Consider the following 57,671-nt stretch of genomic DNA (forward strand, 5'->3'; position numbering starts at 1 on the left):
GGCGGGGAGGGACGCGGCAGTGGGGATGGGGGCGTGTTTCCGGGCTGGTGGGCTGTGTGGCCGGGGGGCGCTGTCTGCCTCCCTGGCCTCCCTGTCGGGGGTGTTTGTGCTGTTGAGGGTGGGGAGGCAGGGGCAGGGAGGCGGGTAGGGAGTTCTCCCTGTCTGCCTGGTGGCTCCCTGCTGGTCTCCCTGTCACGTCCCTGGGGGGTGCGGGGCGTTCGGCGGGCCGGTTGCGGTGGCGTGGGGAGGGAGCGGGCGGGGGAGCAAACCCCGGTTTTCGGGGGTTCGGCCAGCGGCGGGGGAGATGGTGTTGATCTTCCCCGGGTGGTGTTGTGCCTGGTGAGGGCGGGGAAGGTGGGTGGGGAAGCAGGAGGGGATTTTCCCCCCGGTTCGGGTGCTTCCCCACCTGCTTCCCCGTGTTCTTCCCCGCTGTGTGCGGGGTGGTGTCAGGCGGCTGGCTGGCGGCTGAGCCGTTGGGTGAAGGTGGTGAGGGCGTCGTGAGGGACGCGGCGGAGGCGTCCGATGCGGACGGTGTGGATGTCGCCGGTCTTGATGAGCGCGTACATGCGGGTGCGGCTGATGGACAGTTGCGCGGCGGCCGCTTCGACGGTGTGCAGGACGCGGGCGGCGGGGGTAGTGGTGTCCACTGTGGAGATTCCTTCCGGTCGGTGCGGGCGGGGGTGTCGAGCGGTCCGGCGGGTGGTGCGGCCCGGGGAACGCGGCGGGGTGCCGCTAGGTGCTAGGGCGCTGGTGGTGGCGGGTGCGGGCCGCTAGTGGGGGTGCTAGGTCTAGCGGGGCGGGCCGCTAGGTCTAGCGGCTCCTGCGCGCTCTCCCCGGCCCGGCACGCGGGGGGCGGGGTAGGGGTGGAGAGTGACAGGTCAGGGGCGGTGTCACGAGTCGTGACAGGTGCGTGACACCGGTCGTGACAGGGGACGTGACACTCGCGTGAGGGGTGCCGTGACAGTCGCGTGACAAGATCATCCGGGGTTCTCCTGGTTCTCTACGCGCAGCCGCGCGCGGGAAGCGGTCGGGCGGGGTGCCCAGGGCTTGTTCGGGGCGGTTTTCGCGGGCCGGCGGGAGGGGGTCCCGTGGGTCCCGTTGGCGGTGTTCGTGCTGGTCGGGGCGCGGGAGTCCGGTACGGGACCGGGGCGGGACTAGTCCCGTACCGGGGGCGGGGGTCCCGTGCGGGGTCCCGCGTGTCCGGCGGTGGGATGTTGCTGGCTTTGGTCGACGTCGGGTGGTGTGCCGACGAACTCGACGAACTGACGAACTGTGGCGGTGACCTGGGGTTTTGTGGTTGGCAGAGTTCGTCATGACGAACTGTGGTTCCGCCTTGCCGGGCCACCCCTACTAGCCCCCGCGCGTCTCGTCTGCCCCGGGGGGCTAGTAGGGCGTCTTGCTGTGGTGCGGGTTTCAAACCCGCAGGGCACAGCAAACCCGCACCCAAACCCGCAGGTTGTTCCCGCAGGTCAGGGGTGGTCTTGTCGTTTGGTTGCGGGTTTGCGGGTTTCTTGCTCGCGTTCAGAGGTCCGGTGGTTGTCGCGACGCGCGACGGCTTGGCCCGGCCGCCGCGAGTGGCCTGCCTGGTCGTCGTCGTGATCTCCTGGCATGGGGCCGGGGGCGTCAAACCCGCAAACCCGCGAGAGTCCAAGTTCAGGGCTGCGACCTGCGGGGATGTGGTGCGGGTTCGGGTACGGGCAAACCCGCACAAACCCGGGGGTAAACCCGCAGGGCCTGGACACAGTTCGTCATGACGAACTGTGCTGTAAGCGTTTGTGCTGGTGGTGGCCATAGTTCGTCAGTTCGTCGGGTTCGTCATGGTGGCGTGGAGGTAGATCTCGGTGGGCGATCCGCCCCCGTGTGGTCGGGGACGTGACAGGCGCACGATCTGCCCGGAGGTGACCAGGGTGGCGAGTAGGGCGGCAGGGTCGTGCCTGTCGCGTTTGGCGTTGCCCTTGAAGAACTTCACCGTGACCTCGCTCTTGGTGCGGCCCTGCGGCCCGGCGTCGCGGATCCAGACCGCCAACCTGGCCAACACGTCGTCGGGGCGGAGGATGGCGCGGGCGGAGGCGATGCTGTAGCGCACGAGTGCGGCGGCGGCGTGCAGGTGGTGGGTGGTGATGTGGGGTGTGCGGTCGAGTGCGGCGTAGGTGGCGGCGATGCGTAGGCAGTTGGGCACGGCCCGGGAGGTGAACTGGGCCAGGAGGGGGTCGCGGTCGGTTTCCGGGCCGTCGAACTCGTGGTAGAAGTCGCGCCAGGTTTCGAAGGCGCCGGGGCCTAGTTCGATGCGGTCCAGGCGCGCGCCTGCGGTGAGTCGGTCGGCCAGGGCGGCCCCGAACTGCAACAGCAGGGTGTGGTCCACGGCCGTGGGCAGGGGCAGGGATTTGGATCGGGCCACGGCCAGGGGCAGGAAGCGGTTGTAGGTGCCGCCTGCCATGTCGGTGGCCGACACTTTGGCGGAGAACTCCTGCGGGGTGATGTGGGCGACGATGCCGATGTGGGTGTCGCGCGCGGTGCGGGCGTCGACGTTCAGGGTGGACAGGTCCCCGCCTTCCCAGGCCGCGCGCAGCGTCGCCGAGAGCGTGTTGCCCTCGCGCTTCATCCTGGCCATGGTCAGTCCCCACTCGGATTCGTAGACCAGTAGCCGCACATCGCCTGCCGGGAGCAACCCACCGGTCTTGCCCCTGCCCTTGGTTTTGGTCTTGCCGGTGGGGTGGTCGTCGGGGTCGTCGGTGGCGAACACGGCCGCCAACCCCTCGCCGGAGGACAGCCCCGATTTGACGTTCTCGGCCACGAAGTCGGGGATGGCGTGGGAGAGCACGGTTTTCGCGACGTTGAACCCGGTTCCTTTCCGGCCGCTGTAGGTGTGGCCGATGACCAGCGGCCAGGTGAGCAGGGGGTGGCGTTCGAAGCCGCCGACGACCACGTGCGGTCCGGATCCCATCGCCGTGCCCGAGGCGGCCAGCAGGGTGGCCAGGACGTTGACGGGGTCGGCCTCGGTGAATGGGTCCAGGTGCTGGGCGACCTGGCCGAGGAAGGTGTCGAACACCGCCGGATCGACCGGCGGGAGCCACTGCCGCACCTGCGCCAACTTCACCGCCGCCGGGTCGGTGACGGAAACACAGAGCTCTGGGGTTGCGTCATCGGTGACGCATGCGCCCTGGTCGCTTCCGTCACGCGTGGCTGACGGATGCCACCGGTGGGTTCCGTCAGGCCCGGCGGCGGTGACAGGGGCGCTGTCACCACTGTCACCCGTGTCACCGGCGGGCGGGACGGGGTAGAGTCTGCGACCCGGCCCGGCCGGGGTGGTGGGGTCGGGTGGGTTCGGTCGGGGCGTGCTCACGTCGGTTCCTCCGGCGGCGGGGGTCAGGCGGTGGCCGCGAGCACGCGGCGGGCAGTCAGGCGGGCATCGTTCAGCAGCTGCGGGAGTGCGAGGGTCCCGGCCTGTTCGGCCGCCAGCACCAGGGCGGTGACCTCCGGGACGCGGAACAGCGGGTCCGCGATGACCCCGGCGACGACGCGGGCGAGCCCGCCGGGCCCCAACCGGTGCCACTGGGCCTGGGTGTAGGGCAGCAGGTAGAGCACGACCGCCACCGTGTCCACGGTCGGTGACCCGCCGTCCAGGGCGGTCCGAGGGCTGTTCGTACGCATGGCGAGGTCCTTTCGCGGGCGCCCGCAAACCCGGGTTCGCGGGCGGGGTGAACTGGGGGAACAGGGGTGTCACGCCCCACCTGTTCCAGCCGGGCGGGAGACGGCTGGAACAGACGGGGGGCGAGAGCCGGGTACACCCCTCCGGTTGCAGCCGGGTCCGGAAGGCTGGAACCGGAGGGGGGCTACTAGCCCCCAGGCGGGGCTAGTGGGGGTCAGTCGTCGAGGTCGACCGGGTGGGGTGCGGCGGTGGCCAGGCGGGTGGCCAGGGTGTGGTGTCGGCGCATGTCGTGGTCGTGGGTGAGTCGGTAGACCTCGGTCAGGTGCCCGTCGCGGATGGCGTGCGCGACCGGGTCCGGGACCGCGTCGGTGAGGGCCCGGACAAGGTCGACGCCCGCGTCCAGGACACCGGCCCAGGCATCGGCCGCGATCCGGGCGGGGTGGGCGTCGCCCAGCAGCCGGGATCCGGCGATACCGAGCGCGGTGGCCACCTCGGGCCCGGTGAGCACCAGCGGCGGGCATCCGGGCCCGGCCAGACGGACCAGGGGGACGTGACCCCACCGCGTTCGGGCGGCCCCGATCGTGCGGAAATGGTGGTGGCTGGAGACCCCGGCCCGGCGTGCGTCCGTGACGGTGGCCGTGGCGGTCATCGGGAACCCGCCAGGTGCAACCGGGCCGCACGCGCGGGCCGGGGGGCGGGGTCGCCGTAGAAGTCGCTCACCAGGGCGCGCAGGCGGTCCAGCACGTCGGGCGGGGGCGCGCCGTGCTCGCCGTTGGCGATCGCGCACCGCGCCTCCGCGAGACCGACCCCCGACAAGCTGATCAGGCCCTCGCACACGATCCGGTGCACGTAGCGGGGGTCGGCCGCGAACTCGTCCAGCTGCCGGTCCCAGTCATCGCCCCGGATGGTCTCCCACAACAACGCCACCAGATCCGCCAGCGACAACGGCAGCGCCATGGCCACCACCACGGTCGGGGAATCGCCCGCGCCTTCCCGGGGCGCGGCGATGAACTCCAGCGGCCCGGACACCGTGCCCCACCCGGTACGGATCTCTCCCCGGGCCATCGCACCCTCAACGTGCGGGTAACGGATCATCGGGCCACCCCCGTGGTGGTCGCGAGCTGGCGGGACAGGGCCACCCGGCGGGCCGGGGGCAGCGCGGGACCGAACGCCTCCAACACCAGACGGCGAGCCTCCCGAACCCACACGAACTCGGCAGAGGACTCACGGACCCAGGCCATCTTGAGCGCGCAGCTGTTGACCTCGATCAGACCCTCGTTGATCACGCGGTCGGTCACCAACTCCCGCGTGACCGCCGGGCCGGTGAAGTCCGCCACCGTCCACCCGTTGCACAACGCGTCCCACACAGCCGCGACCAGCTCCTCCTCAGCCAGCCTCACCGCCGCCGAGAACGCCACCGACCGGGCCAGGTTCCCGCCCAGCGGCGCCTCAGACCGCGCCCCCACCGACCCGAACCGCGCATTGATCACCGGCCCACTCACCGCGCCACCCCCGACGCGGCCACGTCCCCCTCGTCAACAGCGGAAACCGACTCACCCGCCACCACAAACGCCTGGTAGGCGTCCTCACTGCATTTCTCCACGAACGCCTTCACCGCATCGGCGGGGATGCGTACCGACCTTCCGATCTTCAACGCGTCCAACTCGCCGGAGTCCACAGCGCGGTAGATGGTCGACGAATGGACGTCGAGCATCTTGGCGACTGCCTTGACCCGGTAGTACTGGGGCGTACCCTGGTCCTGCATCTGTGCTCCCAAGCTCCGATGTGCGCCCCGGAAGGTGTTCCAGCACCGACCGGGGCTTTCTTGTGTCTGCGCCCCAGGCGGAGCCTGCGGCGTGTGCGACATCAAGGACTCTAGCTGTGTACTAGAACACTGTCAACCATGCGCTCTAGTACACGTAGAACCGGGTTTGAGATCGTGCGATGCGGGGTTAGCCTGTAGGTGCCCTAGTACGCCGTAAGTGCTCTACCAAGGAGATAAGTCATGCCATCGATCGAGCGGCCGGAGCCGCCGTACATGCAGATCGCAGCCGAGATCCGCGCGCGGATCGCTAGCGGCGATCTGAAGGCTGGCGACCCCGTGCCGTCCGCTCGACAGATAACCCGGGACTGGGACGTGGCAATGGCAACCGCAGCCAAGGCGCTGGCACTGCTTGGCTCCGAGGGGATCGTCCGGTCTGTGCCAGGGGTGGGCACCATCGTCGCGGGTGACTCCCTGCACCTCTCGGCCCAAGACCGCGTTCTGGCTGTTGAGCGCACGGGGAAGATCTACCCACCTGGGCACTACGCGAAGATCCGGGCCGCCGCGCTGCTGGCTGCTCCCGCCGAGGTGGCTGGGGCGTTGGGTGTGGACGAAGGGGACCAGGTAATCCAGCGGCGGCGGACCACGTACAACGCGGAGGGCGTTCCCCTCTCTACCTCCGTGTCGTGGTATTCCGGTGAGCTGGCGGAGCTGGCACCGCTTCTGCTAGAGACTTCTCGCATTCCCCAGGGCACCGCCCGCTACATCGAGGAACAAACCGGGCGGGGTGTCAGCGCGACACACGTGCAGCACGCTAGCGGAGGCGCTAGCTCCGAGGACGCCCAAGAGTTGGGAGTGGAGAGTGGCGCCCCGGTCCTGCTCAGCCGTAACCGGTTCCTCGACGCCGACGGTGTGGTCATCGAGTACGGCGAGTCCACTGCCCTCGCTGGCCACTGGGTGTTCTACGAGTACACGAACGCTGGCCGCGCCTGATGTCGGGCGTCTCAGTCTCCGTCTCAGTACCGGGTCGTTCGGGCTGATGCCTCCGTCGCTGGGCTCTCGTTCGACCTGGTAAACGACGCCAGGAGACCTGGTTAGACGGACGTCCGACGAACTGAAAAGCGGTAGGTCGGCGGTTCGACCCCGCCCCTGGCCACGGTGTGAGCGCCCGTCCTGATTTGTCAGGGCGGGCGTTTTGCTGTGTCCGGGGGGCTGGGGGGGCTTGGGGGTGGGCGGGCCGCCGGGGGGTGGACTGGGGTGTGTGGGTTGGGGTGTGGGGGCATGAGGGGGTGAGGGTGGGGTGGGGGGAATGTGAGTGGGGGTTGGGTTTTGGGTGCGTGGGTGTTTATGTGTGCATGTGTGCATGGGTGGGTGAGGCCGGGTGGGGGAAGTGCGCAGAGTCTTGAGCGTCTAGGTAGTGGGCTGGGTGGGGGTACGCCCGGTGGGAGGGGTGGCGGAAGTTGATGTGTGAGGGGGGACACAGATAGGTGTCGGGCATATCCACGGCGGTATGGCGGGCGTTGTAGAGGGGGCTGGGGCAGGCCGCGTGGAGTGATCCTTAACTGTGGATGACCGGTAACGGGAATCCGCAGGTGGGGTGACGGAAATAGGGGTTTGGTGGAAAAGGCCGGGCCTGGGTGGATCAACGCCGATAGGGCCGTACGGAGGCATTGGCGAGTGTCACCGTGTGGGAGCCTGGGGGGCTGTGATCTCCGCCGCTAAGCCTCAAGTGGGTGGTTGTGGCCCAGGGCGTTATACGCTCTGTCACCTGCACGGCCGGTGGTGATCGTCCGTCGCTTGTGTACGGGGCAAGGCCTCCGACCTGCGACGTTCCCATCGGTCAAGTTACGTATGTGCATCTTTGATTGCTACTCACCGTGTAGTCAGTTGCCTACACACCGGCTTGAACGCCGAGTGAGTTACATAGGAACTAACCCTCCGTGTAACGAGCCCGGGTAACCAAGCGAATGAGGTAGCGCAGCCAGGTCCGACCGCCGCAGCTCGGGAGTTGGCTCAAGCACCAGTTTTGTCCAAACGCGTGGGCACTCGGGGATGGCCCGCGCCCGTGCATGCCCAATCCACCCGACACGGGGGATAACACGATGCGTGACCAAGTTGGCTTCCCACGCCGACGAGCAACCGCCATGTGGCCGGCCACCACCGCGCCGCGACACGGAGCGAACCCGCGGCAGGGTTTGCCCGCGGGCGAGCCTTCCTTCCCGCCGGTGGCGGGGTGGGAGCCGCGCTACCGCACCGGCGTGCTGCTCGCCGACCTCCTCTCCGTGCTGTTCGGGGTCCTGGTCGTCGGCGGGTTCGTGGCCAACCGGGTCGACCCGTCCAGCCCACTGGTCACCCCGACCGGCATGGTCACCTTCGGGGTGCTGGTCGGCTCGCTGATGGTGAACCGGGTGTGGAACCTGGCCGTGCTCGGCCAGGGCGCGGAGGAGTTCCGCAGACTCGGCCGGGCCTTCGTCGCGGCCTCGGTGGTCCTGGCGCTCGGCGGGCTGCTGTTCGACATCTCCCGGATCCGGCCCTGGGTGTTCGTGGTGGTCCCGGCGACCGCGCTGCTGGTCTTCCCGATGCGCTACGTGCTGCGCCAGTTCCTGCACCGCGCCCGCCGCGAGGGCCGCTGCCTGCTGCCGGTGATGGCCGCGGGCAACGTCGAGACCGTGCGCGACCTGATTACCCGCACCCGCGGCGCCGCCCACCTCGGCTGGCGCGTGGACGCGGTCTGCACCACCGACGGCCTCGGCGAGGACGTCAGCGAGATCGACGGCATCCCGGTGGTCGGTCAGCTGCGCGACCTGGCCACGCACGCCCGCCGCGGCGGCTACCGCATCGTGGCCGTCACCCCGGACGCCTACTGGACGCCCAAGCGGCTGCAGCAGCTGGCCTGGAAGCTGGAGGGCTCCGGCGCCGAGATGGTCGTCGCCCCGGTGCTGATGGAGGTGGCCGGGCCCCGGCTGCACGTGGACGCCGTGCTGGGCATGCCGCTGCTGCGCGTCTCCGCCCCCTCGTTCACCGGCGTGCGCCGCGTGGTCAAGGACGTGTTCGACAAGGTCGGCGCCGCGCTGCTGCTGACCCTGCTGTCCCCGGTGATGATCGCGGTGTCGATCGCCATCGCGGTGGACAGCCGCGGGCCGGTGTTCTACAAGCAGCGTCGGGTCGGCAAGGACGGCCGCGAGTTCACCATCGTCAAGTTCCGCACCATGGTGGTCAACGCGCACAAGATGGTGAACACGCTCACGGACAAGAACGAGGGCCACGGCCTGTTGTTCAAGATGCGCAAGGACCCGCGGGTGACCCGCGTCGGCAGCATCCTGCGCCGCTACTCCATCGACGAGCTGCCCCAGCTGTTCAACGTGATCGCGGGCCCCATGTCGCTGGTCGGCCCCCGGCCGCCGCTGCCCGAGGAGAGCGCCCGCTACGCGCCGGACGTGCGCCGCAGGCTGCTGGTCAAGCCCGGCCTGACCGGTCTCTGGCAGGTCAGCGGCCGCAGCGACCTGCCGTGGGAAGAGGCGGTCCGGCTCGACCTGCGCTACGTCGAGGACTGGTCGCTGGCGCTGGACGCGGTCATCCTGTGGAAGACCTTCCGGGCGGTTTTCACTGGTCAGGGCGCGTACTGACGGATATCGCGCGACGCTGGGGGAGCTAGTCGAACGCCCGCACGGCAGCAGGGGCCGCGGCGGGTGGGAATTCACGGGCAATACGTAAGGGGATTCAGCGTGGGAACGATCGGGCTAGCCGTCATCGGCGCGGGGTACTGGGGGCCGAATCTGGTGCGCAACGCGCAGGCCACCCCCGGTCTGCGGCTGCGCTACCTGTGCGACCTGGACGCCGACCGGGCGCGCCGGGTGCTTGGCGAGTACTCCACCGTCGCCGTGTCGGACTCGCTGGACGAGGTGCTGGCCGACCCGTCGGTGGACGCGGTCGCCATCGCCACCCCCGCGGCCACCCACCTGCCGGTCGCCATGGCCGCGCTGGAGGCGGGCAAGCACGTGCTGGTGGAGAAGCCGCTCGCGGCCACCTACGCGGAGGGCCGCCAGCTGGTGGCGGCCGCCGACCGGCGCGGCCTGACCCTGATGCTCGACCACACCTACTGCTACACCCCGGTCGTGGCGCACCTGCGCGAGCTGGTCCGTAGCGGCGGCATCGGCTCGGTGCAGTACCTGGACTCGGTGCGGATCAACCTGGGCCTGGTGCAGCCGGACGTGGACGTGCTGTGGGACCTGGCCCCGCACGACCTGTCGATCTTCCTGTCGATCCTGCCGGAGGGCGTCCAGCCGATCGCGGTCGCCGCGCACGGCTCGGACCCGATCGGCGCGGGCCGCGCCTGCGTGGCGCACCTGACCATCGAGCTGACCGGCGGCGCCATGGCGCACGTGCACGTCAACTGGCTGTCCCCGACCAAGGTCCGCACGATGATCATCGGCGGCTCGGCGCGCACCGTGGTGTGGGACGACCTGAACCCGGCCCAGCGGCTGGCCATCTACGACCGCGGCGTGGACCGCAAGGAGGCCACCGAGGTCGGCGCGGGCGAGCGCGCGCAGACCCTGGTCTCCTACCGCACCGGCGACATGGTCGCCCCGGCACTGCCGGAGAAGGAGGCGCTGCGCTCGGTGATGACCGAGTTCCACGCCGCCATCACCGAGAGCCGCCCGCCGCTGACCGACGGCCGCTCCGGCCTGCAGGTGCTGTCCATCCTGGAGGCGGCGTCCGCGAGCCTGGCCAAGGGCGGCACCTTCCTGCCCATCCTGGGCGCCGACCTTTCCGACAACAGCAACGCGAGCACCAGTGATGAAGGGGTCAACGCATGAGCGCGCAGCCGATCGAGGGCCAGCGCTTCCTGGTCACCGGCGGTGCCGGGACCATCGGGTCGTCCGTGGTTGACCAGCTGGTCGCCGCCGGGGCCGCCGAGGTGACCGTCCTGGACAACCTGGTGCGCGGCCGCCGGGAGAACCTGGCCGACGCGGTCGCCGCGGCCGGTGACAAGGTCCGCCTGGTCGAGGGCGACATCAACGACCGCGGCCTGGTGCACGAGCTGACCAAGGGCCAGGACGTGGTGTTCCACCTGGCCGCCATCCGCATCACGCAGTGCGCCGAGGAGCCCCGGCTGGCGCTGGAGAGCCTGGTCGACGGCACCTTCACCGTCATCGAGGCGGCCGCGGAGCACGGCGTCAAGAAGGTCGTCGCGTCCTCGTCTGCCTCGGTCTACGGGCTGGCCGAGACGTTCCCGACCACCGAGCGGCACCACCCGTACAACAACGACACCTTCTACGGCGCCGCCAAGGCGTTCAACGAAGGCATGCTGCGCAGCTTCAAGGCCATGTACGACCTGGACTATGTCGCGCTGCGTTACTTCAACGTATACGGTCCGCGTATGGACGTGCACGGCCTCTACACCGAGGTCCTCATCCGCTGGATGGAGCGCATCGTCGAGGGCAAGCCGCCGCTGATCTTCGGTGACGGCGCGCAGACGATGGACTTCGTGCACGTGCACGACATCGCGCGGGCCAACATCCTGGCCGCGCAGGCGGATGTCACCGACACCGTCTACAACATCGCCAGCGCGACCGAGACCAGCCTGCTCGGCCTGGCCAAGGCGCTGCTCGGTGCGATGGACTCGGACCTCGGCGTCGAGCACGGCCCGGAGCGCAAGGTCAACGGCGTGACCCGGCGACTGGCGGACATCTCCGCTGTCGAGCGCGACCTGGGCTGGCGCCCGGAGATCGGCCTCGACGACGGCCTGCGCGGCCTGGTGGACTGGTGGCGCGGCGAGAAGGCCCGCAGCACGACGGGCTCGGGGGAAGGTACCGCCTGACATGGCAATCCCGGTTATGAAGCCGCTGCTCGGCGAGGAGGAGGCGCTCGCCGTCGCGGAGGCCGTGCGCTCCGGCTGGGTGGCGCAGGGCCCGCGGGTGGCGAAGTTCGAAGAGGCGTTCGCGGCCCGGGTCGGCGCGGCGCACGGCGTGGCCGTGTCCAGCTGCACCACCGCGCTGCACCTGTGCCTGCACCTGCTCGGCGTGCGGGCGGGCGACGAGGTCGTGGTGCCGTCGCTGTCGTTCATCGCAACCGCCAACGCGGTCCGCTACTGCGGCGCGACCCCGGTGTTCGCCGATGTCGACCCGCTGACCGGCAACCTCACCGCGGCGACCGTCGCGGCCGCGCTGACCCCCGCCACCAAGGCGGTCATGGTCGTGCACCAGGGCGGCGTGCCCGCGGACATCCCGGCGATCCGGGCCATCGCGGGCGACGTGCCGGTGGTCGAGGACGCGGCCTGCGCGGCCGGGTCCACATTGAACGGTGCCCCGGTCGGCACCGGCGCGCTGCTGGCCGCCTGGTCGTTCCACCCGCGCAAGCTGCTTACCACCGGTGAGGGCGGCATGGTCACCACCGACGACCCCGAGTGGGCCAAGCGCCTGCGCAGGCTGCGTGAGCACGGCATGAGCATGTCGGCCGCGGACCGGCACGCGGCGGGCGGCGCGGTCGTCGAGTCCTATGTGGAGACCGCGTTCAACTACCGGATGACCGACATCCAGGCGGCCATGGGCCTGGTGCAGCTGACCCGGCTGGACGGCATCATCGAGCAGCGGCGCGCGCTGGCCGCCCGCTACCACGAGCTGCTCACCCCGCTGGGCCTGCGCGCGGTCATCGACCCGGCGCACGGCACGACGAACTACCAGTCGTTCTGGGTGGCGTTGCCCGAAGGCGCGCCCGCGCTGACCGAGGTGCTCGGCAAGCTGGCCGAGGCGGGCGTGTCCGCGCGGCGCGGCATCATGGCAGCGCACCTGGAGCCCGCGTACGAGGGTCACCCGCACCCGGCGCTGCCCGGCACCGAGGAGCTGGCGACCCGCTCGCTGATCCTGCCGCTGCACCACGAGCTCACCGACGCCGACCAGAAGCACGTGGTCGGCGCGCTCGCCGACGCGCTGGGGCTGGTGGCCAAATGACCTCCCGGCCGATCGCGGTCGTCGTCGTCACCTACAACAGCGCCGAGGTGATCGCGGACTGCCTGCGGTCGCTGCCCGCCGCGCTGGCCGGGGCGGGCGAGTCGCGGGTCATCGTGGTGGACAACGCCTCCGCGGACGGCACCGCCGACGTGGTGGCGGCGACCGACCCCGAGGTCAAGATCGTGCACCGGCCCGGCAACGACGGGTTCGCCGCGGGCGTCAACACCGGCTTCGCGCACGCCGAGGGCTGCGACGTGCTGGTGCTCAACGCCGACATCCGGCTGGCGCCGGGCGCGGTCGCGGCGTTGCGGGCCGCGGTCCGGCCGGGGGTGGGGATCGTCGCGCCCAAGCTCACCGAGGTGGACGGGCACGTCCAGTTCTCGCTGCGGCGCACCCCCACGGTGCTGCGCACGCTGGGCGAGGCCGCGCTGGGCGGGGTGCGCGCTGGCCGGTTCGACCCGCTCGGCGAGACGGTGACCAAGCCCGCCGCCTACGAGCGCGCGGGCGTGGTGGACTGGGCGACCGGCGCGGCCTGGCTGGTCAGCCGGGAGTGCTACGACGCGGTCGGTCCGATCGAGGAGCGCTACCTGCTCTACTCCGAGGAGACCGAGTTCATGCTGCGGGCCGCCGCGGCCGGGTTCGCCACGTACTACGAGCCCGCCGCGCAGGCCGTACACCTGGGCGGCGAGTCGGAGACGTCGCCGCGGCTGTGGTCGCTGGTGGTGACCAACAAGGTGCGGCTGCACCGGGAGCGGCACGGCCGGGCGGTCGCCGCGGGCATGTGGGTGGCCTCGGTGCTCAACGCCCTACCCAGGGCCGCCCGGGGCAAGGCCACGCACAAGGCGGCCCTGCGCGCGCTGCTCAGCCAGCGCCGCTGGCCCGCGCCGCTCTCCGGTGGACAGTCCACTACCGACTCCGCGGCTGTGGGTGCGGTGAACCGCAAGCGAGCCAAGGACGTGCCGCCGTACGTGTGCTTCTCCGCGCAGGACTGGTGGTACCACAACCAGGCGCACTCGGACTTCCAGCTGATGCGCCGGGTCGCCCAGCACCGCAAGGTGTTGCTGGTGAACAGCATCGGCCTGCGCATGCCCACGCCGGGCAAGAGCACCCAGTTCCTGCGCCGCATCCTGCGCAAGGCGGGCAGTGTGGCCAAGCTGGTCCGCCGCCCGCTGCCGGACGTGCCCGGCTACCATGTGATGACCCCGCTGCCGCTGCCCTTCTACGGCAGCGCCCGGATGCGCGCGCTGAACGCCGCGCTGGTCCGGGCCCAGGTGCGCGCGGTGTGCGCGGTGCTGCGGATGCCCAACCCGGTCGTGGTCGCCACCATCCCCACCGCGTGGGACGTGGTCGAGCCGATGCGCCGCCGTAGCCTGGTGTTCAACCGGTCCGACCGGCACTCGGCGTTCCCCGAGGCCGACCAGGGCACCATCGCGGCACTGGAGGAGAAGCTGCTGCGCGGCTCCGACCACGTGCTGTACGTGAGCCGCCAGCTCCAGGAGGAGGAGTCCGCGGCCACCGGCGACCGGGCCTACTTCCTCGACCACGGCGTCGACCTGCAGCACTTCCGCCGCCGTCAGGAACTGCCCGCCGACCTGGCGAAGATCCCCGGTCCGCGGATCGGGTTCTTCGGCAGCCTGGACGACTACCTGGTCGACTTCGACCTGCTGGAGCGGCTGGCGCGCGAGTTCCCCGCGGCCTCGCTGGTGCTCATCGGCGACGCCACGCTGTCCATGGAGCGGTTCGCGAAGTACTCGAACGTGCACTGGCTGGACTTCCGCCCGTACGCCGAGATCCCGGCCTACGGCACCGGCTTCGACGTGGCGATCATGCCGTGGCTAGACAACGACTGGATCAAGCACGCGAACCCGATCAAGATGAAGGAGTACCTCGCGCTCGGTCTGGCCGTGGTGAGCACGGACTTCCCCGAGGTGCACCAGTACCCCGAGCTGATCCGGATCGCCAAGGGGCACGACGCGTTCGTGGCCGCCGTGCGGCAGACCATCGCCGACGGCGGGTTGTCCACTGTAGAGGGACGGCGGGCCGCGGTACTGCCCGCCTCGTGGGATTCTCGGGCCAGGCAGCTGATGGACCTCGCCGAAGGGCAGCGGTAGCCATGTGTGGAATCGCCGGAGTGCGTCGGCTGGACGGGGCGCCGGTCGACCCGGCCGTACTGGTCGAGATGGCCAGACGGCTGCACCACCGTGGCCCGGACGACGCGGGCACCTGGATCGAGGGCGCCACCGGCTTCGCGCACACCCGACTGTCCATCATCGACCTGGAAGCCTCCGTCCAGCCGATGCTGACCCCGGACCGGCGCAAGGTCATCGCGTTCAACGGCGAGATCCTGAACTACCGGCAGCTGCGCGCCGACCTGGACTACCCGTTCCGCACCAACGGCGACACGGAGACCCTGCTCGCGCTCTACCGCAAGCACGGCATCGACAGCGTCACCAGGCTGCGCGGCCAGTTCGCCTACGCGATGCACGACGCCGACACCGGTGAGCTGCACCTGGTGCGCGACCGGCTGGGCATCCTGCCGCTGTACTACTACATCGACAACGAGGTGTTCGCGTTCGCCTCGGAGATCAAGGCGCTGCTGCCCGCCATCGGGCGGCGCGAGGTGGACCGGGCGAGCCTGCACGACTACCTCGCGCACCGCTCGGTGCCTGCGCCGTACACGCTGGTCGAGGGCGTGCGGAAGGTGCCGCAGGGCCACCGGCTGACGCTGGGCCGGGACGGCCAGGTCCGGCTGCGCGCCTACTGGCAGATCCCGGCCGACGCCGAGCACCGGGTGGTGGCCCCCGAGCAGGCCGTGCGCCTGGTCGCCGACGGGCTCGACGCCTCCATCGCGGACGCGCTGGTCGCCGACGTGCCGGTGGGCGCCTACCTGTCCGGCGGCATCGACTCCAGCCTGATCTCCGCGCTGGCCGCCAAGGCCAAGGGCGGCGAGGGCCTGCACACCTTCTCTGCCGGGTTCGGCGACCCGCGGGTGGACGAGCTGGACTGGGCGCGCAAGGTCGCAGGCATCGTGGGCTCCGAGCACCACGAGGTGATCGTCACCGCCGAGGACTTCAAAGACTCGTGGGCCAAGCTGAGCTGGCACCGGGACGCGCCGCTGTCCGAGCCTGCCGACGTGGCCGTGTTCCGGCTCGCCGAGCTGGCCAGGCAGCAGGTGAAGGTCGTGCTGTCCGGGGAGGGCAGCGACGAGCTGTTCGGCGGCTACCCCAAGTACAAGTTCGCGCAGGCCACTCGCTGGGCCGGGCTGGTGCCCGCGCCGCTGCGCGGGCGGATCCTGCCGCGGCTGGAGCGGGCGTTGCCCGCCTCGCAGTCCCGGCTCGGCGTGGCCGTGCGGGCGATGGGCGAGGGCAGCGCGGCGGAGCGGATGCGCGGCTGGTTCGCGCCGTTCACCGAGCAGGAGCGGGACGGGCTGCTCGGCGGCCCGGCGGTGCGCAGCGCCATCGCGCCCTACCAGCGCGGCCGCGGCGACGCGCTGAGCCGGATGCTCTACGCCGACTCGCACGCCTGGCTGGCCGACAACCTGCTGGAGCGCGGCGACCGGATGTCCATGGCCGCCTCGCTGGAGCTGCGCCCGCCGTTCCTGGACCACCGGCTGGTGGAGTTGGCGTTCTCGCTGCCCAGCTCGGTCAAGGTGCGCGGCGGCGTGACCAAGTGGGTGGTCAAGGAGGTCGCGCGGCGGCACCTGCCGGACGACGTGGTGGACCGGGCCAAGTCCGGCTTCAAGGTGCCGCTGGACGCGTGGTTCCGGAACGGGCTGCGGGACATGGCCAACGACCTGCTCACCGGTCCGTCCTCGTTCGTCGCGCAGACCTTGGAGCCGACCGCGGTGCGCAGGCTGCTGTCCGAGCACGAGTCGGGCACCCGCAACGAGCAGCCCCGGCTGTGGACGCTGCTGTCGCTGGAGGTCTGGTACCGCGAGTTCGACAAGGCCACCCCGGCCCCGCGGGTGGACGCGTGACGCGGCAGCTCCTGCTGGTCGGCGCGGGTGGCTTGGCGCGGGAGACGCTCGCGGTCGCGCGCGCCCTGCCGGAACGGTTCGAACCGCTGGGCATGCTGGACGACGACCCGGCCCGGCACGGCTCCGAAGTGGACGGTGTGCCGGTGCTCGGGCCGTCCGAGCTGGTGCACGAGCACACCGACGCGCTGGTGGTCGTCTGCGTCGCCTCCCCGGCCCGACCGGACGGCCGGGCCAAGGTCGTGCGCAGGCTCGGCCTGGACGCCGACCGCTACGCCACCCTGGTGCACCCGCTGGCCGCGCTCGCCCCCGGCGTCGAGGTCGGCGAGGGCACGGTGCTGATGGCGGGCGCCGTGGTCACCGCGCCGCAACGGGTCGGCGCGCACGTGGTGGCCATGCCGCACGTGCTGTTCACCCACGACGACGCCGTCGGCGACTTCGTCACCTGCGCCGGGCGGGCCACCCTCGCAGGCGGGGTCACCGTCGCCGAGGCCGCCTACCTTGGGGCGGGCTCGCTCGTTCGCCAGGGCGTGCACATCGGTGCCCGCGCCGTGGTCGGCATGGGCGCCGTGGTGCTCGCCGACGTGCCAGCCGAGCAGACCTGGGCGGGCGTCCCCGCCAGACCGTTGCGCAAGTCCGCGCCCTGAGCCGATCGACGTCGATCGCGCCCGCGCACACCCCACACAGTTCGAGCTCGCCCGAGGAGAAGGCATGACCGGCAACATCCCCCTGGTCGACCTGGCCGCCCAGCACGCCGCCGTGGCCGAGGAGGTGGCCGAGGGCTGGGCTGCCGTGCTGGCCAGGACCGCGTTCGTGGGCGGCCCGCAGGTCGCCGCGTTCGAGGCCGAGTACGCCGCGTTCGCGGGCGTCGAGCACTGCGTCGGCGTCGGCAACGGCACCGACGCGCTGGAGCTGGCGCTGCGCGCGCTGGACATCGGCCCCGGCGACGAGTGCGTGGTCCCGGCCAACACCTTCATCGCCACCGCCGAGGCGGTCGCCCGCACCGGCGCCACCCCGGTCCTGGTCGACTGCGACGCCGACACCATGCTGATCGACCCCGAGGCCGCCGCGGCCGCGGTCACCACCCGCACCCGCGCGGTGCTGCCGGTCGACCTCTACGGCCAGGTCGCGCCGATCGAGAAGCTGCGCGCGCTGCTGCCTGCCAACGTCGCCATCCTGGAGGACGCCGCCCAGTCGCAGGGCGCCACCCGGCACGGGCAGACCGCGGGCTCCTTCGGCGACATCGCCGCCACCAGCTTCTACCCCGGCAAGAACCTGGGCGCCTACGGCGACGCGGGCGCGGTCACCACCTCCCGGGCCGACCTGGCCGAGCGGGTCCGGCTGCTCGGCGCGCACGGCTCGCCGCGCAAGTACGAGCACCCGGTGCTGGGCTTCAACTCGCGGCTGGACACGCTGCAGGCGGTCGTGCTGTCGGCGAAGCTGCGCAGGCTCGCGGACTGGAACGCCGCCCGCCGCGCCGCCGCCGACCGCTACACCGCGTTGCTGGCCGGGCTGGACGCCGTGGTCACCCCGGTGGTGGCCGAGGGCAACGTGCCGGTGTGGCACCTGTACGTGGTCCGGGTCGCCGACCGGGACACCGTGCTGGGCAAGCTGCACGCCGAGGGCATCGGCGCGGGCATCCACTACCCGACCCCGCTGCACCTCACCGGGGCGTTCGCCGACCTCGGTCAGGGCGTCGGCGCGTTCCCGAACAGTGAATTGGTCACCGGCGAGATCCTGTCGCTGCCGCTGTTCCCGGAGATCACCGAGGCGCAGCAGCAGCGGGTCGTGTCGGTGCTGTCGGACGCGGTGCGCGCGTGACCACCGTCGCGGGTGTGTTCGTCCACGAGAAGGGCCTCTGCGAGAGCGACGAGGTCGGCGAGGGCACTCGGGTGTGGGCGTTCGCGCACGTGCTGCCGGGCGCCCGGGTCGGCCGCGACTGCAACATCTGCGACGGCGCGTTCGTGGAGACCGGCGCGGTCCTGGGCGACCGGGTCACGGTGAAGAACGGCACCCTGGTGTTCGCCGGGGTCACCTGTGAGGACGAGGTCTTCCTGGGCCCGAATGTGCTGTTCACCAACGACTTCCGGCCGCGTGCGGCGATCCGCAAGGGCCCGGGGGAGCTGGTCGACACGGTCGTGCGGCAGGGCGCCTCGCTTGGCGCGGGCACGGTCGTGGTGTGCGGGGTGGAGATCGGCCGCTACGCGTTCGCGGCGGCTGGCTCGGTGGTGACCAGGAGCGTCCCCGCGCACGCCTTCGTCGCGGGCAACCCGGCCCGGCCGAAGGGCTGGGTCTGCGAATGCGGCGAGCGGCTGCACGACGGGCTGCACTGCGCGGCCTGCGGCTTGGACTTCGCGTTGGTCTCGGATGGTGAAGGGTTGACCCGAGCCTAGTTTTTCATGTTTTCCCTGACGGCCGCCGATGCGAATCGGCGGCCGTTTGGGTTATTCACCGACTCTGATCATCCGGTAGTGCCCTTTCCCCCGACCGGCCGCTGTTGCTTGGTGACCGCGCTCACCCGGGCAGCGCTCCCAATGACCATGGGCACCTAATTACGCGGTATAGGTAGCGATAAGTGAACCCCGTTCAGAGGTAACCACGCACGTCAGGCGGTGGCTCGCCGACTACGGAGGGCAATGGGTTTACCCAATGCCTGGAGTCCGGCATGGACAGTCACCGATCCGTTACCCGTCCGACATCGGCCGACTGGGGTAACAGGGCCGACACGTGTAACGATGGGGAGGTAAATAGGAACCGCGGGCCCTGTCGCGCGTCCCCTATTCGGTGCCAACTCGATGTTTTATCCCTACATACGGTTACCTACCGTGGAGGCTCGGATGGACCGTGCGACGCAGGACGCACGCGGTCGGGGGTGGGTGGGGCGCTCGGTGCGCGCTGCCCTCGCAGGAATAGTGATAGTCGTCGGGCTCCCCGTACTCGTCGCCACGCCGGCCAGCGCCGGTCCCTGCGACGCACCGGTGAACCCCATCGTCTGCGAGAACTCGAAGGAGGGCACGCCGCGCGACGACTGGTTCGTCGAGAGTCCCTACGGGGATATCGAGGGCTACGGAACCGCGCCGAGTGTGCAGCCCGGCGAGAAGCTCGACTTCAAGGTCAAGACGCCCAGCACGAACTACGAGATCGACATCGTGCGTCTCGGCTACTACCTCGGCGGCACCGGTGGCCGTCTGCAGCAGACCGTCATGCCGTCGGTCCACCTGCCGCAGACCCAGCCGCAGTGCGCCTATGACAACAACACCGGTCTGGTCGACTGCGGCAACTGGGGCGTCTCGGCGAGCTGGAACGTGCCGACCACCGCGGTGCCCGGTTTCTACGTCGCGAACTTCATCCGCAACGACGGCACGCCGGGTGCCTCCCAGTTCCCGTTCGTGGTCCGCAACGACTCGTCGACCTCCGACATCGTCGTGCAGACCTCCGACCAGACCTGGCAGGCCTACAACAAGTACGGCGACCGCGAGAACGTCAACGAGTTCAACCTCTACGAGGGCGGGTTCAGCGGCTCCTCCGACGGCCGCGCGTACAAGGTCAGCTACAACCGGCCGTACCGCAACGGCGGCACCGCGAACTACCTCAACGCCGAGTACCCGATGATCCGGTTCCTGGAGCGCAACGGGTACGACGTGACCTATCTGTCCGGGGTCGACATCACCCGGAACCCGAACCTGCTCAAGAACCACAAGGTCTACATCTCCTCGGGCCACGACGAGTACGTCAACGCCACGCAGCGGGCGGGCATCGAGTCCGCCAAGGCGGCCGGGGTGAACCTGTTCTTCTCCACCGGCAACACCATGTTCTGGAAGACCCGGTTCGAGAACTCGATCGACGGCAGCAACACCCCGCTGCGCACCCTGGTCTGCTACAAGGAGACCAAGGCGCCGGGCGGCCAGAAGATCGACCCGAACCCGGCCTGGACCGGCACCTGGCGTGATCCGCGCTCGTCCCCGCCATCGGACGGCGGCAGGCCGGAGAACGCGCTGGTCGGCACCCTGTTCAACGTCAACGGCTACCGCGCCGACGCCATCCAGGTCCCGGCCTCCTACGGCCGCAACCGGTTCTGGCGCAACACCTCCATCGCCACCGCCACCACCACGACCACGCTGCCCGCGGGCACCCTGGGCTACGAGTGGGACGGCGACCCGGACAACGGCTTCCGCCCGGCGGGCTCGGTCCCGCTGTCGGACACCACGGTGAACGTCGCCGACGGCCAGCTGCTGCTCGACTACGGCTACCTCTACGGCGCGGGCCCGGCCAACCACAAGCTCGTGCTCTACCGCGACCCGGCCAGCAAGGCGCTGGTGTTCAGCGCGGCCACCGTGCAGTGGTCGTGGGGCCTGGACGCCGACCACACCTTCCCGGCGGGCGCCCCGACGTCCGCGCCGACCAGCCTGGCCATGCAGCAGGCGACGGTGAACCTGCTCGCCGACATGGGCGCCCAGCCCAAGACGCTGATGTCCGGCATGATCGCGGCGACCAAGTCGACCGACACCGTCGGCCCGACCGTCACCATCACCTCCCCGGCGGCGGGCAGCACCGTCCCGGCGGGCACCCCGCGCACCATCACCGGCACCGCGGTCGACGCGGGCGGCGGCAAGGTGGGCTCGGTCGAGGTGTCCGTCGACGGCGGCGCCACCTTCCACCGCGCCACCGGCCTGGACAGCTGGTCCTACGCCTGGACGCCGAGCACGCTCGGCTCGGTCACCATCCAGGTCCGCGCGTCCGACGACGGTGCCACCCTCGGCGCCACCGTCAGCCGCCCGGTGACCGTGGGCGCCCAGCAGTGCCCGTGCACCATCTTCGGCACCCAGACGCCGACCGTGGTGGACGGCAGCGACGCCGCCCCGATCGAGGTCGGCACCAAGTTCACCACCTCGGTGAACGCGACCGTCACCGGTGTCCGTTTCTACAAGGCGACCACCAACACCGGCTCGCACACCGGCTCGATCTGGAGCTCGGCGGGCCAGCAGCTGGCCACCGGCACCTTCAGCGGCGAGTCCGGCTCCGGCTGGCAGACGCTGAACTTCAGCACCCCGGTGCAGATCCGCGCGGGCCAGACCTACGTCGCCTCGTACTACGCGCCCAACGGCCACTACTCGGTGGACGCCGGTTACTTCAACGGCAAGGGAGCGGGCATCGTCCCGCTGACCGCGCCCGCGACCGGCAACACCCCGGGCGGCAACGGCGTGTTCCGCTACGGCACGGGCTTCCCCAACAGCTCGTACAACGGCGGCAACTACTGGGTGGACCCGGTCATCACCACCGACACGGCCGACAACACCCCGCCGACCGTGACGGCGACCTCGCCCACCTCCGGCGGCACCGGCGCCTACCTGGACGGCAGCATCACCGCGACGTTCAACGAGTCGGTCGACCCGGCGAGCGTGAACATCACCGTCCAGGCCAACGGCACCCCGGTCGCGGGCTCGGTCAGCGTGGACGACAAGAAGGTCACGTTCACGCCCGCCGACCTGCTGCCCGCGAACACCGTGCACAACGTGACGTTGAACGCCACGGACGGCTTCGGCAACTCGCTGACCAGCGCCAAGACGTGGAGCTTCACCACCGGCACCACACTGCAGCCGTGCCCGTGCAACCTGTTCGGTTCACGGACCCCGGCCACCGCGGACTCCGGTGACGCCAGCAGCGTCGAGCTGGGCGTGAAGTTCACCGTGGGCGCCAGCGCCAAGGCGACCGGCGTGCGGTTCTACAAGAACTTCAACAACACCGGCACGCACACCGGCTCCATCTGGTCCAGCAACGGCCAGCGGATCGCCACCGGCACCTTCGCCAACGAGACGGCCTCCGGCTGGCAGACGCTGACCTTCACCACCCCGGTGCAGCTGCAGGCGGGCCAGACCTACACCGCCTCGTACCTCGCGCCGAGCGGGCACTACTCGGTCGACAACGGGTACTTCGCCAGCACGGGTGCCGGTCGCGGTGTGCTCACCGCGCCCAGCTCGCCCGCGGCCAACGGCAACGGCGTGTACGTCTACGGCGGCGGCTTCCCGAACAGCACCTACAACTCGAACAACTACTGGGTCGACCCGGTCATCGACACCGCGGGCGCGGACAGCACCCCGCCGTCGGTGAGCTCCACCAGCCCGGCGGGCAACGCGACCAGCGTGCCGACCGGCTCCGGGATCACGGTGAACTTCTCCGAGGCCATCAACCCGGCCACGTTGCAGTTCACGCTCACCCAGCAGGGTGCTGGCACGGTCGCGGGCACGCCGCACGTCGCGGCGGACAACCGCAGCGTCACCTTCGCCTCGACCTCGGCGCTCGCGGGCACCAGCCAGTTCACCGCGAGCGTGCGGGCCGCGGACGCCTGGGGCAACCAGATGGCCGCCCCGTACACCTGGTCGTTCACCACCGCGGCCGCGGGCCAGTGCCCGTGCACGCTGTTCCGGCCGACCGACGCCCCGGAGACCACCACGGTCGACGCGGCGGTGGAGCTGGGCATGCGGATCACCCCGAGCCAGAACGGGTGGATCACCGGTGTCCGCTTCTACAAGGGCGCGGACGACAACGGCACGCACACCGGCACGCTGTGGAGCAACACCGGGGCCCAGCTGGCCACCGGGAACTTCACCAACGAGACCGGCAGCGGGTGGCAGACGCTGACCTTCTCGACGCCGGTCCAGGTGACCGCCGGTACCACCTACGTGGTCTCCTACTGGGGCTCCACGGGCCACTACGGCTACACCCAGCAGTACTTCGGCGACAACCGGACGAACGGGCCGCTCACCGCGCCCGCGACCACGGAGGCCGCACCCAACGGGGTGTACCGCTACGGCACGGGTGGTGCGTTCCCGACCGGTTCCGGTAACGGAACGAACTACTGGGTCGACGCAGTGTTCGCGACGAGTCTGACGTGACACGTCCGATCTAAGCGAGCAAGGGGGCAATCCAGTGGCCAGCGTGGATGTGGTGATCCCGTGCTACCGGTACGGGTCGGTACTGCCGATCGCCGTGCGCAGCGTGCTCGACCAGCCGGATGTGGATGTCCGGGTGCTGGTGATCGACGACTGCTCCGGTGACGGAAGCGCCGACGTGGCCCGCAGGCTGTCCGAACAGGACAGCCGGGTCACCGTGCGTGAGCACAAGCAGAACAAGGGACACATCGCCACCTACAACGAGGGCCTGCTGGAGTGGGCGAGCGCGGACTACTGCGCTCTCCTGTCCGCCGACGACGCCCTGACCCCGGGTGCGCTCCGGAGGGCCACGCGCCTGATGGACGCGCACCCGGAGGTCGGGTTCGTCTACGGCCGCCCGCTGCACTGGGACGGCAGCGACCCGCTGCCGCCCGCGCGGACCGAGGACAAGGGCTGGACTGTCTACAAGGGACAGTCCTGGCTGCGTCGCCGGTTCGCGCTCGGGGACGGCTGCATCACCTCCCCCGAGGTGGTGGTCCGCACCTCGGTGCAGCAGCGGCTCGGCGGGTACGACCCCGAGCTGCGGCACACCGGCGACATCGAGATGTGGATGCGGTTCGCCCTGCACCATGACGTCGGCTACCTGCGCGGCGTCGACCAGGCCTACTACCGCGTGCACGGCCAGAACATGTCCGCGGCCTACTACGCCTCCGTGGTGGCCGACCTGCGCCAGCGACTGGCCGCCTACACGGCCGTCACCACGCGGGCGGACAACCCGATGGCGGACAAGACCGAGCTGGACCGCCAGGTCCGACGGGTGCTCTCGCGCGACGCACTGCGCCGCGCGGGCCGCGCCTACGACAAGGGCCGCGCCGACGTCGACCCGGTGGACGAGCTGGTCGACTTCGCCCGCGAGTCCTACGGCGACATCGAGAACCTGCCCGAGTGGCACACGCTCCAGCTGCGCAAGCGGCTGGGCGCGCGCCGGTCGCGGGCCCTCTCGCCGCTGGTGCTCACCGCGCCCGCGCGCCGGGTACGCCACCACATGCGCGTGCTGAAGTGGCAGCGCGAGGGCATCTGATCTCGCCTTCCCGGAAGTCTTCTCGATAGTCGAAGCCGCCGGTCGGCGGCTTCGTCGTCGGTCGGTTCTGGATGCCCGGTTCCCGTTACCGCAGGCGGAACTTCGGGTCGGCGGCCTGCGCGGCCAGCTGCTCGGGGGTGAACGGCTCCGTACCGAGCGGCGTCAACCCGGTGTAGGCGAAGTGCTTCGCCTGGGCGATGAAGACCGCGGTGCCGTCCGGGTAGCGGTAGGCGGCCACCTGGTCGATCTGATCGCCGTCCGCCACGGTCAGCACGGCGATCTGCTTGTCGCCCACCGGGGTCATGATGCAGCCGCCCGAACCCACGTTCCAGAACGTCTGCGCCAGCTGGCAGCCTGCCAGGGTGCTGCTGTCGGCGACGTGGTCCACCTCGACGTACAGCCGGGCCCAGCGGCCGTCCTTGCCCACCGGGATCTCGGCGGTGTAGCGCCAGCCGCCGTTCGGCAGGTCCTGTGAGGCCTGGTGGTAGCGCAGCGGTCCGCCCCGGTTGGCCGGGTTGTCCGTCGGCTCCAGGTCGTCCGGGGAGATCAGGCCGTGCGGCACCGAGGACAGCAGCTGGTTCAGCAGGTGCTCGCCGAGCTCCGCGTGCGGCCCGGCGGTCTGGGTCTTGCCGTCCTGGGTGTCGTCCTGGCCGAACACCTCGCCTGCGGCCGCGCTGATCTGCCTGGCCACGGTGTGCAGCTGCGGGGCGAACACCGCGCCCGCCGTGATCAGGACGACGGCCACCGCGGTGGCGATGCCCGCCAGCGTCGACCGTCTGCGCCCGCGGTCGACATGGGCGGCGTCGAGCATCTCGGAGACGTTCATCTCCGGCGGCCGCGGCGTCGCGTCCATCGCGTTGCGCAACGCGACCCGCAGTTCCTGTTCGTGCATGGCCTTGTTCCTCAGTAGGTCGCGGTCGGGGCCGGGAGCAGGGCACGGAGGTTCGCCAGACCCCGCGAGGTCTGGCTCTTCACCGTGCCCACGGAACACCGCAGCGCCTGAGCGGTGTCCTCCAACGACAGGTCCTCCCAGAACCGCAGCACCAGCGCGGCCCGCTGCCGGGGCGGCACCTTGGCCAGCAGCTGCAGCAGCACCACGCGGTCCTCGGTGCTGCCGAGGCGCGGGGCCTCCCGGTCGATCGGCTCGTCGGTCACCTGCTCCCGGCGGAAGAACCCGCGCCGGGTCTCGTCGAGGAAGGTGCGCACGAGGATCTGGCGGGTGTAGGCGTCCAGCTTCTCGTGCTCGGTGATCCTGTTCCAGGCGCGGTAGAGCTTGATGAACGCGTTCTGCACCAGGTCCTCGGCCCGGTGCCAGTCACCGCACAGCAGGTACGCGGTGCCGCGCATGGTGCCCGACTTCGCCGCGAAGTACGCGGCGAACCCGTCGTCCTTGCCCTTCATCCAACCCCCTGGAACGCGTGGCTACGCGTGACACACGCGCGCGACGGATGCCAGGGTTGCATGGGATGCCCGGCGGCACCCCATCCCGGTCGGATCCCTCAGGACGGCTTTCTCAGCGGAGGCGGAACTTCGGGTCCACCGCCTGCCTGGCCAGCTGCTCCGCGGTGAACGGCTCCTGGGCGATCGCCGGGTGGCCGCTGTAGGCGTACTCCTTGGCCTGGGCGATGAACACGACCGTGCCGTCCGGGTACCGGTAGGCCGCCCACTGGTCGAGGCGGTCGTCATTGCCCGGCTTGGTGACCACGCCGACCTGCTTGCCGTCGACCGCGATCGTGGTGCACTCGCCGCCCAGCCCCCACAGTGACCGGGCCAGCTCGCAGCCGGTCATGTCGGTGCCGTTGTGGTGCACCTCGGCGAGCAGCCTGCCCCAGTGGCCGTCCTTGCCGACCGGGATCTGCGCCAGGTACCGCCAGTTCGCGCCGGGCAGGTCCTTCGACGCCTGGTGGTAGCGCAGCGGACCGGTCAGCTGGCCGTCCTTGGGCATCAGGTCAGCGGGCGAGGTGAGGCCCGCGGGCACCGAGGAGAGCAGCTGGTTCAGCAGGTGCTCGCCGAGCTGGGCGTGCGGCCCGGCGGTCTGGGTCTTGCCGTCCTGGGTCTCCTCGCCCGGTCCGCCCGAGCTCGCGGTCGAACTGGATGATCCGGTCGAACTGGGCGAGCCGGTCGAGGTGGATGTCGGCCCGGTGGACGTGCCGGTGGTGGAGGCGGCGGTCGACCGGCCGTGGCGAGGTGCCGCTGCCTGGATGCCGCTGTCCTGGTTTCCGCTGTCCTGGTTGGCACTGCCCGCGGCATTGCCGAGGCCGGGCAGGAACACCGCGCCCGCGGCGATGGCGGCCACGGCCACCGCGACACCCGCGCCCGCGAGCACCGCCTGCCTGCGCGGCTTCGCGTCGGTATCCGCACCCAAATCGGTGACGACCGGATCCTGCTCGTCGTGCATGGAACCCCCCTCGTAAACCGTCAGTACGCGTTAGTCACGCGCCCGCACCGGCCGGGGGTTGCACACCTTTATCCACGTTTTATCCGCGGGTCGTCATTTCCAGGAGGTGTAGTAGCTGGCCTCGTTGACCAGGTAGCGAACGGTCGCCTCGGGCACGTGCTGCACGACCCGGGTCCGCGACATCCGGTAGACGAACTCCCAATCTTCCTTGGGGAGGGTCGCCTTCACCCGCGGGATACGGCTGAACAGCACATCGTCGGCGCGGCGCAGCACGATCGAATTGGAGTCCACGTACGGCGAGTCGTCCACCATGGTCTTGCGGTCGAACGGCTCGGACAGCACGTCCAGCACGGTGCCGTCGGCGCGGCGGCGTTCCACGGCCGAGTAGACCAGGTCGGCACCGCCGCCGAGCGCGGCCAGGGTGTGCCTGAGGTGGTCGGGGTGCCAGGTGTTGTCGTCGTCCAGGAATGCCAGGTACTTCGAGCGGGTCAGCCGGATGCCGACATTGCGGACCAGCCCCAGCACGGCGGAGTTCCGCGACAGGCTCACCGCGGCCAGCCGGGGATCGTCGGGGAGCGCGGGCAGCCCGGCGCCGTCGTCGACCACGATGATCTGGTGGTCGACGACGGTCTGCGCGAGCGCCGACTCCACGGCGTCGACCAGCAGCTCGGGCCGCTTGTAGGTCGGCATGACGATGGCGACCAGGGTCTCCGGCCGCTCGCCCAGCTGGGCACGCAGCCGGGCCACCTCGTCGTCCTCGAACCGGCGCAGCTCCGGCACCCGGCGGCCGAGCGTCAGCTTGTTCTTGGCCTCGTGCATCGGCCACAGGCCGAACGCATCGCGCAGGGCGCGGCGGACGGCGGCGGAGGCGCCGTTGCGGTCCTTGAGCGGGGCGGTCACGTGCTCACCTCGGGTTCAGGGTTTGCTTACGGGGTCAGACGGTGCCGGGGAGGGCCGTCTGGGGGACGTCGACAGGCTCGACCGCCTTCCCGCGGCCGGGCAGCATGGCCCGCATCGGGTACACGATCGGCACGTACAGCGCCGCCGCGGCCGCGGCGCCCACCAGCAGCTGGGCCCACATGCCGTCGAACAGGCGGTGCACCGCGAACGCGGAAGCCACCAGCAGCAGCCCGCCGATCACCGGCCTGCGCATGGCCAGCAGCGACGGCGTCAACCGCACCCCGCGCCTGCGGATCACCACGGCGAACGCGGGCAGCACGATCAGCACGGCCACCGCCACCTGGGCGATCGACGCGCCGCGGATGCCGTCGAGGTGCGTGCCGACGAGCAGCGCGGGCACCATCGTGCCCAGCCAGAGCGCCTGCAGGCCGATCAGCACCCGGTTGCCGTCCAGCGCCACCAGCAGGTCGTAGCCGATGAACAGCAGGATCCGCACCAGGCCCAGCCCGGCCAGCACCTGCAACGCCACCGCCGCCGGGATCCACTTCTCGCCGTAGACCGCGTGCAGCAGCGGGGTCGCGTAGCAGGCCAGCAGCGCGCAGACCGGGATCGCGGCTGCCATCAGCAGGCCGACCCCGCGCGCGAGCGCCTGTTCCAGCTGCCGCTTGTCGTCCACCAGCCGGGAGAACCCGGCCAGCGACACCCGCCGGGCGGCCTCGGAGAACACCTGCAACGGCAGGCTCGACTGGTTGAACGCCATCACGTACAGGCCCAGCGCCACCTCGTCGGCCAACCCGCCGATGATGATCTTGTCGACGTTGGTCACGGACAGCACCAGCAGGCTCGCCGCGGCCAGCGGCAGTCCGAACCGGATCAGCTCCCTGGCCGTCTCACCATGCCAGCCGGGACGCACCTTCACCGGACACAGCACCAGGTAGCAGGTGACCGACACCAGGTTGCCCGCGATCTGGCCAACCGCGAAGCTCATCGCGCCTGCGCCGGACACCGCCAGCGACATGGTCACGCTGGTCACCACCACGAACGCGGCCGCGTCGCAGAGGAACCGGGTGCGCTGCAGGAACTCCCGGTTCAGGATCGCCGCGGGCACCACCGCGATCCCGTCGAAGATCACCGCCAGGCACAGCACCCGCACCACGCCGACCGCGTCCGGGCTGCCCATCAGCTCACAGAACGCGGGCGCGCCGAAGAACACCAGCGCGTACATCGCGGTCGAGGTACCCACCGCGATCGTCATCGCGGTCGGCGCGAACTCCCGCACGTCCCGCTGCCAGCGCACCAGCGCCAGGGACACGCCCAACTCGTTGAACGCCTGCAACAGCGTCACCGCGACCAGCGCCACGGCGAACACGCCATAGTCGGCCGGGCTCAGCAGGCGGGCCAGGATGATGCCCGAGACCAGCGTGCCCAGCCGCAACACCACCGTGTTGAGCAGGCTCCACAGCGCGCCCCGACCCACCTTGCCGCCCACCGAAGCGGGCTCTGAACTCGCGGACTGCGGCGCCTCGACGGCGTCTGAGCTCACGCTCGTACCTCGGATTTCTCACTGGGACCCGATCCGGACCGCTTGGCGGGACCCTTCCGGCCCGACCGCGCGGCGCGGGCGTCACCGGGGGCGTCCTTGCCCGCCCCCGCCGACTCCCGGTGTTGTCGTCGCTGCAACCCCCTCTGCCGTTGCGTGCTGGGCGGCAGAAGTGGCGGAATCCCCCCTGGCTGCTCCTGGACCGTGCGCCACAGCGCGCCTGCCAGGCCGATCAGCAGGAATGTGTAGCCGGTGGCGACGGCGAACCCGAGCAGGTCGAAGGTCGCCGAGGAGATGCCCGGCACCGCGATGCACGCGGCCAGCGTCACACCGAGGTCGCGGATGCGCGGGTCCTTGCTGGCCAGCCGGGCGCGGAAGGCGCAGTATATGCCCGCCAGGTAGATGAAGATCAACAAAGCCAGGCCGATCGCACCGTTCTGCACCAGCGTGCCCAGGTACTCGTTGTCCAGCCAGCCGTACTTCTCCGGCAGGTAGGTGCCCATGCCCCGGCCCAGCCACAGGTGCTGCGGGATCTCCTTGCCCGCCCGCTCCACCGCCCGGCGCCTGCTCTCCGCGCTCGGGTCCACGCTGATGCTGGTGAACAGGCTCAACAGGGTGCCGACCAGGCCGGGGACCATCACCCGCATGGCCACCATGAAGCCGAGGATCCCCCACAGCGCCTTGATCCGGCGCTTGGGCGCCATCGCCGGGATGATGAAGATCGCCGCGATGGCCAGGCCGAGCACCGCCGACCGGGACAGCGACTGCATCGAGGCCACCGCCAGGATCGCCAGGCACAGCCACCAGCGCTTCTTCTGCCCGCCGTGATCCACCCCGCGCAGCGCGTAGTGCAGCGCCAGCGGCACCGTCATCGCGCACACCACGCCGAACTCGATCGGGTGCCCGGCGGTGCCAGCGGGCCTGCGGAAGTTCGACCGCTCCAGCACGTACGACAGCGAGCCGTTCGCGCGCAGACCGGGCAGCATCAGGTACTGGGTCAGGTCAAGGCCCGCCATGAACTGCAGGATCCCGACGAAAGCCATGAACGTGGCGCCCACGATCATGGTCTTGAGCACCCGGTCGATCCTGGCCAGGCCGCGCACCCCGTCGGTCACCGCGACACCCACCGCCACCACGGCCATGGTCGTGACCAGCGTGCGGTCGGCCGCGGACAGCTCGTCAGGGGGCAGGTAGCCGTAGGTGGCGTAGCCGTAGGTCGCCAGCTGCGCGCAGACGAACAGGAACAGCGCGATCCGCGCGGCGTTGCGGCCCTTGGCCACGCCCAGCGTGGTCACCATCTGGGCGAGGAACCACAGCACGCCCATGGCCAGGCCGATCGCCACGCCCGGGGCCAGCGACATGGGCAGGCCCTTGATCACCAGGGCGGCCGGGATCACGGTCATGGCCAGCGCGTAGACGCAGGCGACGGTCGCGCCGTCAGCCTTGGAGCGCGCCTTGACCGGGGTACCCGCCTTGCCGCCGACGAAGTCGGGGATCACGGTCAGCCACGCGGTTCTTGCGGCGACTGCGCAGGCTTCGGCGTCGCAGGCTTCGGCTGCTGTGCGGTCGGCGCGGGCTTGGCCTGCTGACCGGCCTGACCCGACTGACCGGTTTGACTGGTCTGACCTGACTGACCGGTCGGCGCGGGCTTGGCGGGCGGCGCGGCCTGGGCGACCTGGGTGGGCTTCTGCACCCGCACCGTCGGGGGCTCCCGGTACTCCTCGGGAGAGCGGTTGCCCTGGCCCTGACGCCGGTTGAGCGGACCGCTCGGGTTCGACGGCGGCGGCAGCTGGCCGCTGTTGGCACCGTTCACCGGCGCGCCGTTCGCGGCACCGACCGGCCGCACCCGCTGGGTGCGCTCGGACAGCGAGTCACCGCGCATCGGCTGCGGCGCGCGGGCCGCGTTCGGCGGCGGACCGGCCGGGCGGCGCACCGGCTCGGCGGCGGCGCGGACCGGCTCGTCCTCGCGCTCGGCCTGCGGCTCGTCCTCGTCCGGGTCGACGGCGCCCTCGTCGAGGTCATCGTCGTCCAGCCCGGCCCGCCTGCGCTTGCGCTGCTGCAACGTCTCCAGCCCGTACACCGCGCCAAGGCTGGCGATCAGGCCCAGCACCAGCGCCACGCCAGCGGCCCTGATCTTGCCGCCGCGCAGCGGCTCCGGCTTGGTCGGCGACACCACGTCGTCCACCCGGATGAACGTGCTCGGCGGCGCGCCGAGCACCTGCTGCCGCTTGGACAGCTCGTCCTTGACCTTGTCCAGCACCTGGATGGCCAGCTGCCGGGCGCCCTCCTCGGACGCGCTGTCGGTCTTGATCGTGATGAACGGGCCGCCGTCCGAGCCACCCGTCAGGGTGAACGTGTGGTCCGGCTTGTCCGCGCCGAGCGACTTCACCACCTCGGGGGTGTTGATGCTCTGGATCACGATCGAGGCCGAGATGGACAGGCTGCTCTCGAACGCCAGCAGCGGGTTCGTCTGCCCGTTCACCTTGTCCGCCGAGCTGGTCGGACCGCTCGCGGGGGAGGTCAGCACGATCACGCCGGTCGACTCGTAGTGCAGTGGCATCGCCACGTACACCGCCCCGGCGGCGCCGACCGTCACGGCGAACACCGGGAGCGCCACGTACCACCGCTTGAGCAGTACGAGGAGGGTCTTGAAGAAGTCCATCATCTGCGCCCCAACACACGACGTGACGCCGAGCAACAGGTCCGGCTGCCTACTTGTTGAATCATCGCTTGTGCAGAAAAGTCGTTACTCCATGTGATCCCGCCCGCCTGACCGTACCGCTGACCGGCCTAACGACGGGATCACCTGTTGAGGTTCGTCCGATACCGCCACACGCGATAGGACGTGCCGTCACCCACCGGGGTTGTGAGCAACAGGTCACGCTCACACACCACGATGTCGACCTTGATACCACCGCCCTGTTGCGGCTCGGTGAACCGCACGCAACCGGGGTTCTCCGGGTCCGGTATGCCCGGGTCGTTGTCGCCGCGCGCGTAGAGGGCCACGTCGCGGGTCGCCAGGAACTCGTGCACCTGGCCGGTCTTGAGAGCGTCGAGATACTCGACGGAGTTGACCAACCCCTCCAGGTGGACCACCGGTCTGCGCAGGTGGTACCCGATGCTGCCTGCCCGGTCGCCCATCGCGATCGGCGCGCCCACCGGGGTGAGGGCGTCGATCCGCGCGGCCACCGCGGGCCCGGCCTCGATGAACGCCGACCGGGCCACGACGCCCTTGGTGGACCGGGCCGCGTTCACGCCGATGAGCGCCACCATGAGCAGCGCCAGTCCACCCGCCAGCGCCAGCCGCGCGGGCTTGTGCTGTTGCGCCGCCTTCGCCCACTTCGCGACCAGCGCGGGCCCGGCGAGCGCGACGGCCAGTGGCGCGGACGAGAAGTACCAGGGCCACAACTGCCAAGAAGAGGTAAAGGCATAGTAACCCACGGTAAGCACACCGCCGGTCAGCATGATCGCGCCGAACCGGGCCGCGAGCCCGAGGCCGCCGGTCGCGCGAGCCAGCAGCGCGCCGACCACCGCGAGCAGGGCGATGGCGCCGAGCCAGGTGCGCTGGTCGAACAGCACCGGGGAGCTGAGGAACTGGCTGATGGTGTCGGTGTTGAAGCCGCCCCCGCCCAGCGCCTTCGCCTGGCCGGAGACCGGCAGGGGGGTGTGGAACAGAGCCTGGTTGATCGCCACGTAGGCGACCAGGACCAGGGCCGGGACCAGGGCGAGCCAGAGCGTCAGCCGCAGCCAGGGCCTGCCCGCGCGCGCCCAGGTGACCGCGGCGACGACGCCGAGCACGGCCATGGGGAACACGGTGTCCAGGCGGGCGAGCACGGCCAGCGCCATCAGCACGCCGACGCCGCGGGCGGCGGCCGGGCCGAAGGCGGGGGACAGGAAGCCGTCGGTGCGCAGGTAGGTGGCGCCGAGCCAGAGGAGGATGAACAGCAGCAGCCCGGTCTCCATGCCGGAGAACCAGAACGACGGGCCCGCCGCGCCGAGCACCAGGAGCGGGGTGGCACAAAGCGTGACCAGGATGGGACGCCCGGTGAGCATCCCGATGCGGTCGATCTGCCGTCCGGACGCTACCGCCAGAGCCGATGAGACGAGCGTCACAGCAACCAAGGCCGCCTTACCGTTCGTGATCGAAAAGACCGGAACGAGTAGCAGTAGCCACAGAGGGTGATAGCCGTTCGTCGGGTCCAGTCCGTTGAACGTCGAACCGTCACCCATCGCGATGTGGTCCGCGATACCGAAGTAGTAGAAGGCGTCGTCGTCGAACGAGCCGACCGCGGTGGAGTACGGCGAGAAGATGACCATGCCGAGCCGCACCGCGGCGATTACGCAGGCCAGCAGCGTGACGGAGAGCCAGATCGGTGGTCGTTGGCCCGTCCCGGGCGCGGCGTCGGGCCGTCCGGGGGCGGGGGTCGGTCGGGCGCTTGTGCGCATCCCTGCTCCCGGTTGCCGAAGAGAACTGCTCGGAACAGGGATCGTGTGGTCCGGTAAATCGTTACGCAGCGTCGCCTCCCCCAGACGAGTGACGGGCCCCACTCTTGGTAATCATGAGCCCCAAGTTGATCGTGACTCCATTGTGATCTGGCAGTGGATGTGCATAGAGTGCCCCCGGCTCGCGGGGCACACCCCGACACGATGCCCCGCACGCCTGAAAACCCTTGTCCTGCAACGGGGGCGAACTACTGCCAACCGGAAGGATCTGACGGATCCCATGTCCGCTCGACATCAGACGTCTGCGGAGTTAACCGACCGCCATGACCGCCGGAGACGGGCGCGCACCCGCGTCATCGCCACCGGAGTGGCCGTGAGCGCACTGGTACTCGTCGCGGGCTGCAAGCCCGTAGCGGGAAAGCCCAACCCGCATCCGCCGACAATCCCCACCACGACCACGGTCTCCCCGGACCCCACCGAGGTGCCACCCCCCTCGACCGAGACGCCCACCAGTGCTCCATCGGCCACCGAGTCGACTGTGCAGCCCACCGCCTCGGCGACCATCAAGCCAACGAACCAGCCCGCCCCACCCACGGTGGCCCCCCCGGGCGGCCCGGTCCCCGGGAACACCGCCCCCCAGGCAGGCCAGGTCGGCTACCGCGGTGACCGGGCCAAGCTGAAGGTCGTGGACGGCCCCGGTTCGGCTCCCCCCGGCACCACCTGGAACTCCGGCGCCCTGCGCTTCAGTGGCAACGTCACCCTGGACGGGGTCTACGTCAAGGGCGGCATCGAGTACAGCGGCAAGGGCACGCTGACCATTCGCAACTCGGTGATCGAGGGCAACCACAACAGCTGGTCCCCGATCCTGGGCAACAGCGGCCACGTCGACGTCCGCGACTCCACGATCACCTACAAGGACGACCAGCTGCCCGGCGACAAGTGGGGCAACGGCGCCATCCACGGCGACGCCACGGTCACGGTGATCCGGTGCGACATCTCGGGCACCCCGGACGGCATCCAGAACGGCCCCGGCAACAGCACTATCGAACAGAACTACATCCACGACCTGCGCCGGTTCGGGACATATCCGGAAAACACGCACAATGACGGCATCCAGTCCTACGGCGGACCGAACACCGTCATCCGCTACAACCGGATCGACATCAGCGCGGATGGCAAGGCCTACGACGGCACCCACCAGAACGCCGCGGTCTTCATCATGACCAGCGACGGTGAAGCCACCAGTGGCCTCCAGGTCATCGGCAACTACCTCGCGGGCGGCGGCTACATCATGCGCATCGGTGCCACCACCCGCGGCGCGGTCATCACCGACAACCACTTCGGTACGACCGCGGGCGGCTTCGGCGAGTTCACCGTCGACCAGGGCGCGACCATCGCGCAATGGGCGAACAACACAAGTTTGGCGAACAAGCAGTTGAACCAGCCGAAGTAACCCTGGCCCCCAGGGCCCCAGAGGCCGCCGTCGCCATCCCCCGGGCGACGGCGGCCCTCTGTCTGTCAGGCCCCAGCCGCTCCCGCCCTGGGCCGCTCCGAGCGCCCTTGACCGGGCCTCAGCCCACCGGTGACGGTGACGACGCGCCCCGCACCAGCACCCGGGGTTGCCCCGAGGCATCCGCCGCCGACTCGTAGATCGTCGGCTCCCCGCCCTGCTGCACCTTCGCGTAGGCCAGCGCCGAGTCGGTCAGCCACGCCGCCTGGTCATCCACGCCGTCCGACCCCGGCAGCTCGATCTCCTTACCCGATGCCAGGTCGAGTACGAACAACTGCCACGTGCCCAACCGCCCACCGCGCTTCTTGTACGCCACCCGGGTCTGGTCCGGCGACAACGACGGGCACTCCGCGGACTGCCGCACGGTCACCATGGTCCGCGCCCGCAGATCCCCCTTCACCAACCACGTCTTGTCGCCGGACCCCAACGTCGCGTAGAAGGTGTTGTCATCTGTAGCGACGGTCACACCCCAGTAGTTCTCGTTCTGCCGCTTGTCCGGCGCCCCGTCGATCGACGTGGCGAACGTCTCCAACGACTCGGTCAGCGTCCCCGACCGCAGGTCGAGCACCCCGGTCCGGGTGGAGAACCCACCCGGCGACAGGTATGAGTCCCCGGTCACGAACACCGTCCAGGACACGATCTTCCCCGACGCCGACACCCGCGCCCGCGACGGCGTCCCCGGCAACGGCACCGTCCGCAGCTGCGCCCCGGTCGAGTCGAACACCGCCGCCTCGTACGCCCCCGGCAACGTCAGCCGCAGGCACACCGTCGTCCCACCCGCCGTGTACACCCGCAGGCATTGCATGGTCCCGGTGGTCCGGTTCCCCGCGGCATCCATTGTGGACACCAGGTTCCGCCCGCCCCCGTTGTCCACGAACCTGACCCCGGTACTGCTCGCCGTCCCCGGCTCCGCCGCGGCCTTCCCCTGGTTCCCGACCTCGGCCACCACATAGGTGACCCCACCGGCGACCACCAGGACCATGGCGACAACCCCGACCACGATCCGGTTCCGCACCAACCAGTCCCTCACCGCGAAACCTCCGGACGAATGAGCAGATAAACCCCGACCAGCGCGGCAGTCAGCGCGCCCACCGCGAGCAGCACCGTGGTGCCGAACGCGAGATTCTGCAGCAGCAGCCCGATCCCCACCGACGAGGCGAACCGCGCGAGCGCCTGTCCTGTCTGCACGATCGACAACCCACCCGCGCGCATGTGCGCGGGCACCAACGTCGCCCCGTGCGCCATCAGCACCCCGTCGGTCGCCGCGTAGAACAGACCATGCAACGCCAACGACGCGGCCGCCAGCGGGATGCCCCCGAACGGCCCCAGCAACAGCAGGTACACCCCCAGCAGGAGCACGTGCCCGCCGAAGAACACTCGCCACCGCCCCACCCGGTCGGCCAGCTTCCCCATCGGCGTGGCCGCGAGCAGGAACATCAACGCCGTCCCCACCGGCATCAACGCCAGCGCCGTCGACGGCAACCCGGAGACCTTCTGCAACACCACGAAGACGAACGCGTCCGAGATCGTCGCCAGCCCCAGCAGCCCGGCCGCGATCGTCGTGCGCCGCATCCGCTTCTCCCGCAGCAGCCCCACCGTCGCCCGCAGCGAGGCGACCTTCCCCGGCACCCGCTCCAACCGAGGCTGACGCACGAAGAACACCAGCACGATCACACCCAGTGCCGCGAAACAGAAGCTGATCATGAAGATCGGGCCGGGTCGGTAGGTCACCCAGGACAGCAGCGCGAAGGTCACCAACGGCCCGAACATCGCCCCGATGGTGTCCATCGTCCGGTGCACCCCGAACGCCGTCCCCAGGTCCTTGCTCGGCGTCACCAACGAGATCAGCGCGTCCCGCGGCCCAGTCCGCAACCCCTTGCCCGCCCGGTCCAGCGTCTGCACCCCGCCCAGCGCCAACGCCGAGGCCCCCACCGGCACGAATGCGAGCTTCATCACCGCCGACAGCCCATACCCCGCGACCGCGACCTCCTTGTGCCGGTGCACCCGGTCCGCGATGTACCCACCGGCCAGCCGCAGCAGCGCCGTCGCGCCGGTGTAGAGACCGTCCAGCAACCCCAGCTGGACATAGGTCATCTGCAAGGAGACCAGCACATAGACAGGCATGAACGCGGTCACCATCTCCGAAGAGATGTCTGTGAGCAGGCTCACCGTGCCCAACAGGAAAACGGTGGTCGGAACCCGACTCGTCCGCACTCCGTCGACCGGCGCATTCTCCTTGCCCGACCTGGTCGAAGCGACGTACACCCGAACACCTCCGCAGCTAGACCGCGTGCCGCGGCGCCTCGTCCTGCGTATCGGCAGATGACCACGGTGTGTAACAAGCTGCCGAACTTGACCGAATCTTTGGTGGGTACTCGCATGCGCCCGCCGGCTTGGCCGCACGGCCGGTAACCGAAGTGCCCGTTCGAGCGAATACGACAGTGTTGCTTTCGTCCAGGAAGAGGTCCCCGTGAGCCGTCAGAGGGCCCCGCATGTCCTGATCATCGTGCAGAACCTGCCCGTCCCGCTCGACCGGCGGGTATGGTTGGAATGCAAGGCGCTCAGAGCCGCGGGCTACGAGGTGTCGGTCATCTGCCCCAAGGGCCCCGGCGACCCCGCCTACGCCGTGCTCGACGGCGTGCACCTCTACAAGTACGCCCCGCCCAAGCAGGCCGACGGCCTGGCGGGCTACGCGTGGGAGTTCGTCTACTGCTGGCTGCGCACCGCCGCGCTGACCCTGAAGGTCCGCCGCCGTGCGCGCTTCCACGTGATGCAGGCCTGCAACCCGCCGGACACGTACTGGGCACTCGCCCTCCCATGGAAGCTCGATGGCGTCAAGTTCGTCTTCGACCACCACGACCTCAACCCTGAGGTGTTCCGCTCCCGATTCGGTGAACCGAAGAAGCTCGCGGGCAAGCTCCAACTCGCGATCCTCAAGTGGCTCGAACGTCGCACCTTCCGCACCGCGGACCGCGTCATCTCGACCAACACGTCCTATCAGGACATCGCCATCCGCCGCGGCGGCGTCAAGCGCGAGCACACCACCGTGGTCCGCTCCGGCCCGGACACCTCCGCCATGCGCCCGGTCTACGCCGACGAGTCGCTCCGCCGCGGCGGCAGGCACCTGGTCGCCTACCTGGGCATCATGGGCCCCCAGGACGGCGTCGACGGTGTGCTGGAGGCGGCTGACCGGATCGTCCACCTGCACGGCCGCACCGACTTCCGCTTCGTCCTGCTCGGCTTCGGCGACTGCCTGGAAGACCTCAAGCGTCAGTCCACCGACCTCGGCCTCGACGAGTACGTCGAGTTCACCGGCCGGGTCGGCCCCGAGCAGATCGCAGGCTACCTGTCCGCCGCGTCCATCGGCCTGTCGCCCGACCCGCGCAGCCCGCTCAACGACGTGTCGACCATGAACAAGACCATGGAGTACATGGCCTACGCCCTCCCGGTCGTGGCCTACCGCCTCACCGAGACCGTCGTCTCCGGCGGCGACTGCGCGGTCTACGTCGAGCCCGGCGACAGCGACGGTCTCGCCGACGCCGTGGTCGCCCTCGCCGACGACCCGGAACGCCGCGCCCAGCTCGGCACCACGGGCAGGCGCCGCGCCGAACAGGTGCTCGACTGGCGCCCGCAGGCCCAGGCCTACGTCGGCGTCTACGACGAGCTGCTCGGCTACCCGTCGGCAGGCCCGTTCCCGGACGGCTGGCCGACCGTGGACCGCAGGTCGGACCCGGCGGACCCGGACACCTTGACCGACCAGTGGGGCAACCGGCTGGTCGATCTTCGCGACGAGGCTGCGTTGCGCGCCTTCGCCGCGACTCGCATCATGGCGCCCGAGGACGAGTCGGAGCCGCAGCGCGGCCCGGCGCCGCAGGCGAGCTGAATCCGTACGCAGGGGAGAGGTACATGTTCGTACGACGGATCGCCGTCATCGGTACCGGCTACGTCGGCCTGACCACTGGGGCCTGCCTGGCCTCCCTCGGCCACGACGTGGTCTGCGCCGACGTGGACGCCGACAAGGTCAAGCGGCTGTCCCGGGGCGAGGTCGACATCCTCGAACCGGGTCTGGCCGACCTGGTCTCCGAGGGCATCGCCGCGGGCAGGCTCACCTTCGTGCTGGGGGCCTCCGCGGCCCTCCGGCACTCGGAGGACGGCCCCGAGGTCATGTTCCTGTGCGTCCCGACGCCCATGGGCGTCGGCGGCGTCGCCGACCTGAGCATCGTCGAGTCGGTGATCGAGGAGGTCCGGGACCTGCTGCCGGTCGACTGCGTGGTGGTCAACAAGTCCACCGTGCCGGTCGGCACCGCCGAGCGCACCGAGGAACTGCTGAACCGCCCGGACGTCGCGGTCGTGTCCAACCCGGAGTTCCTCCGCGAGGGCAGCGCGGTCTACGACTTCCTCAACCCCGACCGGATCGTGGTCGGCGGCAGCCAGCAGGACGCCGCCGAACGCGTCGCCGCGCTCTACGCCAAGCTCGGTGCTCCCACCGTGCTCACCGACGCGCCCAGCGCCGAACTGGTCAAGTACGCCGCCAACTGCTTCCTGGCCATGAAGCTCTCCTACGTCAACGCCGTCGCCGAGCTCTGCGACCGCCTCGGCGCCAACATCACCGACGTCACCGAGGGCATGGGCTACGACAAGCGCATCGGCCAGGCCTTCCTGCAGCCCGGTCCGGGCTGGGGCGGTTCCTGCCTGCCCAAGGACACCTCGGCGATGGTCCAGCTCGCCGACGCGGCCGACTTCGAGTTCCGGCTGATCCGCGCCACCATCGACACCAACACCCGCCAGCGCCAGCGCATGGTGGAGAAGGTCCGGCTCGCCGTCACCGGCAAGCGCAACGGCTCCCTGTCCCACCGCAGGCTGGCCCTGTTCGGGCTGACCTTCAAGGCGGGCACCGACGACCTGCGCGACTCGCCCGCCCTCGCGGTGGCCGCGCTGCTGCGCCAGGCAGGCGCCGACCTGGTCGGCTACGACCCGGCCCTGCGGCCCGACACCCGGCACCCCGACCTGGCCGCGGTCACCGTCACCGACGACCCGTACCAGGCCGCCAAGGACGCCGAGGCGGTCGTGGTGCTGACCGAGTGGCCCGAGTTCCGCTCGCTGGACTGGTCCCGGCTCGCCGAGTCGGTCAGCAAGGCGATCGTCGTCGACACCCGCAACCTGCTCGACCCGGCCGTGGCGCGCCGCGCGGGCTTCGAGTGGATCGGCATCGGCAAGCCCTGACCAGGGCTCGGTCGATACTCGGAGACGAAACGCACGAAGACGAATAGGGCACGGTCGGGCGGCTGCAGGCCGCCCGACCGTTTTTTCGGGACTCACCGCTCGATCGCGGCACCTGGCCCGAGCCGACCCCGGGCGTGCTGGACGGACTTGTCTCGGTGGACCAGGTGCGCGACCGGCGGTCACGGCCGCCCGCCCCCGACTCCGTCGACCCCACCCTCGCGCGCCGGGCGGCGTCGAGTCGGTCGGAGTTGGGCGGCCTGGGGTGGCTCAAGGCGTCGGATTCGGGGAACGACCGCGGCACCACGGTCGTTCCCGCCTTCCGTCGGCCAAGCCACCTGCTTCTGTCGCCATGAGGGTTTGCGGGGCGACCAGCACGGAGCGGTCGATGTCGCGATCGGCCGGAGCCGGTGGCGCCTGCCGGTCCTGCGGCCACTCCCGACCCCGACCAGGTGGCGCCATCGGTGCCTGGCCGAGTTCGGTCATGTCCACATGTCCGTCGCGTCATCGCCTGGCTCACGTCAGCGAGCCGTCTGCTCAGTGCTGTCGGGCACCCTCTGGCGACCTGTGGGTCATCCATCCATCGGTCTCTCCTCCTCGCATCCCTGACTTGGTGGGTGTGGGCTCGCCCTGCCCGATACCCATGGTCGTCGAGTGGTGGGGTGGATGCGAAGAGGTGTGGCGGGCCTGTGGATGAATCGGAGGGTATGTGGATAACTCGTCGGTAGGGCGCGGGCTCAGAAGGTGATCAACGCCAGGGCCTGGTCGTCGTAGGGCTTGGGCCGGGGCCAGCGCGCTCCGTCCGGATCGGACCGTTCCGCCGCCCGCACGGCCTCCAGCACGGCCCGCGGACCCTCCGAGGTGGCCAGTGCCAGCGCCTCCGGCCAGCCGAACAGGCCGTAGTCGTCCACTCCGCACGAGACGCCGTCGCTGGCCATGAGCACCGCCGACACGGACTCGCGCGGCCAGGACGCCCGGATGCCGTGATAGGCCGCGGCGGGTACGGCCTCGGCGACCCAGTAGCCGCCTTCTTGGTTACGCAATGCGGACGTTTTCCGTGCGGAGGCGCGTAACGCCGCAAGATGTTCGGTGGAGTAGCCACCTCCGCCACGTAAGCGGTCGCGGTAGCTACCGCGGGGGACATTGCGCAGCCGGAGGTCCGCCACGACCTCCGGCTCCGGGCGGAAGGCCACCACCGGGCTGTCGGCCAGCACCAGCGCCTCCACCTCGGCCGCGTTCCACCGCACGATCGCCACCGTGCTGGCGGGGCTCTCGCCGGGCGTGAAGCCGTTGCCGCGGGCGACGGAGCGGATCGCGCCCGCGAGCAGATCGGCGAGATCCAGCTCCGGCGCGGTGGTCAGCCTGCCCGCGAGCTGGGCGGCGAGCTCGTTGGCGTACGCACCCCCGCTGGGCAGGTCAGGGCGCATGGAGGTGGCGCCGTCGAGCAGGATCACCGCCTCGGGCAGCACGACCACCACGTCCTCGCTGGGACGTGGCAGTCCGTCGAGCCCGAGTCCGGGCGCCTCGGCCATGGCTATCTCCGGCATGACCCGATCATGCCTGCGTCAACTGTGGTTGACAAGCTCGACTTCGTCAACCTATGTTGACTTCATGGCGGAAGCAACCCAACTGGCCAGCGCCGCGGGCGATCGAGACCCCCGGGTCGGCCTGCGCGCGGTCGCCGCCCTGCGCAAGCTCCTCGAACAGCTGGAGGCGGTGCAGGTGCGCAGCGCGCGCGTCCACGGATGGTCCTGGCAGGAGATAGCGGCCGAGCTCGGCGTGAGCAAGCAGGCCGTGCACAAGAAGTACGGGAGGCAATAGACATGTTCGAGCGCTTCACCAAGACGGCCCGCGTCGTCGTCCGCGACGGTGTCCACATCGCCGAGCAGGACAGAGCCGCGCGGATAGAGCCCGAGCACCTCCTGCTCGGACTGCTCAAGCAGGATGGCACCCCGGGCACGGCCGCGCTGGCCCACCACCACGTCACCACGACCTCGGCCCGCGTGGCCATCGACACGACCCGGCGCCGCGGTGGCCTGTCCGCCGCCGAGGCCGCGGCGCTCAACGAGTTCGGCATCGACGTGGACGCGGTCGTGTCCGCGATCGAGCAGACGCACGGCGAGGGAGCCCTCGCCCGTGTAGCCAAGCGCGCACGGACATACCGCCCACGTTGGCGCGTCGCGTTCTCCACGGACGCCAAGCGGGTGCTGGAGTTCAGCCTGCGCGAGGCCATCGACTGCGGCGACCGCTCGATAGGCGACCAGCACGTACTGCTGGCCATCCTGCGCGTGGGCGGTGTCGCGGCCGAGGCCCTCACCTCATTGGGAGTGACTCATCAGGGCGTGCGCGCCTACCTCTCCTCGATCTGAATCACGGACAGGACGTTCCCGGCCGGGTCCCGGAACCAGGCGATCGGTGGCCCGTAGGCCCGCATGATCCCCTTCTCGTCAGTGCTGTCGTAGTGCTCGAACCGGACGCCACGTCGGACCAGTTCGTCCACAGCGGACTCGACGTCCGCCACCGGGAAATTGAGGATCGTGAACGTGGCCGGTGTGTGATCCGGCTTGGGGTAGATCAACGTGTCGCGCTCGCCCGCGATGTGCAGGGTGAGCATCCCGTTCTCCTCCGACACCCGGATGCCGAGTGTCTTCTCATAGAACGACTTCGCGGCGGGGATGTCGTCCACCGAGAACCCGCTGAACGCCTTGGTGTGTTCGAACATCGACCTTCTCCTCGGTCTGTGGCTGATCTCGCCTCCGAGTCTCCACGTCCGGCGCCGCTCGTGCACTGAGCTATCCACAGGCGCCGGTTGTCCACAACCCCACGAAGTTATCCACAGGCCGCAAGCACGCGGGTCTCCTGGCCGGACGGCCGGTACGTTCGAATGTGGTCGCACCGGACGCGTCATCACGGTGTGACCGCGAGGAACAGGAACGCGCTGAACACAGTCAGGTGCACGGTCCCCTGCAACAGGGTCGCCCGACCGGTCACCAAGGTCAGCGTGCTGACCAGGACCGTCAACACCAATAGCACCAGTTCCTTGGCGCCCAACCCGAGCGTCAACGGCCCGGTCAGCCAGATCGAGGCCACCGCGATCGCCGGGATCGTCAGGCCGATGCTGGCCAACGCCGATCCCAACGCCAGGTTGAGGCTGACCTGCAGGCGATTGCGCAACGACGCCCGGACTGCCGCGACGGTTTCCGGGAGTAGCACCAGCAATGCGATGAGCACACCCACGAACGAGACAGGAGCCCCCAGTGATTCCACGGCCGATTCCAAGGTCGGCGACACCGTCTTCGCCAACCCGACCACCGCAACCAGACAGACCAGGAGCAAACCGAGGCTGAGCAAGGCCGTCCGGTTCGCAGGCGCCGCGGCGTGTTCGTCGTCGGACGCGTTGTCCTTCGGCAGGAAGTAGTCGCGGTGTCGCACGGTCTGCACGAACACGAAAACGCCGTACAGCACCAGCGACGCCACGCCCGCGAAAGCCAGTTGTGCGCCGGAGAAGGTCGGTCCGGAAGTGGACTCGGTGAACGTCGGCAGTACGAGACTCAGCGTCACGAGCGCGGTGATCACCGCGAGCGCGCCGCCCGAGGCGTGCGCGCGGAACTCCTGCACACGGTGCCGCAAGGCACCGACCAGCAGGGCGATCCCGACGATCCCGTTGGTGGTGATCATGATGGCGGCGAACACCGTGTCCCGTGCCAGGGACGAGGCCTTCTCGCCGCCGGAGGCCATCAACGTCACGATCAGCGCGACCTCGATCACCGTCACCGCGATGGCGAGGATCAGGGTGCCGAACGGCTCGCCGACCCGGTGGGCCACGATCTCGGCGTGGTGCACGGCCGCGGTCACCGCGCCGCCGAGTCCGAGGCACACCAGGACGATCAGCACGGTGCCGAGGTCGCGGCCGTAGGCCAACACGAGAATCAGCAGTGCGAGCGGTGGAACGGCCAGGCTCCAGCGGGGCAGCGTCGGGGCGGTCGTCATACCCCCGACACTAATGTCCAGTTTTCGCCTCGGCGCGCGGATGCCAGCCGACCAGTGGCAGGAACGCCTGGGCCAACGGGCCGATCGCCAGTGCGTACAACGCCGTGCCGATGCCGACGGTGCCGCCGAGCAGCCAGCCCACGGCCAACACGGTGATCTCGATGGCGGTCCGCACCCAGCGGATCGCGTAGCCGGTGCGCGCGGAGATTCCCGTCATCAACCCGTCGCGCGGCCCGGGGCCGAGTCGGACACCGATGTAGGCCGCGGTCGCCAGGCCGTTGAGCACGACCCCCGCCACGAGCAGGAGGACGCGGACCCAGAGGCTGTCCGGTGTCGGCACGATCGCCAGGGTCAGATCGACGAAGATCGACACCACCACGACATTGGCCACCGTGCCCACCCCCGGGAGCTGCCGGATGGGGATCCAACACAGCAGCACGAGCACGCTGACCAGGGCCGTGGTGGTGCCGAAGCTCAAGCCGGTGATTTTGTGCAGCGCCTCGTGCAGCACATCCCAGGGCGCCAGGCCCAGGGCCGCCTCGATCTGCAGTCCGGCGCTCACCCCGTACAGCGCCAGGCCCGCCAGCAGCTGGGGTAACCGGCGCGCCGGGCTGGTGCGGACGGACACGGGACGCGGGGCGGTGGAGGCCATACGACCATCTTCGCGGCCGATTGGCCGGGATTCGATAGCCAATCTGCGATAATTGGCTGATGATCCCGCCAGGTGGACGCGTGTCGAGTGCCCGGTTGGTCCAGTTGCTGGGCGAGTGGCGTGGCAAGGGGAGCCGCTCGGTGTCGGCGGGGCTGGCCGCGGGCATCCGCCTGCTGATGTACGACGGCCAGCTGCCGCCGGGGACGACGTTGCCCGCCGAACGAGATCTGGCGTCGGCGCTCGGGGTGAGCCGGACGTTGGTTGCCTCGGCGTGGGACGCGCTGCGGGCCGAGGGGCTGATCGTGAGTCGACGCGGGTCCGGGTCGCGGGTGACCTTGCCCGCCGCGGCCGCACGAATCGAGGTCTCGGTGCGTGAGCAACCGTTGGACCTCGCGACGGCCGCGCCCATGGCCATGCCCGGACTCGGTTCGGTCGTGGACGCGGTGCGCGGGGCGTTCGCCGCCGAGTTGTCGGGGCACGGCTACTTCCCATTGGGGCTGGACGTCCTGCGTGAACGGTTGGCAGAGCGGTTCACGGTGCGAGGTCTGCCCACCACGCCGGACCAGATCCTGGTGACGAACGGCGCGCACCACGCCATGGCGCTGGTTCTACGGGTGTTGGCCGGGCCGGGCGACCGTGTGCTGGTCGAGCAGCCCACGTACTTCAACGCGTTGGAGACGATCAAGGCGGCCCATCTCGTGCCGGTTCCGGTGGCCATGCCGGAGGAGCCTGCCGAGGGGTGGGACATCGAGGGTGTCGAGGCCGTGCTCCGGCAGGCCGCTCCCCGAGTGGCCTACTTCGTGGTGGACTTCCAGAACCCGACCGGGCGGCGGTTGGACGCGGACGGCCGGGAGCGGCTGGCGGGTGTGCTGCGCCGGACGCGGACGCCCGCGATCATTGACGAGACGCTGGTGGAGGTCGATCTCGACGGGGATCCGTTGGACGGTCCGCCGCCGATGGCGGGGTTCGCGCCGAACTTGTTGATCACTGTCGGGTCGGCGAGCAAGTCGCATTGGGGCGGGTTGCGGCTTGGGTGGGTGCGCACCTCCGAGGAGTTGATCGGTCGGATCGCGGCCGCGCGGCATGCCCACGACCTGGGCTCCCCGGTGTTCGAGCAGCTCGTGCTGGCGCAGCTCTACGCCGACCCGGATCCGATGCTGCGGGAACACCGGGCCGCGCTAGCGCGGAACCGGTCAGTGCTGGTGGAGGCGCTGCGAGAACACTGCCCGGACTGGCGGTTCGAGGTCCCGCGAGGCGGCTTGAGCCTGTGGTGCGAGCTGCCCGCGCCGATCGGCACGCGGATCGCGGTGGCGGCGCAGAACGTGGGGGTCCGGGTCGCACCCGCGTCGCGGTTCAGCGTGCACGGGGGCCTCGAAAAGCGGCTGCGGGTGCCGTACACGCTGCCCGCGCCACAACTTGTCGACGCGGTTCAGCGGATCGCGGGAGTTGCCAATCGTGTCACCGGATCGCTTGGAACGCTCGGTTCCGATGGTCTAATCCCGGTCGCGTAGCTGGCTTTGGCGGGATCGAGGCGGTAGAAAACCAGTGCGCTGGATGGCGTAGTTGTTTGGACCTTTCGCCATCCAGCGCACGGTGACCTCGGTCCACCCCTGCGTCGGCACAGCCCCTCGTTGTGCCGAACGGGGTGGACCGAGGGGGAGCCCCGGCGCCGCGGGGGCATCGCGGCGCCGGGGCCAGGTCCCGATCTGACCGGGCGCGGTCGGCAGATCGGGGCATCGGAAATGGCTTGTGCGCAACACCGAGGAGGACAACGGGCGAATCCGGACCGGGCCCTGGGCAGACCGGTCCCCGCGTGCCGGACTCGCTCAGTCGGGAGTCGAGGAGGGCAACCCGGCCACGTGGCCGGGCGGCTCGACCGATCTCGCCGCCGGACCGCCGGTCGACAGCGGCGGGGTGAGCTGGTCGCGGGCGGTCGACACGCCGCAGGAGGTGCGGGCCTGGCCGCCACAGTCGTGCGTGGAGGACGCGGCGGGGCCGGGGGCGGCCGGGCAAGCGGGCGCTGACGGGCCTGCCGGGGCCTGGGGCGACTGGTCAGGGCCCGCCTGTGGACCGTCGGTCTGCGCGGTCGGCTTGTCCGGTGCCAGTGCAGGGGTGAGAGGGGCTGGGGTGACGGCGTGATGGCCGTGGGTCGCCGAGATCGTGGTGCGCGGGGCCTTGGTGGGGCGGTGCGGGCGGGTGGCGGGCGCGGCCGACTTGACGTCGGGATCGGGGGCCGCGGTGGTCTGCATGGGTGTGTCCGCGGCGACCGGCGTGGGAGCCGCTGGTTGGGCCAGGGCCGGGGGCGAATCGGCTGGGGGCGCGGCGAGTGGGGTCGGGTCGGTCGCCTCGGTCGGGCTCGACGTGGAGCTCGTGGTGGCGACCAGGGACGCGTTCGTCGAGGAGCGGGTGGGGCCGAGCGGCACGGCGTTGTGGATCACACCGGCCGCGGCGTAGGTCAGCTCGGTGACGCTGTTCGTGGTCGACCCGACCAGGGTGGTCTCGCGCTCGACCGGCCGCGGGCGAGGTGGCATGACGCCGGTGTCGGCGGAGGCGGTGCTCGCGAACAACACGCCGATCACCCACGCGGTCACCAGCAGACCGGCGAGGACGACGAACCGGAGCAGCAGCCGCGACGCGTTCGCTGACCGTGTCACGTTCTCACCGCCGTCCCGGTTTCTCGTCGTCGATCCGCCACCGACCGGTGTGACCAGGCCACTATCCAGCACCGGGTCGCCCTTCCGCACCCTAACCGCGTGTGTTCCACCCGGAAAGACGGCGCACGGCGCCGCGTGCGCAGGACCCACCATCGCGATGATCACCGTCCGTGGAAACCACCGGACCGGGTGAACCCCGGTCTCTTCCGAGCGAGTGCGCGGCTGGACCGTCACGGTGTCCGTTGTGCACACCGACCGCAGCCGGACCGTGTGATCCGACCGTCCGAACTGGCCGAACGGATGGTCTCCGCGACTGTGACTGCGACCGTGGCCGAATGCCGTCTTGTCGGAGTTGGCGAGGGCGTGGTCCGGATGTGGCGGTGGAGCTTCGGTGGTTGCCAGTGGCTCTTCGAGGGGTGCGCATATGGAGTGGAGATGTGCGCACCCCTCGAAGGTTGCCGAGTGGTGTCTCCGGGTGTGGCCGGTCGGGCGGTTCGTGCCCTCGTCATCCGGTGGCCGTCGTGGTCATCTTGGTCTCGGCGGCGTGTCGGAGCGCTTGGTCCGCCAGGTCGGGAGAGGGCGGCGCGAGGTGGAGCGAGCATGGGGCGCTTCTCGTGGAGCGCGGGGCGGTCTTGCCGTGTGTGAGCTGGAGCGATGTCCTGCCGTGGCGCGGCGGGTCGGTCGGCGCGTGGCTCGGAGCGCGGTCCACACCACCAAGGTGATCACCGTGGCCCTGAGGAGCGTCGTGGTGAATCGGTAGTTGCTGCCATGTGCCGGTCGGGTGCGTGCAGATGGCTCTGTGCCTTGGCCGTCGCCGTCCAGTTGGTGGCAGAGGTGGCTCAGTAGGACTCGGGTTTCGGACTCCTCGGTGGGTGAACCCGCCAGCGGAAGGGCTGCCTCGGCAACCTGGCGAGCGCCGCGCGGCATCCCGTTCTCTTGCAGCAGAACGGCTTTGGCGTACTGGACGGCCCACGCCGACCGAATCTGTGGCATGGTGGTCATGTCACGCCCCCACCTTCAGTTCGTCCAGTTCGCCGCCTGCATCGCCCTGCCAGGTCCGTCGAACATCGTGGAGCGCGGCAACGGGACGCCATCGTCCCCGGTCGCGCCGGTCGCGCCGGTCGATCGCGAGCAGCGAGCCTGCCGCGATGGCGGCGGCGAGGACCCGGTGCGGGACGGGGTCCACGCGGTCGAGGAGATCCGCCAGCGCGGTGAGCAGTTCGGCGTCGGTCATCCCACCGCCCCGTTCGGCACGCCGAGGATGGTGATCTTGCGGCGCAGGATGTCCAGGCAGCGGGTTCGGCTGCGGCCGACGCTGGTGTCGGCCAGACCGACCGCTCGGGCGAGCTGCGGGTAGCTCAGCTCGGGCGCGAAAGCCAGCAGGCCCAACAACTGCTGGCAGCGGCCGGGCAGTGCGGTGAAGGCGCGCCAGAGCAGGGTGTCGCGTTCACCGCGCAGTGCGATGACCTCGGGGCCGTCCTTTCCGTCCGGGAGGTCGTCCCAGTTGCGCCATCCGGCGGGGATCTCCCTGTGGCCGCGGTCGATCAGACGCGCGCACTCGCGGCGGGCCGTGGTGGTCAGCCACGTCGCGAGCCGCTCCGGTGAGTGGATCCTGCGGCCGTGCTGGGCCAGGGCGGCCCAGGTGGTCTGGCTGATGTCCGCGGCGTCGTGCTTGCGCAGTCGGTGGGCGCGGGCCACCCGCCAGATCATCGGTCCGTACCGATCCACCAAGCAGCGCCATGCGTCCTGGTCGCCGTCCAACGCTTGACGCAGAATGTCCGTTGTGGACTTCGACAGCATTCGCCCTCCCTGTCTGGGTTTTCCCCTCTGCCGCCTCAGACGGTGAGTTGGGGAAACGGGCTCCGCGCACCCCTCGAAGGAGTGATGGGTGCTGGTCGCGGGGCCGTTCAGTAGGGAGTGGACGGACGTAGGCCCGATCAGCGCAGGCGGTGCAGGCGGGTGATCGCCTCGTCGAGGACCTCGTCGCGTTTGCAGAAGGCGAAGCGGACGATGTGGCGCCAGCGGTCGGGGTTGTCGGTGAAGACCTGGACGGGGACGGCGGCGACGCCGATCTTCTCGGGCAGTGCGCGGCAGAACTCCAGGCCGTCGGCGAAACCGAGGGGGCGGACGTCGGCGCACACGAAATACGTGCCCTCCGCGCTGCGGACCCCGAAGCCCGCCTCGGCCAGCCCCTGGGACAGCCGGGTGCGCTTGTCGGCGAGGGAGGCGCGCAAGTCCGCGACCCAGGTGCCCTCGGTGCGCAGGGCGTGGGCGATGGCGGGCTGGAACGGGGCGCCGCCGACGAAGGTGAGGAACTGCTTGGCGGCGCGGACGGCGGCCACCAGCTCGGCCGGGCCACAGACCCAGCCGATCTTCCAGCCGGTGCAGTTGAAGCTCTTGCCCGCGCTGGAGATCGTCAGGGTGCGCTCGGCCATGCCGGGCAGCGAACCCAGCGGGATGTGCTCGCGACCGTCGAACAGCAGGTCCTCGTAGACCTCGTCGGTGATCGCCAGCAGGTCGTGCTCGCGGCAGATCTCGGCGATCGACTCCAGCTCGGCGCGGGTCAGCACCGTGCCGGTTGGGTTGTGCGGGGTGTTGACCAGGATGGCCCGGGTGTTCGGGGTCACCGCGGCGCGGAGGGCGGGCAGGTCGAGACCGAAGCGGCCGGTCGGCTCCTCGGTGAGCGGGACGACCCGGCGGGTGGCCCCGGCGAGGGCGACGGACGCGGCGTAGGAGTCGTAGTACGGCTCGAAGAGGATCACCTCGTCGCCCGCCTCGACCAGGGCCAGCAGGGTGGCCGCGATGGCCTCGGTGGCGCCGACGGTGACCAGGACCTCGGTGTCCGGGTCGAACCGGGTGCCGTAGCGGGTCCGCTGCTCGGCGATCGCCGCCCGCAGCTCGGGGCGGCCGGGGCCGGGCGGGTACTGGTTGACGCCGGTGGCGATGGCCTCCTGGGCGGCCGCGAGCATGCCCGCGGGGCCGTCGGTGTCGGGGAATCCCTGGCCGAGGTTGACCGCACCGGTGCGCACGGCCAACGCGGTCATCTCCGCGAAGATGGTCGAGGTGAACGGGCGCAGGCGCGGCACGAGGCTGGTTCGGGGCACGACCCAGCATCCTCACGGAGAATGGCACCGTGGAGCAACTGACACCGGTCCCCGGCGAGGAGGCCAAGCGGCACGCGCTGCGGCGGATGAAGCTGGTCGCGCTTGCTTTTCTCGGCGTCGCGACGGCGATATTCCTGGCCACCACCATCTGGCAGTCGGCGGGGGCGCCGGGCTGGGTGGGGTACGTCAAGGCCGCCGCTGAAGCGGGCATGGTCGGCGCGCTGGCCGACTGGTTCGCGGTGACCGCCTTGTTCCGCAGGCCGCTGGGGCTGCCCATCCCGCACACGGCGATCATCCCGACCAGGAAGGACGCGCTGGGTGACAGCCTCGGCGAGTTCGTGGGCACGAACTTCCTGGCCGAGCGGGTGGTGCGGGAGCGGCTGCGGCGGATCGGCGTCGCGGCCCGACTCGGCGGGTGGCTGGCCGAGCGGGAGAACGCCGAGCGGGTCACGTCCGAGCTGGCCACGGTTGTGCGCGGGGCGGTCACCGTGCTGCGGGACGAGGACGTGCAGGCGGTGATGGAGCAGGCGGTGGTGTCCCGGATCGTGCGGGTGCCATGGGGGCCGCCGCTGGGGAAGCTGCTGGAGCGGGTGTTCGCCGACGGCTCGCACCACAAGCTGGTCGACCTGCTGTGCGACCGCGCCTACGAGTGGGTCAAGGCCAACTACGACCAGGTCATGGGCGTCGTGTCCAACCGGGCGCCGTCGTGGTCGCCGAAGTTCTTCGACTCGCTGGTGGCCGACAAGGTGTACGGAGAGGTGCTCGCGTTCGCCTGGGCGGTGAAGACCGACGTCAACCACCCGATGCGGCTGGCACTGGACAAGTTCCTCGGCGAGTTCGCCGCCGACATGCAGACCGACCCGAAGGTGATGGAACGCGCCGAGATGGTCAAGCACCAGGTGCTGGAGCACCCCGAGGTGCAGAACGTCATCGGGTCGGCCTGGGCGACGGCCAAGAAGATGCTGCTGGACGCGGCCGAGGACCCGTCCAGCGAGCTGCGCACCCGGGTGCGGTCGGGTCTGATGGCGCTGGGGGGCCGCCTGGTCGCCGACGAGGCGCTGCGGACCAAGGCGGACGCGTGGGTGGAGGGGGCGGCGGCTTATGTCGTGCTCAACTACCGGAACGAGATCACCACGCTGATCACCGACACGGTGCAGCGCTGGGACGCCGAGGAGACCGCGCGCAAGATCGAGCTGCAGGTTGGGCGGGATCTGCAGTTCATCCGGATCAACGGCACCGTGGTGGGCGCGTTGGCTGGGCTGCTGATCTACACGGTGGCGCAACTGATCGGCTGACGGATCCGCGAGGCGATCGGCGCAGGCGCGCGCGAGTGCCGATCGGCCGCTGCACCGTGTCGATCAGTTGTTCTTGGTCCGTTCTCGCCAGGCGCGGGCTTTCTCCCGGTTGCCGCAGACGCTCATCGAGCACCAGGTGCGGGAGCGGTTGCGGGAGCGGTCGAAGAACGCCCACTGGCACTCGTCGGCCGGGCAGATCTTCAGGCGGGCCCAGTCGCCGCGGACGGCCATCCGGGTCGCGGCGGCCAGGACGGCGCCGGTGACCGCGGTGGCGACCAGAGTGGGCAGGCCGTTCACCACCTCGACCCGGGCGGAGCCCGTGGGCGGGGCGCTGGCCTGGGTGGCGCCCACGGTCGAGCGCAGCCCGTCGCGCACGGCGCGGACGAGTGGCCCGTCCTCGTCGTCGAGCTGGTGTCTGCCGAGCCAGGCGTGCCAGGTCACCGGGTCGTCGAGCACGTCGGTGCCCTGTTCGACGTCGACCGTGTTCAGGAACTCAAGGACCAGCTCCACATCGTGAGCGGCACTGACCTCCGCGGTACTCACGACACCACTGTAGGCCCGATACCGGTTGCCCTGCCCTGAGATAACTTGCATACTCGCTTGAATGGTTACGCACATGGAGGGAGAGTCATGACCGTCGCCGTTCCCGAGGGTGCCGTTCCCCAGCGGGTGACCATCGTGTTGGACTGTCCGGATCCGGGTGCCCTGGCAGGCTTCTACGCCGAACTCCTCGACCGGTCGGACGATCTCGACGTCGAGGAAGACAACTCGTGGGCCACCATCGGCGGAAGCGGCGCCAAGATCTGCTTCCAGCAGGCCGTCGACTACCGGCCGCCCACGTGGCCTGCCTCCGACGTGCCGCAGATGCTGCACCTCGACCTCGCGGTCACCGACCTGTTCGCCGCGCACGAGCGGGCGCTGCGGATCGGCGCCCGACTGCTGGACCGGACCAACCGCTCGTTCTGGGTGTACGCCGACCCGGCCGGACACCCGTTCTGTCTCTGCGCCTGCTGAGGGTCCGGCCGCGCGCCTGGTTCGCCATGACCGCTTCTCATCGAGAGTATCCGCAGTTCACGTAGCTATTCTTAGTGTGTATACACATGCTGTACAGTGGCGCCCATGTCAATCGGACACGCGCTGCTCGGCCTGCTGGAGACCGGCCCCAGACACGGCTACGACCTCAAGCGCGTCTACGACGAGCGGTTCGGTCATGACCGGCCGCTCGCCTACGGCCAGGTGTATTCGACGCTGTCCCGCCTGCTGCGCAACGGGCTCGTCGAGGAGAGCGGCGTCGAACCGGGCGGTGGCCCGGAGCGCAAGCGGTACGCCATCACCGACGCGGGGGTCACCGACGTCGCGGACTGGCTGGTCACCCCGGAGAACCCGCAGATCTACCTGCAGAGCGCGCTGTACACCAAGGTCGTGCTCGCGCTCATGTCCGGCCGCGACGCCGAAGAGGTCCTCGACGTCCAGCGTTCGGCCCACCTGCGGGCGATGCGCGGGCTCGTCGCGCGCAAACAGCAGGGCGACCTCACCGACCAGCTGATCTGCGATCACGCCCTGTTCCACCTGGAGGCCGACCTGCGGTGGCTGGAGCTCACCGCCGCACGGCTGGGCGAGTTGGCGAAGGAAGTGGACAACTGAGCCCGGTGGGCGCCGGTCACGCCGTGACGATCGACTCGCGGTGGGTGGCCCGGCAGGCGTTCGGTGGGGGTGCCGGGTCGGCCCGGCGTGGGATCGAGAGGGGCGGGACATGGGTGCGGAGACGGCCGGGGACGGACCGGTGAACGAGATCTTGTTGGGCGGCGTCGAGCTGCGGAAGTCGTTCGGCAGCACGCCCGCGCTGGACGGGGCGGCGCTCGCGGTGCGGCCGGGGGAGATCGTCGCGATCATGGGGCCGTCCGGGTCGGGGAAGTCGACGCTGTTGCACTGCCTGGCGGGCATCGTCGCGCCGGACTCGGGGACCGTGACGTTCCAGGGGCAGGACCTGGCGCGGCTGTCGGACCGGCAGCGCAGTGCGTTGCGGCGCAGCGAGTTCGGCTTCGTCTTCCAGTTCGGCCAGCTCGTGCCCGAACTGTCCTGCGTGGAGAACGTGGCGCTGCCGCTGCGGTTGAGCGGCGTGCGGCGCCGGGAAGCCGAGAAGACCGCGCTGGACTGGATGGCGCGGCTGGAGGTCGAGAGCCTCGGCCGCAAGCGCCCCGGTGAGGTCTCCGGTGGTCAGGGGCAGCGGGTCGCGGTGGCGCGGGCACTGGTCACCGCGCCGAAGGTGATCTTCGCGGACGAGCCGACCGGCGCGTTGGACTCGCTCAACGGCGAGCAGGTGATGCGGCTGCTGGTCGCGACCGCGCGGGACAGCGGGGCGGCGGTCGTGCTGGTGACGCACGAGGCGCGGGTCGCCGCGTACTCGGACCGCGAGGTCGTGGTCCGCGATGGCCGCACCCGACAGGTGGAGTTGGTCCCGTGAAGGCATGGCTGAGCGACGTGGCCATCGGGGTCCGGCTGGCTGTCGGCGGTGGCCGGACCTCGCTGGCCCGGTTCGTGCTGAGCGCGTTCGGGGTGGCGCTGGCCGTCGCCGTGCTGTTGTTGGCCGCGTCCGTGGGTCCACTGCTCGACGCGCACGAAGCCCACCAGAACGCGACCGAGGTGGACTCGACCGAGATCCCGGGGGTCGCACCCACGCTCGTCACCCGCAGCAGCACGCAATACCACGGCGACTACATCCGGGTGGTCTACCTACAGGGCCGTGGGCCGACGTCCCCGGTGCCGCCGGGGGTGCCGCGGCTGCCCGGCCCCGCCGAGATGTTCGTCTCGCCCGAACTGGCCACGATGCTCCAGGACCCGCTGTTGGGCCTCCGGTTCCAACGGCACGTCGCGGGCACGATCGGCCAGGAGGGCGTGGCCGAACCGCACGCCGCCATCGCCTACGTCGGCGCGACCGACCTGCCCACGGACGAGCGCTCCGGCACCGCGCTGGCCTACCGGTTCGGCGGGCACCCCGGACCGGGCGATCCGCTGGACCCGGGACTGCTGCTACTGGTGCTGCTCGGCACCGTCGCGGTGCTCGTGCCGGTCTTCATCTTCCTGGCCTCCAGCACCCGGATCGCGGGCGCCGAACGCGACCGCAGGCTCGCCGCGCTCCGACTCGTCGGCGCGGGCAACCGCCAGGTGCGTCGGATCGCCGCGGCGGAGACGCTGGTGAGCGCGCTCGCCGGGCTGCTGCTCGGCGTCGGCCTGTTCCTCGGCTGCCGCACGTTCGCCGACGACCTGCGGGTGCTCGGCACGAGCGCCTATCCCTCGGACGTGGTGCCGACGTGGTGGATGGGCCTGCTGGTGCTGGTGGCCGCGCCGGTGATCGCGGTGTTCGCCGCGCAGTTCGCGTTGCGCCGCACCATCATCGAGCCGCTCGGCGTCGTCCGGTACAGCAAACCCGTCCGACGCCGGTTGCTGTGGCGAGTGGCCTTGATCGCGGCCGGGGCGGCGGTGTTGCTGTTCAACAACCGTTCCGAACGCTCGCAGCTGTGGTCGATCTCGGTGGCCGCGGGCGTGACCCTGATACTGCTCAGTGTGCCCGCGGTGCTGCCATGGTTGATCGAACGCGTGGTGGGCCTCATGCGCGGCGGCCCCACCTCGTGGCAGCTCGCGGTGCGCAGACTGCAGCTCGACAGCGGCACCTCGGCGCGCGTCGTCAGCGGTGTCGCGGTGGTGCTGGCGGGCGCGATCTCGCTGCAGGCGCTGCTGCTCTCGCAGGCAGCGGCGCGGGAACTCCCCGCGGATGCCGTATCGCAGGGCGATCCCGCGCTGCACGTCCAGGTCGCGACCAGGTACGCCGCGGACGCCGAGCGTGCCCTGGCGACCGCGTCCGGCACCACGGCCTGGAGCCGGATCTTCAGCTTCGCCATCGCGCGGGAGTCCCCGGACCTCGACGTCCGGGGCATGGGGACGGAAGGGATCGTCGCCGAGGTCGTGGACTGCGGGTTCGCGGCCCGGTACTACGGCCTCCGGGACTGCGTCGACGGCACCGTGTACGTCAACCGGCAGGTGATGGGGCACCAGCTCGACCCCGGAACCCGGATGCGCGTGCTCGACGGGCCGCCGGACAAGGAGCCGGTGGACTGGGTCGTCCCCGCGCAGGTGGCGCCGATGCCCGAGAGCACCGTGCAGAGCCCGAACCGGCACTCCCCCGTGCTGGTGACCCGGGGCGTGCAGGTGCCGTTGCCCCAGTACGACTCCGCCGAGTACCTGGCGCTGCTGGACCAGCGGGATCCCGACGCGGTCGAGCGGGTGCGGGCGGCCCTTGGGCCGCTCGCCTGGCGCGTGTTCAGCTACCTGCAGGCCCCGACGATGTACCGGGACGACCAGCTCTCCTACCTGGCCATCCGGCGCGGCCTGCTGGTCGGCTCGGTGTTCACCCTCGGCCTCGCGGGCCTCAGCCTGCTGGTGCTGGCGGTCGAGCACATCCGCGAGCGCAAGCGGCCGCTGGCCGTGCTCGCCGCGGGCGGGGTGCCCAACGGGGTGTTGGCGCGGTCGCTGCTGTGGCAGATCGCGGTGCCCATCGCGCTCGGGGTCGTGCTCGCGGTAGGGCTCGGCGTGCTGCTGACGGCGCTGGTGATGCGGCTGGTCCGCAGCCCCATGGTGATCGACTGGGGCGGGGTGCTGGTGCTGGGCGGCACGGCGACGGCACTGGTGCTGGCCGTGTCGCTGCTGACGATGCCGTTCCTGCGCAACGCCACCCGGCTCAACTCGCTGCGCACCGAATAGTCCGCGCCACAGCCCGCGCCGGGGGCCTGCCTGGGGGTGGCCCCCGGCCTCGGTCAGTCGCGTGTGGACGGTGTGGGACCGCCGTGCCCGAACCGCCTGCGTGGTTCGCCTCATCATGTCCGCCTCCTGGGATCGCTTGGCGGGAACACGATCCCAGGAGGCGGCGGGGCCAGGCGGAAGTTGTCCACAGGCCGTCAGACCAGCAGGTATGCGGCGTTGCCGAGGCGGGAGATGGTCTCGTCGGGGGGCCGCACGTCGTAGGCGGCGGAACCGCACCGACGGGTGAAACCGGTCTGCACCGCGTGCCGTGTGCTGCTCGACCGGTTCACCGTGCCCGCGATCCACAGGTGCGAGTTGCACAGCCACGCGGTACCCGCACGGCCGAGCAGCAGCACCTGGTCCGGATGGTCCTCACCGTCGGCGGGCGGTACGAACCCGTGGTCCAGGTGCGATCCCGGCACCACGCGGGTGGCCCCGTTGCGGGCCGTGAAGTCGACCAGCGCGGCGATCGCCGTGCAAACCCGCCACCGGCCCGCCCCCGCCTGGAAGTCCAGCCGCGGTGCTTGGTCGCGCAGCTCCGGCCGACCCGCGCCGTACCGCATGGCGCTCAGGTGGAACTCCGGTCCGAGCAGGTGACGCACCGCGGCCAGCAGCCGCGGGCGTAACCAGAGCGGGTCGAATACCGTGCCCGCCTCCAGCCTGGCCTTCAGGTGCAACGTGCCCTCGCCGTCGTCCGGCGACAGTGCCTCTATCTCAGCGAGCGCGGCGGCGACCTGGTCGGCAGTGAGGAAGTCATCGAACCGGCAGAAGCCCAGTTCGTCCAGCTCGCTCAACTGTTGGGGCGCCAGCAGATCGGTCCGCGCGCCCAGTTCGTCAAGAACCTCGTGCACCCCACCAGAATC

Annotated in this window: 50 protein-coding genes; 23 read left to right on the plus strand and 27 right to left on the minus strand. The window is 70.5% G+C overall.

Features of this window, described 5'->3' with window-relative positions; genetic code table 11:
• Positions 1–446 precede the first annotated feature (446 nt).
• From C503_RS0123795 to C503_RS0123825, 7 genes are all read right to left on the minus strand, one after another.
• Positions 447–647, minus strand: a complete 201-nt coding sequence (locus C503_RS0123795; protein WP_018683367.1) for a helix-turn-helix domain-containing protein — start codon at positions 645–647, stop codon at positions 447–449.
• Positions 648–1,798: 1,151 nt separating this feature from the next.
• Positions 1,799–3,097, minus strand: a complete 1,299-nt coding sequence (locus C503_RS0123800) for a DUF3987 domain-containing protein (RefSeq protein ID WP_018684740.1) — start codon at positions 3,095–3,097, stop codon at positions 1,799–1,801.
• Positions 3,098–3,366: 269 nt separating this feature from the next.
• On the minus strand, positions 3,367–3,651 hold the full coding sequence (locus C503_RS0123805) for a hypothetical protein (RefSeq protein ID WP_018684741.1): 285 nt from the start codon (positions 3,649–3,651) through the stop codon (positions 3,367–3,369).
• 212 nt (positions 3,652–3,863) lie between these two features.
• Positions 3,864–4,298, minus strand: coding sequence for a hypothetical protein (locus C503_RS0123810; RefSeq protein ID WP_018684742.1), 435 nt, complete (start codon positions 4,296–4,298; stop codon positions 3,864–3,866).
• A complete protein-coding gene (locus C503_RS0123815) occupies positions 4,295–4,714 on the minus strand; it encodes a hypothetical protein (protein WP_018684743.1) in 420 nt (139 codons plus the stop codon). The genes C503_RS0123810 and C503_RS0123815 overlap by 4 nt, the downstream gene beginning before the upstream one ends.
• A gap of 26 nt (positions 4,715–4,740) precedes the next feature.
• Positions 4,741–5,151 (minus strand): hypothetical protein, encoded by a 411-nt coding sequence (locus C503_RS0123820; RefSeq protein ID WP_018684744.1) that lies wholly within the window; start codon positions 5,149–5,151, stop codon positions 4,741–4,743.
• Positions 5,148–5,414: a helix-turn-helix domain-containing protein gene (locus tag C503_RS0123825; protein ID WP_018684745.1), complete on the minus strand. Its 267-nt coding sequence runs from the start codon at positions 5,412–5,414 to the stop codon at positions 5,148–5,150. The genes C503_RS0123820 and C503_RS0123825 overlap by 4 nt, the downstream gene beginning before the upstream one ends.
• A gap of 240 nt (positions 5,415–5,654) precedes the next feature.
• On the opposite strand from C503_RS0123825, the gene C503_RS0123830 reads away from it, so the two are divergent.
• The 12 genes from C503_RS0123830 to C503_RS0123885 all read left to right on the plus strand — a co-directional run bounded on the left by C503_RS0123830 (position 5,655) and on the right by C503_RS0123885 (position 24,305).
• Positions 5,655–6,404, plus strand: coding sequence for a GntR family transcriptional regulator (locus tag C503_RS0123830; protein WP_018684746.1), 750 nt, complete (start codon positions 5,655–5,657; stop codon positions 6,402–6,404).
• Positions 6,405–7,555: 1,151 nt separating this feature from the next.
• Entirely contained in the window at positions 7,556–9,037 is a 1,482-nt protein-coding gene (locus tag C503_RS0123835) for a sugar transferase (protein WP_018684747.1), read from the plus strand.
• A 99-nt stretch (positions 9,038–9,136) separates the two neighbouring features.
• Entirely contained in the window at positions 9,137–10,228 is a 1,092-nt protein-coding gene (locus C503_RS0123840; protein WP_018684748.1) for a Gfo/Idh/MocA family protein, read from the plus strand.
• A complete protein-coding gene (locus C503_RS40545) occupies positions 10,225–11,232 on the plus strand; it encodes an NAD-dependent epimerase/dehydratase family protein (protein ID WP_018684749.1) in 1,008 nt (335 codons plus the stop codon). The genes C503_RS0123840 and C503_RS40545 overlap by 4 nt, the downstream gene beginning before the upstream one ends.
• A 1-nt stretch (position 11,233) precedes the next feature.
• The gene (locus C503_RS40550) at positions 11,234–12,361 is read left to right on the plus strand and encodes a DegT/DnrJ/EryC1/StrS family aminotransferase (protein WP_211222449.1); all 1,128 of its coding nucleotides are present in this window, start codon (positions 11,234–11,236) and stop codon (positions 12,359–12,361) included.
• Positions 12,358–14,472 (plus strand): glycosyltransferase, encoded by a 2,115-nt coding sequence (locus C503_RS0123855; RefSeq protein WP_018684751.1) that lies wholly within the window; start codon positions 12,358–12,360, stop codon positions 14,470–14,472. The genes C503_RS40550 and C503_RS0123855 overlap by 4 nt, the downstream gene beginning before the upstream one ends.
• Before the next feature lie 2 nt (positions 14,473–14,474).
• A complete protein-coding gene (gene asnB / locus C503_RS40555) occupies positions 14,475–16,337 on the plus strand; it encodes an asparagine synthase (glutamine-hydrolyzing) (RefSeq protein WP_033400979.1) in 1,863 nt (620 codons plus the stop codon).
• On the plus strand, positions 16,334–16,981 hold the full coding sequence (locus C503_RS0123865) for an acetyltransferase (protein ID WP_018684753.1): 648 nt from the start codon (positions 16,334–16,336) through the stop codon (positions 16,979–16,981). The genes asnB and C503_RS0123865 overlap by 4 nt, the downstream gene beginning before the upstream one ends.
• A gap of 64 nt (positions 16,982–17,045) precedes the next feature.
• Positions 17,046–18,155 carry a DegT/DnrJ/EryC1/StrS family aminotransferase gene (locus C503_RS0123870; protein WP_018684754.1) on the plus strand — a complete coding sequence of 370 codons (1,110 nt, stop codon included), beginning with the start codon at positions 17,046–17,048 and terminating at the stop codon, positions 18,153–18,155.
• Complete coding sequence (locus C503_RS0123875; RefSeq protein WP_018684755.1) at positions 18,152–18,727, plus strand: acyltransferase; 576 nt, start codon at positions 18,152–18,154, stop codon at positions 18,725–18,727. The genes C503_RS0123870 and C503_RS0123875 overlap by 4 nt, the downstream gene beginning before the upstream one ends.
• A 585-nt stretch (positions 18,728–19,312) precedes the next feature.
• On the plus strand, positions 19,313–23,227 hold the full coding sequence (locus tag C503_RS40560; RefSeq protein ID WP_169514604.1) for a DUF4082 domain-containing protein: 3,915 nt from the start codon (positions 19,313–19,315) through the stop codon (positions 23,225–23,227).
• A 34-nt stretch (positions 23,228–23,261) separates the two neighbouring features.
• Positions 23,262–24,305 (plus strand): glycosyltransferase family 2 protein, encoded by a 1,044-nt coding sequence (locus C503_RS0123885; RefSeq protein ID WP_018684757.1) that lies wholly within the window; start codon positions 23,262–23,264, stop codon positions 24,303–24,305.
• Between the two features lie 85 nt (positions 24,306–24,390).
• Here the strand turns inward: C503_RS0123885 and C503_RS0123890 are convergent, their stop codons facing one another.
• The 8 genes from C503_RS0123890 to C503_RS0123925 form a co-directional block, all read right to left on the minus strand.
• Complete coding sequence (locus C503_RS0123890) at positions 24,391–25,197, minus strand: hypothetical protein (protein WP_018684758.1); 807 nt, start codon at positions 25,195–25,197, stop codon at positions 24,391–24,393.
• An 11-nt stretch (positions 25,198–25,208) separates the two neighbouring features.
• Complete coding sequence (locus C503_RS0123895) at positions 25,209–25,706, minus strand: SigE family RNA polymerase sigma factor (RefSeq protein WP_018684759.1); 498 nt, start codon at positions 25,704–25,706, stop codon at positions 25,209–25,211.
• A 112-nt stretch (positions 25,707–25,818) separates the two neighbouring features.
• Positions 25,819–26,703 carry a hypothetical protein gene (locus tag C503_RS43535; protein WP_018684760.1) on the minus strand — a complete coding sequence of 295 codons (885 nt, stop codon included), beginning with the start codon at positions 26,701–26,703 and terminating at the stop codon, positions 25,819–25,821.
• Between the two features lie 93 nt (positions 26,704–26,796).
• Complete coding sequence (locus tag C503_RS0123905) at positions 26,797–27,603, minus strand: glycosyltransferase family 2 protein (RefSeq protein WP_018684761.1); 807 nt, start codon at positions 27,601–27,603, stop codon at positions 26,797–26,799.
• Between the two features lie 34 nt (positions 27,604–27,637).
• Complete coding sequence (locus C503_RS40570) at positions 27,638–29,146, minus strand: lipopolysaccharide biosynthesis protein (RefSeq protein ID WP_084477281.1); 1,509 nt, start codon at positions 29,144–29,146, stop codon at positions 27,638–27,640.
• Complete coding sequence (locus tag C503_RS0123915) at positions 29,143–30,642, minus strand: O-antigen ligase family protein (protein WP_018684763.1); 1,500 nt, start codon at positions 30,640–30,642, stop codon at positions 29,143–29,145. Before C503_RS0123915 ends, C503_RS40570 begins: the two co-directional genes overlap by 4 nt.
• A 2-nt stretch (positions 30,643–30,644) precedes the next feature.
• A complete protein-coding gene (locus C503_RS0123920) occupies positions 30,645–31,808 on the minus strand; it encodes a YveK family protein (protein ID WP_020608210.1) in 1,164 nt (387 codons plus the stop codon).
• 137 nt (positions 31,809–31,945) lie between these two features.
• Positions 31,946–33,589, minus strand: a complete 1,644-nt coding sequence (locus C503_RS0123925) for a hypothetical protein (RefSeq protein ID WP_018684764.1) — start codon at positions 33,587–33,589, stop codon at positions 31,946–31,948.
• A gap of 370 nt (positions 33,590–33,959) precedes the next feature.
• Between C503_RS0123925 and C503_RS46155 the strand changes: the two genes are divergently transcribed.
• On the plus strand, positions 33,960–35,039 hold the full coding sequence (locus tag C503_RS46155; RefSeq protein ID WP_169514606.1) for a right-handed parallel beta-helix repeat-containing protein: 1,080 nt from the start codon (positions 33,960–33,962) through the stop codon (positions 35,037–35,039).
• 118 nt (positions 35,040–35,157) lie between these two features.
• Here C503_RS46155 and C503_RS0123940 read toward each other — a convergent pair whose 3' ends face one another.
• Both C503_RS0123940 and C503_RS0123945 read right to left on the minus strand, forming a co-directional pair.
• Positions 35,158–36,126, minus strand: a complete 969-nt coding sequence (locus tag C503_RS0123940; protein WP_018684767.1) for a TolB family protein — start codon at positions 36,124–36,126, stop codon at positions 35,158–35,160.
• Positions 36,123–37,361, minus strand: coding sequence for an MFS transporter (locus C503_RS0123945; protein WP_018684768.1), 1,239 nt, complete (start codon positions 37,359–37,361; stop codon positions 36,123–36,125). Before C503_RS0123945 ends, C503_RS0123940 begins: the two co-directional genes overlap by 4 nt.
• A 205-nt stretch (positions 37,362–37,566) precedes the next feature.
• Between C503_RS0123945 and C503_RS40575 the strand changes: the two genes are divergently transcribed.
• Together C503_RS40575 and C503_RS0123955 are read left to right on the plus strand one after the other, a co-directional pair.
• Positions 37,567–38,979, plus strand: coding sequence for a glycosyltransferase family 4 protein (locus C503_RS40575; protein ID WP_018684769.1), 1,413 nt, complete (start codon positions 37,567–37,569; stop codon positions 38,977–38,979).
• Between the two features lie 23 nt (positions 38,980–39,002).
• Positions 39,003–40,319, plus strand: coding sequence for a UDP-glucose dehydrogenase family protein (locus C503_RS0123955; RefSeq protein ID WP_018684770.1), 1,317 nt, complete (start codon positions 39,003–39,005; stop codon positions 40,317–40,319).
• A gap of 734 nt (positions 40,320–41,053) precedes the next feature.
• Here C503_RS0123955 and C503_RS0123965 read toward each other — a convergent pair.
• On the minus strand, positions 41,054–41,863 hold the full coding sequence (locus tag C503_RS0123965) for a hypothetical protein (RefSeq protein WP_026316636.1): 810 nt from the start codon (positions 41,861–41,863) through the stop codon (positions 41,054–41,056).
• A gap of 64 nt (positions 41,864–41,927) precedes the next feature.
• Between C503_RS0123965 and C503_RS0123970 the strand changes: the two genes are divergently transcribed.
• Complete coding sequence (locus C503_RS0123970) at positions 41,928–42,137, plus strand: sigma factor-like helix-turn-helix DNA-binding protein (protein ID WP_018684773.1); 210 nt, start codon at positions 41,928–41,930, stop codon at positions 42,135–42,137.
• Between the two features lie 2 nt (positions 42,138–42,139).
• On the plus strand, positions 42,140–42,685 hold the full coding sequence (locus tag C503_RS0123975; protein ID WP_018684774.1) for a Clp protease N-terminal domain-containing protein: 546 nt from the start codon (positions 42,140–42,142) through the stop codon (positions 42,683–42,685).
• Here C503_RS0123975 and C503_RS0123980 read toward each other — a convergent pair.
• From C503_RS0123980 to yczE, 3 genes are all read right to left on the minus strand, one after another.
• Positions 42,667–43,038 (minus strand): VOC family protein, encoded by a 372-nt coding sequence (locus C503_RS0123980; protein ID WP_018684775.1) that lies wholly within the window; start codon positions 43,036–43,038, stop codon positions 42,667–42,669. The two genes, C503_RS0123975 and C503_RS0123980, sit on opposite strands and share 19 nt — an antisense overlap.
• A gap of 185 nt (positions 43,039–43,223) precedes the next feature.
• A complete protein-coding gene (locus C503_RS0123985; protein WP_018684776.1) occupies positions 43,224–44,306 on the minus strand; it encodes a calcium:cation antiporter in 1,083 nt (360 codons plus the stop codon).
• Positions 44,307–44,316: 10 nt separating this feature from the next.
• Positions 44,317–44,958 (minus strand): membrane protein YczE, encoded by a 642-nt coding sequence (gene yczE / locus C503_RS0123990; protein ID WP_018684777.1) that lies wholly within the window; start codon positions 44,956–44,958, stop codon positions 44,317–44,319.
• A gap of 80 nt (positions 44,959–45,038) precedes the next feature.
• On the opposite strand from yczE, the gene yczR reads away from it, so the two are divergent.
• The gene (yczR, locus tag C503_RS0123995) at positions 45,039–46,469 is read left to right on the plus strand and encodes a MocR-like transcription factor YczR (protein ID WP_018684778.1); all 1,431 of its coding nucleotides are present in this window, start codon (positions 45,039–45,041) and stop codon (positions 46,467–46,469) included.
• A gap of 315 nt (positions 46,470–46,784) precedes the next feature.
• Here yczR and C503_RS0124000 read toward each other — a convergent pair whose 3' ends face one another.
• The 4 genes from C503_RS0124000 to C503_RS0124020 all read right to left on the minus strand — a co-directional run bounded on the left by C503_RS0124000 (position 46,785) and on the right by C503_RS0124020 (position 50,716).
• Entirely contained in the window at positions 46,785–47,612 is an 828-nt protein-coding gene (locus C503_RS0124000; protein WP_156893431.1) for a hypothetical protein, read from the minus strand.
• Between the two features lie 1,003 nt (positions 47,613–48,615).
• Positions 48,616–48,846 carry a hypothetical protein gene (locus C503_RS0124010; RefSeq protein WP_018684780.1) on the minus strand — a complete coding sequence of 77 codons (231 nt, stop codon included), beginning with the start codon at positions 48,844–48,846 and terminating at the stop codon, positions 48,616–48,618.
• Positions 48,843–49,412, minus strand: a complete 570-nt coding sequence (locus C503_RS0124015) for an RNA polymerase sigma factor (protein ID WP_018684781.1) — start codon at positions 49,410–49,412, stop codon at positions 48,843–48,845. The genes C503_RS0124010 and C503_RS0124015 overlap by 4 nt, the downstream gene beginning before the upstream one ends.
• 137 nt (positions 49,413–49,549) lie before the next feature.
• Complete coding sequence (locus C503_RS0124020) at positions 49,550–50,716, minus strand: pyridoxal phosphate-dependent aminotransferase (RefSeq protein ID WP_033400981.1); 1,167 nt, start codon at positions 50,714–50,716, stop codon at positions 49,550–49,552.
• A gap of 86 nt (positions 50,717–50,802) precedes the next feature.
• On the opposite strand from C503_RS0124020, the gene C503_RS0124025 reads away from it, so the two are divergent.
• Complete coding sequence (locus tag C503_RS0124025) at positions 50,803–52,011, plus strand: DUF445 domain-containing protein (RefSeq protein ID WP_084477290.1); 1,209 nt, start codon at positions 50,803–50,805, stop codon at positions 52,009–52,011.
• Between the two features lie 63 nt (positions 52,012–52,074).
• Here C503_RS0124025 and C503_RS0124030 read toward each other — a convergent pair whose 3' ends face one another.
• Positions 52,075–52,554: a CGNR zinc finger domain-containing protein gene (locus C503_RS0124030; RefSeq protein ID WP_033400982.1), complete on the minus strand. Its 480-nt coding sequence runs from the start codon at positions 52,552–52,554 to the stop codon at positions 52,075–52,077.
• An 87-nt stretch (positions 52,555–52,641) separates the two neighbouring features.
• Here C503_RS0124030 and C503_RS0124035 point away from each other — a divergent pair, with 87 nt between their 5' ends.
• From C503_RS0124035 to C503_RS0124050, 4 genes are all read left to right on the plus strand, one after another.
• Positions 52,642–53,025 carry a VOC family protein gene (locus C503_RS0124035; protein WP_018684785.1) on the plus strand — a complete coding sequence of 128 codons (384 nt, stop codon included), beginning with the start codon at positions 52,642–52,644 and terminating at the stop codon, positions 53,023–53,025.
• Positions 53,026–53,130: 105 nt separating this feature from the next.
• Positions 53,131–53,655, plus strand: a complete 525-nt coding sequence (locus C503_RS0124040) for a PadR family transcriptional regulator (protein WP_018684786.1) — start codon at positions 53,131–53,133, stop codon at positions 53,653–53,655.
• A gap of 109 nt (positions 53,656–53,764) precedes the next feature.
• Positions 53,765–54,475 (plus strand): ABC transporter ATP-binding protein, encoded by a 711-nt coding sequence (locus tag C503_RS0124045; RefSeq protein WP_018684787.1) that lies wholly within the window; start codon positions 53,765–53,767, stop codon positions 54,473–54,475.
• Positions 54,472–56,769, plus strand: coding sequence for an FtsX-like permease family protein (locus tag C503_RS0124050; RefSeq protein WP_018684788.1), 2,298 nt, complete (start codon positions 54,472–54,474; stop codon positions 56,767–56,769). The genes C503_RS0124045 and C503_RS0124050 overlap by 4 nt, the downstream gene beginning before the upstream one ends.
• Before the next feature lie 194 nt (positions 56,770–56,963).
• Here C503_RS0124050 and C503_RS40580 read toward each other — a convergent pair whose 3' ends face one another.
• On the minus strand, positions 56,964–57,659 hold the full coding sequence (locus C503_RS40580) for a phytanoyl-CoA dioxygenase family protein (RefSeq protein WP_018684789.1): 696 nt from the start codon (positions 57,657–57,659) through the stop codon (positions 56,964–56,966).
• Positions 57,660–57,671 lie beyond the last annotated feature (12 nt).

Origin of the sequence: Actinokineospora enzanensis DSM 44649, from assembly GCF_000374445.1 — a bacterium.
GTDB lineage: Bacteria > Actinomycetota > Actinomycetes > Mycobacteriales > Pseudonocardiaceae > Actinokineospora > Actinokineospora enzanensis.

Bases quoted from the DNA above. Each gene is read 5' to 3' on its own strand.
- C503_RS0124040 (WP_018684786.1), top strand. From the start codon at position 53,131: ATGTCAATCGGACACGCGCTGCTCGGCCTGCTGGAGACCGGCCCCAGA.
- C503_RS0123965 (WP_026316636.1), bottom strand. From the start codon at position 41,863: ATGCCGGAGATAGCCATGGCCGAGGCGCCCGGACTCGGGCTCGACGGA.
- C503_RS43535 (WP_018684760.1), bottom strand. From the start codon at position 26,703: ATGCACGACGAGCAGGATCCGGTCGTCACCGATTTGGGTGCGGATACC.
- asnB (WP_033400979.1), top strand. From the start codon at position 14,475: ATGTGTGGAATCGCCGGAGTGCGTCGGCTGGACGGGGCGCCGGTCGAC.
- C503_RS0123980 (WP_018684775.1), bottom strand. From the start codon at position 43,038: ATGTTCGAACACACCAAGGCGTTCAGCGGGTTCTCGGTGGACGACATC.
- C503_RS0124035 (WP_018684785.1), top strand. From the start codon at position 52,642: ATGACCGTCGCCGTTCCCGAGGGTGCCGTTCCCCAGCGGGTGACCATC.
- C503_RS40545 (WP_018684749.1), top strand. From the start codon at position 10,225: ATGAGCGCGCAGCCGATCGAGGGCCAGCGCTTCCTGGTCACCGGCGGT.
- C503_RS0123920 (WP_020608210.1), bottom strand. From the start codon at position 31,808: ATGATGGACTTCTTCAAGACCCTCCTCGTACTGCTCAAGCGGTGGTAC.
- C503_RS40550 (WP_211222449.1), top strand. From the start codon at position 11,234: ATGGCAATCCCGGTTATGAAGCCGCTGCTCGGCGAGGAGGAGGCGCTC.
- C503_RS0123810 (WP_018684742.1), bottom strand. From the start codon at position 4,298: ATGACCGCCACGGCCACCGTCACGGACGCACGCCGGGCCGGGGTCTCC.
- C503_RS0124010 (WP_018684780.1), bottom strand. From the start codon at position 48,846: ATGACCGACGCCGAACTGCTCACCGCGCTGGCGGATCTCCTCGACCGC.
- C503_RS0124015 (WP_018684781.1), bottom strand. From the start codon at position 49,412: ATGCTGTCGAAGTCCACAACGGACATTCTGCGTCAAGCGTTGGACGGC.
- C503_RS0123970 (WP_018684773.1), top strand. From the start codon at position 41,928: ATGGCGGAAGCAACCCAACTGGCCAGCGCCGCGGGCGATCGAGACCCC.
- C503_RS0123955 (WP_018684770.1), top strand. From the start codon at position 39,003: ATGTTCGTACGACGGATCGCCGTCATCGGTACCGGCTACGTCGGCCTG.
- yczE (WP_018684777.1), bottom strand. From the start codon at position 44,958: ATGGCCTCCACCGCCCCGCGTCCCGTGTCCGTCCGCACCAGCCCGGCG.
- C503_RS0123975 (WP_018684774.1), top strand. From the start codon at position 42,140: ATGTTCGAGCGCTTCACCAAGACGGCCCGCGTCGTCGTCCGCGACGGT.
- C503_RS0123890 (WP_018684758.1), bottom strand. From the start codon at position 25,197: ATGCACGAACAGGAACTGCGGGTCGCGTTGCGCAACGCGATGGACGCG.
- C503_RS0123815 (WP_018684743.1), bottom strand. From the start codon at position 4,714: ATGGCCCGGGGAGAGATCCGTACCGGGTGGGGCACGGTGTCCGGGCCG.
- C503_RS0124025 (WP_084477290.1), top strand. From the start codon at position 50,803: ATGAAGCTGGTCGCGCTTGCTTTTCTCGGCGTCGCGACGGCGATATTC.
- C503_RS0123825 (WP_018684745.1), bottom strand. From the start codon at position 5,414: ATGCAGGACCAGGGTACGCCCCAGTACTACCGGGTCAAGGCAGTCGCC.
- C503_RS0123805 (WP_018684741.1), bottom strand. From the start codon at position 3,651: ATGCGTACGAACAGCCCTCGGACCGCCCTGGACGGCGGGTCACCGACC.
- C503_RS0123925 (WP_018684764.1), bottom strand. From the start codon at position 33,589: ATGCGCACAAGCGCCCGACCGACCCCCGCCCCCGGACGGCCCGACGCC.
- C503_RS0123870 (WP_018684754.1), top strand. From the start codon at position 17,046: ATGACCGGCAACATCCCCCTGGTCGACCTGGCCGCCCAGCACGCCGCC.
- C503_RS0123895 (WP_018684759.1), bottom strand. From the start codon at position 25,706: ATGAAGGGCAAGGACGACGGGTTCGCCGCGTACTTCGCGGCGAAGTCG.
- C503_RS0123830 (WP_018684746.1), top strand. From the start codon at position 5,655: ATGCCATCGATCGAGCGGCCGGAGCCGCCGTACATGCAGATCGCAGCC.
- C503_RS0123855 (WP_018684751.1), top strand. From the start codon at position 12,358: ATGACCTCCCGGCCGATCGCGGTCGTCGTCGTCACCTACAACAGCGCC.
- C503_RS0124045 (WP_018684787.1), top strand. From the start codon at position 53,765: ATGGGTGCGGAGACGGCCGGGGACGGACCGGTGAACGAGATCTTGTTG.
- C503_RS0123835 (WP_018684747.1), top strand. From the start codon at position 7,556: ATGTGGCCGGCCACCACCGCGCCGCGACACGGAGCGAACCCGCGGCAG.
- C503_RS0123985 (WP_018684776.1), bottom strand. From the start codon at position 44,306: ATGACGACCGCCCCGACGCTGCCCCGCTGGAGCCTGGCCGTTCCACCG.